Annotated in this window: 46 protein-coding genes (1 of these 46 running past the window's edge); 30 read left to right on the forward strand and 16 right to left on the reverse strand. The window is 70.7% G+C overall.

Annotation, left to right across the window (positions count from 1 at the left end; genetic code table 11):
- Positions 1–148 precede the first annotated feature (148 nt).
- The 4 genes from ACIQU3_RS30995 to ACIQU3_RS31010 form a co-directional block, all read right to left on the reverse strand.
- Complete coding sequence (locus ACIQU3_RS30995) at positions 149–1,042, reverse strand: amino acid ABC transporter permease (protein WP_403928887.1); 894 nt, start codon at positions 1,040–1,042, stop codon at positions 149–151.
- Positions 1,039–1,704, reverse strand: coding sequence for an amino acid ABC transporter permease (locus tag ACIQU3_RS31000; protein ID WP_403928890.1), 666 nt, complete (start codon positions 1,702–1,704; stop codon positions 1,039–1,041). Before ACIQU3_RS31000 ends, ACIQU3_RS30995 begins: the two co-directional genes overlap by 4 nt.
- Positions 1,705–1,791: 87 nt before the next feature.
- Complete coding sequence (locus tag ACIQU3_RS31005) at positions 1,792–2,634, reverse strand: glutamate ABC transporter substrate-binding protein (RefSeq protein WP_403928893.1); 843 nt, start codon at positions 2,632–2,634, stop codon at positions 1,792–1,794.
- A gap of 87 nt (positions 2,635–2,721) precedes the next feature.
- A complete protein-coding gene (locus ACIQU3_RS31010) occupies positions 2,722–3,498 on the reverse strand; it encodes an amino acid ABC transporter ATP-binding protein (RefSeq protein ID WP_403738778.1) in 777 nt (258 codons plus the stop codon).
- 289 nt (positions 3,499–3,787) lie between these two features.
- Between ACIQU3_RS31010 and ACIQU3_RS31015 the strand changes: the two genes are divergently transcribed.
- Positions 3,788–4,474, forward strand: coding sequence for a response regulator transcription factor (locus tag ACIQU3_RS31015; protein WP_403738781.1), 687 nt, complete (start codon positions 3,788–3,790; stop codon positions 4,472–4,474).
- 9 nt (positions 4,475–4,483) lie between these two features.
- Complete coding sequence (locus tag ACIQU3_RS31020; RefSeq protein ID WP_403738786.1) at positions 4,484–5,890, forward strand: ATP-binding protein; 1,407 nt, start codon at positions 4,484–4,486, stop codon at positions 5,888–5,890.
- 39 nt (positions 5,891–5,929) lie between these two features.
- Here ACIQU3_RS31020 and ACIQU3_RS31025 read toward each other — a convergent pair whose 3' ends face one another.
- The gene (locus tag ACIQU3_RS31025) at positions 5,930–6,931 is read right to left on the reverse strand and encodes a TAXI family TRAP transporter solute-binding subunit (RefSeq protein WP_403928895.1); all 1,002 of its coding nucleotides are present in this window, start codon (positions 6,929–6,931) and stop codon (positions 5,930–5,932) included.
- 96 nt (positions 6,932–7,027) lie between these two features.
- Here ACIQU3_RS31025 and ACIQU3_RS31030 point away from each other — a divergent pair, with 96 nt between their 5' ends.
- Entirely contained in the window at positions 7,028–7,435 is a 408-nt protein-coding gene (locus tag ACIQU3_RS31030; protein WP_403738793.1) for a MazG nucleotide pyrophosphohydrolase domain-containing protein, read from the forward strand.
- A 56-nt stretch (positions 7,436–7,491) separates the two neighbouring features.
- Here the strand turns inward: ACIQU3_RS31030 and ACIQU3_RS31035 are convergent, their stop codons facing one another.
- Both ACIQU3_RS31035 and ACIQU3_RS31040 read right to left on the reverse strand, forming a co-directional pair.
- Positions 7,492–8,709: a cation:proton antiporter gene (locus ACIQU3_RS31035; RefSeq protein WP_403928898.1), complete on the reverse strand. Its 1,218-nt coding sequence runs from the start codon at positions 8,707–8,709 to the stop codon at positions 7,492–7,494.
- Between the two features lie 4 nt (positions 8,710–8,713).
- Positions 8,714–9,199: a cation:proton antiporter regulatory subunit gene (locus ACIQU3_RS31040; protein ID WP_403928900.1), complete on the reverse strand. Its 486-nt coding sequence runs from the start codon at positions 9,197–9,199 to the stop codon at positions 8,714–8,716.
- A gap of 228 nt (positions 9,200–9,427) precedes the next feature.
- Between ACIQU3_RS31040 and ACIQU3_RS31045 the strand changes: the two genes are divergently transcribed.
- From ACIQU3_RS31045 to ACIQU3_RS31060, 4 genes are all read left to right on the forward strand, one after another.
- Positions 9,428–10,375: a sensor histidine kinase gene (locus ACIQU3_RS31045; RefSeq protein WP_403928903.1), complete on the forward strand. Its 948-nt coding sequence runs from the start codon at positions 9,428–9,430 to the stop codon at positions 10,373–10,375.
- Entirely contained in the window at positions 10,375–11,028 is a 654-nt protein-coding gene (locus ACIQU3_RS31050) for a response regulator (RefSeq protein ID WP_403738810.1), read from the forward strand. The genes ACIQU3_RS31045 and ACIQU3_RS31050 overlap by 1 nt, the downstream gene beginning before the upstream one ends.
- 167 nt (positions 11,029–11,195) lie before the next feature.
- The gene (gene miaB, locus ACIQU3_RS31055) at positions 11,196–12,719 is read left to right on the forward strand and encodes a tRNA (N6-isopentenyl adenosine(37)-C2)-methylthiotransferase MiaB (protein WP_403928906.1); all 1,524 of its coding nucleotides are present in this window, start codon (positions 11,196–11,198) and stop codon (positions 12,717–12,719) included.
- 139 nt (positions 12,720–12,858) lie between these two features.
- Positions 12,859–13,572, forward strand: coding sequence for a class III extradiol dioxygenase subunit B-like domain-containing protein (locus ACIQU3_RS31060; protein WP_403928908.1), 714 nt, complete (start codon positions 12,859–12,861; stop codon positions 13,570–13,572).
- A gap of 271 nt (positions 13,573–13,843) precedes the next feature.
- On the opposite strand, the gene ACIQU3_RS31065 is transcribed toward ACIQU3_RS31060, so the two are convergent.
- Positions 13,844–14,251 carry an antitoxin gene (locus ACIQU3_RS31065; protein WP_403928910.1) on the reverse strand — a complete coding sequence of 136 codons (408 nt, stop codon included), beginning with the start codon at positions 14,249–14,251 and terminating at the stop codon, positions 13,844–13,846.
- A 26-nt stretch (positions 14,252–14,277) separates the two neighbouring features.
- Positions 14,278–14,568: a hypothetical protein gene (locus ACIQU3_RS31070; protein WP_403928912.1), complete on the reverse strand. Its 291-nt coding sequence runs from the start codon at positions 14,566–14,568 to the stop codon at positions 14,278–14,280.
- Positions 14,569–14,750: 182 nt separating this feature from the next.
- On the opposite strand from ACIQU3_RS31070, the gene miaA reads away from it, so the two are divergent.
- The 6 genes from miaA (at position 14,751) to hflX (ending at position 23,195) form a co-directional block, all read left to right on the forward strand.
- Positions 14,751–15,689 (forward strand): tRNA (adenosine(37)-N6)-dimethylallyltransferase MiaA, encoded by a 939-nt coding sequence (gene miaA / locus ACIQU3_RS31075; protein ID WP_403928915.1) that lies wholly within the window; start codon positions 14,751–14,753, stop codon positions 15,687–15,689.
- A gap of 108 nt (positions 15,690–15,797) precedes the next feature.
- Positions 15,798–16,310, forward strand: a complete 513-nt coding sequence (locus tag ACIQU3_RS31080) for a hypothetical protein (protein ID WP_403739225.1) — start codon at positions 15,798–15,800, stop codon at positions 16,308–16,310.
- Positions 16,311–16,360: 50 nt separating this feature from the next.
- Positions 16,361–17,233 carry a diaminopimelate epimerase gene (gene dapF / locus ACIQU3_RS31085; protein ID WP_403738832.1) on the forward strand — a complete coding sequence of 291 codons (873 nt, stop codon included), beginning with the start codon at positions 16,361–16,363 and terminating at the stop codon, positions 17,231–17,233.
- A 296-nt stretch (positions 17,234–17,529) separates the two neighbouring features.
- Positions 17,530–19,758, forward strand: coding sequence for a RelA/SpoT family protein (locus ACIQU3_RS31090; protein ID WP_403738835.1), 2,229 nt, complete (start codon positions 17,530–17,532; stop codon positions 19,756–19,758).
- Between the two features lie 257 nt (positions 19,759–20,015).
- Positions 20,016–21,575 (forward strand): M1 family aminopeptidase, encoded by a 1,560-nt coding sequence (locus ACIQU3_RS31095; protein WP_403928918.1) that lies wholly within the window; start codon positions 20,016–20,018, stop codon positions 21,573–21,575.
- A gap of 126 nt (positions 21,576–21,701) precedes the next feature.
- Complete coding sequence (gene hflX / locus ACIQU3_RS31100) at positions 21,702–23,195, forward strand: GTPase HflX (RefSeq protein WP_366714343.1); 1,494 nt, start codon at positions 21,702–21,704, stop codon at positions 23,193–23,195.
- 129 nt (positions 23,196–23,324) lie between these two features.
- On the opposite strand, the gene ACIQU3_RS31105 is transcribed toward hflX, so the two are convergent.
- Positions 23,325–24,527, reverse strand: coding sequence for a trypsin-like serine peptidase (locus tag ACIQU3_RS31105; RefSeq protein ID WP_403928921.1), 1,203 nt, complete (start codon positions 24,525–24,527; stop codon positions 23,325–23,327).
- A 291-nt stretch (positions 24,528–24,818) separates the two neighbouring features.
- Positions 24,819–26,057 carry a trypsin-like serine peptidase gene (locus ACIQU3_RS31110; protein WP_403928924.1) on the reverse strand — a complete coding sequence of 413 codons (1,239 nt, stop codon included), beginning with the start codon at positions 26,055–26,057 and terminating at the stop codon, positions 24,819–24,821.
- A gap of 334 nt (positions 26,058–26,391) precedes the next feature.
- Between ACIQU3_RS31110 and ACIQU3_RS31115 the strand changes: the two genes are divergently transcribed.
- The 4 genes from ACIQU3_RS31115 to ACIQU3_RS31130 all read left to right on the forward strand — a co-directional run bounded on the left by ACIQU3_RS31115 (position 26,392) and on the right by ACIQU3_RS31130 (position 33,375).
- Positions 26,392–27,888 carry an aminotransferase class III-fold pyridoxal phosphate-dependent enzyme gene (locus ACIQU3_RS31115; RefSeq protein WP_403928927.1) on the forward strand — a complete coding sequence of 499 codons (1,497 nt, stop codon included), beginning with the start codon at positions 26,392–26,394 and terminating at the stop codon, positions 27,886–27,888.
- Positions 27,889–28,187: 299 nt separating this feature from the next.
- A complete protein-coding gene (locus ACIQU3_RS31120) occupies positions 28,188–30,245 on the forward strand; it encodes an IucA/IucC family protein (protein ID WP_403928930.1) in 2,058 nt (685 codons plus the stop codon).
- A 136-nt stretch (positions 30,246–30,381) separates the two neighbouring features.
- The gene (locus tag ACIQU3_RS31125) at positions 30,382–31,155 is read left to right on the forward strand and encodes a GNAT family N-acetyltransferase (protein ID WP_403929048.1); all 774 of its coding nucleotides are present in this window, start codon (positions 30,382–30,384) and stop codon (positions 31,153–31,155) included.
- A gap of 243 nt (positions 31,156–31,398) precedes the next feature.
- Complete coding sequence (locus tag ACIQU3_RS31130) at positions 31,399–33,375, forward strand: ATP-dependent DNA helicase (RefSeq protein WP_403928932.1); 1,977 nt, start codon at positions 31,399–31,401, stop codon at positions 33,373–33,375.
- 178 nt (positions 33,376–33,553) lie between these two features.
- On the opposite strand, the gene lexA is transcribed toward ACIQU3_RS31130, so the two are convergent.
- Positions 33,554–34,333 (reverse strand): transcriptional repressor LexA, encoded by a 780-nt coding sequence (gene lexA / locus ACIQU3_RS31135; protein WP_053671024.1) that lies wholly within the window; start codon positions 34,331–34,333, stop codon positions 33,554–33,556.
- A 620-nt stretch (positions 34,334–34,953) separates the two neighbouring features.
- Between lexA and nrdR the strand changes: the two genes are divergently transcribed.
- A complete protein-coding gene (nrdR, locus tag ACIQU3_RS31140; RefSeq protein WP_403928935.1) occupies positions 34,954–35,514 on the forward strand; it encodes a transcriptional regulator NrdR in 561 nt (186 codons plus the stop codon).
- A 163-nt stretch (positions 35,515–35,677) separates the two neighbouring features.
- Positions 35,678–38,569, forward strand: coding sequence for a vitamin B12-dependent ribonucleotide reductase (locus ACIQU3_RS31145; protein ID WP_403738866.1), 2,892 nt, complete (start codon positions 35,678–35,680; stop codon positions 38,567–38,569).
- An 82-nt stretch (positions 38,570–38,651) separates the two neighbouring features.
- Here ACIQU3_RS31145 and ACIQU3_RS31150 read toward each other — a convergent pair whose 3' ends face one another.
- Positions 38,652–39,185, reverse strand: coding sequence for a TerD family protein (locus tag ACIQU3_RS31150; protein WP_403738872.1), 534 nt, complete (start codon positions 39,183–39,185; stop codon positions 38,652–38,654).
- A 155-nt stretch (positions 39,186–39,340) separates the two neighbouring features.
- On the opposite strand from ACIQU3_RS31150, the gene ACIQU3_RS31155 reads away from it, so the two are divergent.
- From ACIQU3_RS31155 to ACIQU3_RS31165, 3 genes are all read left to right on the forward strand, one after another.
- Complete coding sequence (locus ACIQU3_RS31155; protein ID WP_403738875.1) at positions 39,341–39,946, forward strand: YdbC family protein; 606 nt, start codon at positions 39,341–39,343, stop codon at positions 39,944–39,946.
- A gap of 250 nt (positions 39,947–40,196) precedes the next feature.
- Positions 40,197–40,856, forward strand: coding sequence for a histidine phosphatase family protein (locus tag ACIQU3_RS31160; protein WP_403738878.1), 660 nt, complete (start codon positions 40,197–40,199; stop codon positions 40,854–40,856).
- Between the two features lie 12 nt (positions 40,857–40,868).
- A complete protein-coding gene (locus tag ACIQU3_RS31165) occupies positions 40,869–41,774 on the forward strand; it encodes an ADP-ribosylglycohydrolase family protein (protein ID WP_403738881.1) in 906 nt (301 codons plus the stop codon).
- Positions 41,775–42,173: 399 nt separating this feature from the next.
- On the opposite strand, the gene ACIQU3_RS31170 is transcribed toward ACIQU3_RS31165, so the two are convergent.
- Positions 42,174–43,721 (reverse strand): MFS transporter, encoded by a 1,548-nt coding sequence (locus ACIQU3_RS31170; protein WP_403928938.1) that lies wholly within the window; start codon positions 43,719–43,721, stop codon positions 42,174–42,176.
- Positions 43,722–43,909: 188 nt separating this feature from the next.
- Between ACIQU3_RS31170 and ACIQU3_RS31175 the strand changes: the two genes are divergently transcribed.
- From ACIQU3_RS31175 to ACIQU3_RS31185, 3 genes are all read left to right on the forward strand, one after another.
- Positions 43,910–44,530, forward strand: a complete 621-nt coding sequence (locus ACIQU3_RS31175; protein ID WP_403928941.1) for a TetR/AcrR family transcriptional regulator — start codon at positions 43,910–43,912, stop codon at positions 44,528–44,530.
- 240 nt (positions 44,531–44,770) lie between these two features.
- Positions 44,771–45,472: a ribonuclease HII gene (locus ACIQU3_RS31180; protein WP_403738891.1), complete on the forward strand. Its 702-nt coding sequence runs from the start codon at positions 44,771–44,773 to the stop codon at positions 45,470–45,472.
- Between the two features lie 68 nt (positions 45,473–45,540).
- Complete coding sequence (locus tag ACIQU3_RS31185; RefSeq protein WP_403738894.1) at positions 45,541–46,170, forward strand: hypothetical protein; 630 nt, start codon at positions 45,541–45,543, stop codon at positions 46,168–46,170.
- Positions 46,171–46,457: 287 nt separating this feature from the next.
- On the opposite strand, the gene ACIQU3_RS31190 is transcribed toward ACIQU3_RS31185, so the two are convergent.
- The gene (locus tag ACIQU3_RS31190; protein WP_403928944.1) at positions 46,458–47,069 is read right to left on the reverse strand and encodes a hypothetical protein; all 612 of its coding nucleotides are present in this window, start codon (positions 47,067–47,069) and stop codon (positions 46,458–46,460) included.
- A 308-nt stretch (positions 47,070–47,377) separates the two neighbouring features.
- A complete protein-coding gene (locus ACIQU3_RS31195) occupies positions 47,378–49,543 on the reverse strand; it encodes a RecQ family ATP-dependent DNA helicase (protein WP_403928947.1) in 2,166 nt (721 codons plus the stop codon).
- A gap of 141 nt (positions 49,544–49,684) precedes the next feature.
- Here ACIQU3_RS31195 and ACIQU3_RS31200 point away from each other — a divergent pair, with 141 nt between their 5' ends.
- The 5 genes from ACIQU3_RS31200 to ACIQU3_RS31220 form a co-directional block, all read left to right on the forward strand.
- Complete coding sequence (locus ACIQU3_RS31200) at positions 49,685–51,349, forward strand: DUF4192 family protein (RefSeq protein WP_403928950.1); 1,665 nt, start codon at positions 49,685–49,687, stop codon at positions 51,347–51,349.
- Positions 51,350–51,978: 629 nt separating this feature from the next.
- Positions 51,979–53,898, forward strand: a complete 1,920-nt coding sequence (locus tag ACIQU3_RS31205; RefSeq protein WP_403928953.1) for a glycogen debranching N-terminal domain-containing protein — start codon at positions 51,979–51,981, stop codon at positions 53,896–53,898.
- A 130-nt stretch (positions 53,899–54,028) separates the two neighbouring features.
- A complete protein-coding gene (locus ACIQU3_RS31210) occupies positions 54,029–54,787 on the forward strand; it encodes an NUDIX domain-containing protein (RefSeq protein ID WP_403738913.1) in 759 nt (252 codons plus the stop codon).
- A 146-nt stretch (positions 54,788–54,933) separates the two neighbouring features.
- The gene (locus tag ACIQU3_RS31215) at positions 54,934–57,000 is read left to right on the forward strand and encodes an ATP-binding cassette domain-containing protein (RefSeq protein WP_403928956.1); all 2,067 of its coding nucleotides are present in this window, start codon (positions 54,934–54,936) and stop codon (positions 56,998–57,000) included.
- 161 nt (positions 57,001–57,161) lie between these two features.
- Positions 57,162–57,671, forward strand: partial view of a FadR/GntR family transcriptional regulator gene (locus ACIQU3_RS31220; RefSeq protein WP_403738919.1) — the 5' portion only. Its footprint extends 378 nt past the window's final position; the window shows 510 of its 888 coding nt (coding positions 1–510); the start codon lies at positions 57,162–57,164; the stop codon falls past the right edge of the window.

A 57,671-nucleotide genomic window follows, 5' to 3' on the forward strand; every position in this document is an offset into this window, starting at 1 on the left:
GTAGATGTCGCAATCCACACCGAACCCAGAAGGCCCTCACCTGTTCAAGCACCCAGCACGCGTGTCACCAACGTCCCGGGACAGCACACCTAGGGGCAGTGGCGATCATGCCACTGCCCCTGAGTGTGTCACGTGAGGTAATTGAGCGTCAGGCGGCAGCGCCTCCGCCGCCCTGAGTGTTGCCCGTCGCCAGATCGTCCACGCCCACAACCGCACCCGTTGACTTCTTCGCCTGCCTCAACCGGCGCTCCAGCCAGCTGGCGAACGAGGTGAGGGCGAAGTTGAGCGCGATGAAGATGACGGCGACAACGGTGAAGCTGGCGAGGACGTTCGCGCCGTAGTAGCCGCTCATCGTATTCGCCGAGGCGAGCAGTTCGGAGTAGGTCAGAACGGCGCCGCCCAGGGCCGTGTCCTTCACGATGACGACGAGCTGGCTGACGATGGCAGGCAGCATCGCAGTGACGGCCTGCGGCAGCAGGATGAGCCGCATCACCTGACTCTTGCGCAGGCCGATTGCCATGGCCGCTTCGGACTGTCCCTTGGGCAGGGACAGGATGCCCGCTCGGACGATCTCGGCGAGGACCGAGGCGTTGTACAGCACCAGACCCGTGACGACCGCGTACAGCGGGCGGTCGTCGGACGAGACGTTGGTGTACTCGGCGAACAGGGCGAGCCCGAAGATCATCAGGATCAGAACGGGGATGGCCCGGAAGAACTCGACCACCACACCGGCCGGCACGCGGATCCAGGCATGGTCCGACAGCCGTGCGATGCCGAAGACCGCACCCAGGGGCATGGCGATGATCACGGCGAGGGCTGCGGCTTTGAGCGTGTTCTGCAGCCCCGGCCAGATGTATGTCGTCCAAGGCTCGGAGCTGGTGAAGAAGGACTCCCACAGCACCCACTCCAGCTGCCCCTTTTCCTTTAGCGTGCTGTAGACCCACCACAGGACAGCCGCGAAGGCCGCAAGGAATACCACGGTGAGCACGACGTTGCGCCGCTTGGCGCGTGGGCCCTGCGCGTCGTAGAGAACGGAACTCATCGCTTCACCGCCACCTTCTTGCCCACCCAGCCGAGGATCAGACCGGTCGGCAGCGTCAGGCATACGAACCCGAAGGCGAAGATCGCCGAGATGAGCAGCAGTTGCGCCTCGTTCTCGATCATCTCCTTCATCAGCAACGCCGCTTCCGCCACACCGATCGCCGCAGCCACCGTGGTGTTCTTCGTCAGCGCGATCAGGACGTTCGTCAGCGGGCCCACCGCCGAGCGGAACGCCTGAGGGAGGACAACCAGCCGCAACACCTGCGAGAAGCTCAAGCCGATGGCACGGGCGGCTTCGGCCTGTCCGACGGGGACCGTGTTGATGCCGGACCGCAGCGCCTCACACACAAAGGCGGACGTGTAGACGATCAGACCGAGCACGGCGAGCCGGAAGTTGGCCGTCTCCGACCGATCGGCCCCGAGACTGACACCGAGGGTCTGGTAGAGCCCCAGCGAGGCGAACAAGATGATCACGGTCAGCGGGATGTTCCGCACGATGTTCACATAGGCGGTCCCGAAACCGCGCATCAGCGGCACGGGGCCGACGCGCATGGCAGCCAGCAGGGTGCCCCAGATCAGGGAGCCGACGGCCGAGAGCAGGGCGAGCTGCACCGTCGTCCAGAAGGCTCCCAGGATGTCGTAGTCACTAAGAAAGTCGAACACGATCTCCCGCGCTTCCGCGTATAGGGATGCCCCGGTGCGCCGCCCCGGAAGGCGGCGCACCCGTCAGGCTTTGCCTCAGCCGATGCGTCAGCTCTTGATGTCGCCGATCTTCGGCGCGGGCTCGTTCTTGTAGTTCGCCGGGCCGAGGTTCTCGTCCACGGCCTTCTGCCAGGCACCGTCGGCGACCATGGCCTCGAGAGCCTTGTTGATGTCGGCCTTGAGGTCGCTGCCCTTCTTGACGCCGATGCCGTAGTTCTCGTTCGTCATCTTGAAGCCGCCGAGCTTGAACTTGCCCTTGAACTGGGACTGGGCGGCGTAACCGGCGAGGATCGAGTCGTCGGTGGTCAGCGCGTCGATCGCCTCGTTCTGCAGACCGCTCAGGCAGGCCGAGTAGGTCGGGTACTGCTGGAGGTCGGCCTTGGGAGCCAGCTTCTCCTTGACGTTCTGTGCCGACGTCGAGCCGGTCACCGAACACAGCTTCTTGTTGTTGAGGTCCGCCGGCGACTTGATCGAGTTGTCGTCCGCCCGAACCAGAACATCCTGGTGCGCCAGCAGGTAAGGACCGGCGAAGTCGACCTTCTCCTGGCGCTCGGGGGTGATCGAGTAGGTCGCCGCGATGAAGTCGACGTCACCACGCTGGAGCATGGTCTCGCGGTCGGCGCTCTTCGCTTCCTTCCACTCGATCTGGTCCTCGTTGTAACCGAGCTTCTTCGCGACGTACGTGGCGACGTCGACGTCGAAGCCGGCGTAACCCTGGGGCGTCTTCTGGCCGAGGCCGGGCTGGTCGAACTTGATGCCGACCGTGATCGTCTTGCCGCCGCCGTCGGAGCCGGAGTCGCCGCCCGAGCTGTTGTCGCCGCCGCACGCGGTGGCGGTGAGGGCGAGAGCGAAGACGGTGGCCGAGGCGGCGGTGACCTTGCGGAGCTTCATGATGAACATCCTTTGGCTGGTGAAGAGATGCGGGCCCTCAAGGGGTGGGCGAAACAGGGGGCGCGTGGAGGCGCGCGACCCGCGCCGTCAGTGGTGCAGGATCTTCGACAGGAAGTCCTTGGCACGGTCGCTGCGCGGATTGCTGAAGAACTGGTCGGGCGCAGCCTCCTCGACGATTCGGCCGTCTGCCATGAACACCACGCGGTTTGCGGCCGATCGTGCGAAACCCATCTCGTGGGTGACGACGATCATGGTCATGCCGTCGCGGGCGAGCTGCTGCATGACCTCCAGCACCTCGTTGATCATCTCGGGGTCGAGCGCGGAGGTGGGCTCGTCGAAGAGCATCACCTTCGGCTCCATGGCCAGGGCACGCGCGATGGCGACGCGCTGCTGCTGACCGCCGGAGAGCTGAGCCGGGTACTTCTCGGCCTGCGCGCCCACGCCGACTCGGTCGAGCAGCGCCCGGGCCCGGTCCTCGGCCGCCTTCTTGTCCTTCTTGCGGACCTTGATCTGGCCGAGCATCACGTTCTCGAGCACGGTCTTGTGCGCGAAGAGGTTGAAGGACTGGAAGACCATGCCGACGTCGGCCCGCAGCCGGGCGAGTTCCTTGCCCTCGGCGGGCAGCGGCTTGCCGTCGATCGTGATCGAGCCGGAGTCGATCGTCTCCAGGCGGTTGATGGTGCGGCACAGGGTGGACTTGCCGGACCCGGAGGGTCCGATGACCACGACGACTTCCCCGCGGGCGATCGTCAGGTCGATGTCCTGGAGTACGTGCAACGCGCCGAAGTGCTTGTTGACGCTCTTCAGGACGACCAGATCGCCGGTCGCGGCCACATCTTCCTTGGCCACCGATACTTCGGTCATCGCTCTCAGGCTCCGTCCTCCTCGGTTTCGGAGGACAGTAGTTACCCTCTACGACCTGCGTCATTACATCTGAGGGGAATCTGAGCATCACGATCCGATAGCAATCGGACACGTGTCGTAGCACTTGTGAGCAGCGCTGATATCGGCCGGATAACGGAAGGGCTCCGCAACCGGAACTCTCTTGACGCCGTCCTCATCCATCAGCGTGACTGCCCAAGGTGCACGCGCGCGTGTGCACGCGTCTTGTACACATCTAGATCGTACGGCCACTGAACTGAAGGGGGACCGGATGAGACTGCTGCTCGTCGAGGACGACAACCACGTCGCCGCCGCCCTGTCGGCGGTTCTGGCACGGCACGGGTTCGACGTCACGCACGCGCGCAGCGGTGAGGAGGCCCTTCAGGCACTCGTCCCCGAGGGCGACTGCTTCGGCGTCGTCCTCCTCGACCTCGGTCTGCCCGACCAGGACGGATACGAGGTCTGCGGCAAGATCCGCAAACGCACCAGCACCCCGGTGATCATGGTCACCGCCCGCTCCGACGTGCGCTCCCGCATCCACGGCCTCAACCTCGGTGCCGACGACTACGTGGTGAAGCCCTACGACACCGGGGAGCTGCTCGCCCGGATCCACGCGGTCAGCCGGCGCACCTCCCACGAGGACACCTCCAGCGGCATCGAGACCGCGCTGCGGCTCGGACCGGTGCACATCGAGCTGCCCACCCGCAGGGTGAGTGTGGACGGGGCGGTGATCAGCCTGACCCGCAAGGAGTTCGACCTGCTGGCCCTGCTCGCGCAGCGGCCCGGCGTGGTCTTCCGTAGGGAGCAGATCATCAGCGAGGTGTGGCAGACCAGCTGGGAGGGCACCGGGCGCACCCTGGAGGTGCACGTCGCGTCGCTGCGCGCCAAGCTGCGGATGCCGGCCCTCATCGAGACCGTCCGCGGGGTCGGATACCGGCTCGTCGCGCCTGCCGGGTAGCGGGGCCGGGTGCGCACTCGTCTGCTCCCTCTGCTCATCGTCCTGATGGCGGCCGTGCTGCTCGCGCTCGGCGTGCCGCTGGCCGTGAGTCTCGCCGGCGCACAGCAGCAGAAGGTCGTCGTCGACCGGATCGACGACACGGCCCGCTTCGCCGCCCTCGCCCAGTTCGTCACCGACTCGCCCGACGGCACCACCGGCGCCTTCGAGAACGAACGCCTTGCCACGCTCAGCAGCGAGCTCCGCAGCTACTACGAGGTCTACGGCATCCGGTCCGGTGTCTTCTACCGCACCGGCCGGGCCATGGCCCACGCACCCGCCGAGTGGTCGCTGCCCGAGGAGGGCGAGGTGCGTGACGCCTTCGACGAGGCGAAGCTCAGCCGTCGCAGCCACGACCCGAAGCAGGTGTGGCCGTGGCAGCGCCGCAACCTCGTGGTCGCCTCTCCGGTCATCCGGGACGGTGACGTCGTCGCGGTCGTCGTCACCGACTCGCCCACCGGGCAGCTGCGCTCCCGCACGCTGCACGGCTGGCTGGTCATCGGCGCGGGCGAGTTCGCCGCGATGCTGCTGGCCGTCGGCGCCGCCCTGCGACTGACCGGCTGGGTGCTGAAGCCCGTGCGCGTCCTCGACGCCACCACCCACGACATCGCCACCGGGCGGCTCAAGTCCCGGGTCGCGGCCGCCGGCGGACCGCCGGAGCTCCAGCGCCTCGCCCGGTCGTTCAACGAGATGGCGGACAACGTCGAGGACGTGCTGGAGCAGCAGCGCGCCTTCGTCGCCGACGCCTCGCACCAGCTGCGCAACCCCCTCGCCGCGCTGCTGCTGCGCATCGAGCTGCTCTCCTTCGAACTGCCCGAGGGCAACAAGGAGATCGCCTCGGTCCAGGCCGAGGGCAAGCGCCTCGCACAGGTCCTGGACGACCTGCTCGACCTGGCGCTGGCCGAGCACACCGAGGCGGATCTGAAGGTCACCGACATCGGGGAGCTCGCCGCCGAACGCCTCGCCGCCTGGGCGCCGACCGCCGAGGCCAAGGGAGTGCGGCTGGTGGGGGACTGCCCGCCCACGACCGCGTGGGCCGACCCGGTCGCGCTGTCCAGCGCGCTGGACGCCGTCATCGACAACGCGGTGAAGTTCACGCCCGGGGGGCAGGCCGTGGGGGTGACCGTCGCCTCCAACGGCGACACCTCCACGGTCGTCGTGACCGATCAGGGCCCGGGCCTGACCGAGGAGGAGCTGGCCCGCGTCGGCGACCGCTTCTGGCGCAGCGGCCGGCACCAGAACGTCAAGGGCTCGGGTCTCGGGCTGTCCATCTCGCGGGCGCTGCTCGCGGCGGGCGGCGGTTCGATCGCGTACGACCGTCATGAGCCGCACGGACTGAAGGTGACGGTGTCCGTGCCGCGATCGGCGCCCACGGCCTGACGGACGGCGACCCCGGCGGGCCCGGTAGCGGCTCGGGCGCTACGGCTTGACCGACTGGTAGTACCGCTGAGCGCCGACGTGCAGTTTCAGCGGGTCGGTGTAGATCGCCGTGCGGACGTCCACCAGCTGCGCGGAGTGGACGGTCGCGCCGATGAGGTCCCGGCTGTCGAGCACCGTACGGGTCAGCCACTCGGTGAGCCGCGGATCCATGTCGCTGCGCGTGATCAGCAGGTTGGACACCGCGAGCGTCGGTACCGCCTTGCCGCGCTGAATGGTGGGGTAGGCCGACTCCGGCATCTTCGTCGCCCGGTAGTAGCGGGTGGCGCCGCCCTGATCGTGCAGTCTGGCCACGAGCGTGGCGTCGATCGGCACGAAACGGAAGGCCGACGCCGACTTCTTGGCGGGCCGGCTGAGCCCGTCGGTGGGCAGGCCGCCCGACCAGAAGAACGCGTCCAGGCCGTGACCCAGCCGCTTGGGTCCGGTGTCGATGCCGTCCGACGACGGCTTGATGTCCTTCTCCGGGTCGATGCCGGCCGCCTTGAGCACGCCGTTCGCTATCAGCCGCACCCCGGAGTCGGGCAGCCCTATGGCCACGCGCTTGCCCCGCAGGTCCGCGACGGAGCGGATGTCCGAGTCCGGCGGCACGACGAGCTGGACGTAGTCGTCGTACAGGCGCGCCACACCGCGCAGCCGGTCGGCTCCCGGGGCCTTGCCCAGTTTGTACGTGGCGACCGCGTCGGCCGCGGCGATCGCGAAGTCCGCGTCGCCCGTCGCCACGTCCGCGACGTTCTCCTGCGAACCGGCGCTCGGCTGCAACCGCACCTTCAGGCCGGGCATGTCCTTGTCGATCTCGTCGCTCAGGAGCCGGCCGTACTCGTGGTAGACGCCCGCGCGGGTGCCCGTGCTGAACGTGATCGTCCCGCTCGGCGGTTCCTCGGCCCAGGGGCGCAGCCACCACATCAGCAGCCCGAGGACCACGAGGGAGGCGGCGCCGCCCTGCAGGGCCCGGCGCCTGCCGACGGGGGTGAGCGTTCTGGACATGCGGGCGATCCTGCCAGCCGGGGGGCACCCTGACCAGGGCAGGGGTCACAAGTCGGCGGTGGGGGAGTGTCAGCGGGCGGTACTACAGTCGCCCCCATGAGTTCTTCGCCCGCTGACCTGGTCCTTGAATTCCACCGCGCCTTCGGCCTGGACGTCCGCAGCACCCCGACGGAGGTCTCCGCGGAACTGGCGGCCCATCGCGGCGAACTTCTCGCGGAGGAGGCGGCCGAGGTCGCCGAGGTGTCGGTGCGAGGTCCGCTCGACCGGCTCGCCCACGAGTTGGCGGACGTGGTGTACGTCGCTTACGGGACGGCTCTCGTGCACGGGATCGATCTCGACGCGGTGCTCGCCGAGATCCACCGCTCCAACATGACCAAGCTCGGCCCCGACGGCTCGGTCTCCCGCCGGGAGGACGGCAAGGTCCTCAAGGGCGAGCACTACGAGGCGCCGGACGTGCCGGGGGTGCTGCGCAAACAGGGCTGGGTGCCGGGCGGAAACGCCTGACCGGGGCCGCGACGGGCCCCGGCCACCGGCGGCGGAGCCGGCCCCGGCACACCCCCTCAGTCGGCGACCGGCGCCTCCGTCTCCGCTGCCCGGGGTGCGGGCTGCGCGGGACGGGGTGCGCGGCGGCGGGACCACCACGTCGCCACCGGCTCGGTGTAGCGCGCGGTGAGCGGGCCCAGGACGACCAGGATCAGCACGTACGCGGTGGCCAGCGGGCCGAGGGACGGTTCCACGCCCGCCGCGACCGCGAGACCCGCGATGACGATCGAGAACTCGCCGCGGGCCACCAGCGCGCCGCCCGCCCGCCAGCGGCCCTTGACGGAGATCCCGGCCCGCCGGGCCGCCCAGTACCCGGTGGCGATCTTCGTCAGCGCGGTGACGACGGCCAGGCCGAGCGCGGGCAGCAGGACGGGCGGGATGCTCGACGGGTCGGTGTGCAGCCCGAAGAAGACGAAGAACACCGCCGCGAACAGGTCACGCAGGGGGCTCAGCAGGGTGTGCGCGCCCTCCGCGACCTCCCCCGACAGCGCGATGCCCACCAGGAAGGCCCCGACCGCCGCCGACACCTGGAGCTGCTGGGCGACACCCGCGACCAGGATCGTCAGGCCCAGCACGACCAGCAGCAGCTTCTCGGGGTCGTCGCTGGAGACGAAGCGCGAGATGAGCCTGCCGTAGCGCAGGGCGAGGAACAGCACCAGCCCGGCGGCGCCCAGCGCGACCGTCAGGGTCACACTGCCGGCCAGCAGCCCGACGCCGGCCACCAGCGCCGTGACGATGGGCAGGTACACCGCCATCGCCAGATCCTCCAGCACCAGCACACTGAGGATCACCGGCGTCTCCCGGTTGCCGACCCGGCCCAGATCGCCCAGCACCTTCGCGATCACACCGGACGACGAGATCCAGGTGACACCGGCCAGTACGACGGCGGCCACCGGGCCCCAGCCGAGCAGCAGCGCCACGGCGGCGCCGGGGAGCGCGTTGAGGGCGCAGTCGACCAGACCGGACGGGTAGTGGGTCTTGAGGTTGGAGACCAGGTCGCTCGCCGTGTACTCCAGGCCCAGCATCAGCAGCAGCAGGATGACGCCGATCTCGGCGCCCGTGGCGATGAACTCCTCGCTCGCGCCGAGCGGCAGCAGACCGCCCTCACCGAAGGCGAGACCGGCCAGGAGGTACAGGGGTATCGGCGAGAGCCGGAACCGGGCGGCGAACCGGCCCAGCAGGCCGAGGCCGAGAATGATGGAACCGAACTCGATGAGCAGAACAGCGGAGTGCAAAAGCTCACTCCCGCCCGAGTATGGTCGCGGCCGCGTCCACGCCCTCGCGGGTGCCGACGACGATCAGCGTGTCACCGCCCGACAGACGGAAGTCCGGCGCGGGCGACGGGATGGCGTCGGCCCGCCGCAGCACGGCCACCACGGACGCACCCGTCTCCGTCCGCATCCGCATGTCGCCGAGCACCCGCCCGTTCCAGCGGGAGGCCGCGGGCACCTCGATCCGCTCGGCGACCAGCCCGAGATCCGTGGTGTACAGCAGGCTCGGGCTGTGGTGGGACGGCTTCAGCGCGTCGATCAGCGAGCCCGCCTCCGTGCTGGTCAGCTTCAACGAGTGGGCGCAGGAGTCGGGATCGTCGGACCGGTACAGGTTCACCGTCCGCGTGCCGTCGCGGTGCGCCACCACCGACAGATGGCGGTGTTCACGGGTCTCCAGGTCGTACTGGACCCCGATGCCCGGCAGCGGCGTCGCCCTCAGGCGCGGAGCTGGCACGTTGCTTCCCCTTGTTCGTCTCGTCCGTCGTGCTCGTGCGGTTCGCACTGTTTGGTCTGTTTGTCCCGCTTTGCCCGTTCGGTGGCGGACGGGTCAACTCCGCATGCTCCCATCCGGCCGTACGGTGACGACATGGGTGTCGTGACGGATATACGCAGCGGCCGGTCGCGGGAGAGAGTGGCCGGGGCAGTGGACTGCGCGAAGGCGGGAAGGAGCGGATCGGCGAGCGTGTCGTTGTTCTGGCGGATCTTCTCGCTCAACGCCGCCGGCCTGGTCGTGGCCACGGCGCTGCTGCTCGGCCCGGTCACCGTGTCCACCCCCGTACTCGTGGGCGAGGCCCTCGTCCTGCTCGGCGGCCTGGTGCTGCTGCTCGCCGGCAACGCCCTGGTGCTGCGGTTCGGCCTGGTTCCCCTGCAGCGTCTGGACCGGGCCATGGCCACTGCGGACCTGCTGCGTCCGGGCTCCCGGCCCGTGGTCTCGGGCCCGGCGGAGACGGCCGGACTGATCACGACGTACAACACGATGCTCGACCGGCTGGAGGCCGAGCGGGCCGCGGGCACGGCCCGGGCACTGTCCGCGCAGGAGAGCGAACGGCACCGGATCGCGAGGGAGCTCCACGACGAGGTCGGACAGACCCTGACCGCCGTCCTGCTCCAGCTCAAGCGCGTCGCCGACCGGGCGCCCGAGGAACTTCGCGAGGAGGTGGGGCAGGCGCAGGAGGCGACCCGGGCCGGACTGGACGAGATCCGGCGCATCGCACGCCGCCTGCGGCCCGGCGTGCTGGAGGAGCTCGGGCTGGCCAGCGCCCTGCGTTCGCTCGCCGGGGAGTTCACGACCCACGGGCTGACCGTGCGCCATCACGTCACCGGCGAGCTTCCCGCCCTGACACCGGAGGCCGAGCTCGTCGTCTACCGGGTCGCCCAGGAGGGCCTGACCAACACCGCCCGGCACGCCGCCGCCGACCGTGCCGAACTCCGCCTCCAGCCTGCCCCCGACGGTGTAGAGCTCCTCGTACGCGACAACGGCGCGGGCCTCGGCGACGCCCCCGAGGGCGCCGGCATCACGGGTATGCGCGAACGCGCCCTGCTGATCGGTGCCACCCTGACTCTGGAGCCGGCGCCGGGCGGGGGCACCGACGTACGACTGCGCGTCCCGGTGACCGAAGGGCCCCGCTGATGTCCACACCGATCCGTGTGCTGCTCGCCGACGACCACACGCTCGTGCGCCGGGGCGTGCGCCTCATCCTGGACGGGGAGCCCGACCTCACCGTGGTGGCGGAGGCCGGAGACGGTGCCGAGGCCGTGGCCAAGGCCCGGGAAACCTCCGTGGACCTGGCCGTCCTGGACGTGGCCATGCCCCGCATGACCGGCCTCCAGGCGGCCCGGGAACTCTCCCGCCGGCTGCCCGGCCTGCACATCCTGATCCTCACGATGTACGACAACGAGGAGTACTTCTTCGAGGCGCTCAGGGCGGGGGCCAGCGGCTACGTCCTCAAGTCGGTCGCCGACCGCGATCTGGTCGAGGCCTGCCGGGCCGCCGTACGCGACGAGCCGTTCATCTACCCGGGAGCCGAACGCGCCCTCGTCCGCTCCTACCTGGAGCGGCTGCACCGGGGCGACGGCCTCCCGGAACGGGCCATCACCGAGCGCGAGGAGGAGATCCTCAAGCTGGTCGCAGAGGGCCACACCTCGAAGGAGATCGGGGAGCTCCTGTTCATCAGTGCCAAGACCGTCGAGCGTCACCGCGCCAACCTGTTGCAGAAGCTCGGCATGCGCGACCGCCTGGAGCTGACCCGGTACGCGATCAGGGCCGGACTCATCGAGCCCTGAGGCCGAGGCGGGGACCGGCCCAGCCCCCGGAGCCCGTGTACTCACCGGCGCCTGGCACAGCGGCGCCGACCGAACCGTCCGCTGCGTCGCCGTCGTACGGCTGCGGGGCCAGGGCGGCCGCGGCACCTCGTGGACTCCGCCGTCCGGGAAGCACCTACCCTTGAACCATGACCAGCAGCAGCGACCGGAGCCCGGCAGTGGACGTTCGATCATCTAAGACCTATGAGATCCGGACTTACGGATGCCAGATGAACGTCCACGACTCCGAGCGATTGTCCGGACTGCTGGAGGACGCGGGCTACGTCCGCGCACCCCAGGGGTCCGACGAGGCGGACGTCGTCGTCTTCAACACCTGCGCGGTGCGTGAGAACGCCGACAACAAGCTGTACGGCAACCTCGGCCACCTCGCCCCGAAGAAGGCGAGCCGCCCCGGCATGCAGATCGCGGTCGGCGGCTGCCTCGCGCAGAAGGACCGGGACACCATCGTGAAGCGGGCGCCCTGGGTGGACGTCGTCTTCGGCACGCACAACATCGGCAAGCTGCCCGTCCTGCTGGAACGCGCGCGCGTGCAGGAGGAGGCGCAGGTCGAGATCGCCGAGTCGCTGGAGGCGTTCCCCTCGACGCTGCCCACCCGCCGCGAGAGCGCCTACGCGGCCTGGGTCTCCATCTCCGTCGGCTGCAACAACACCTGCACCTTCTGCATCGTCCCGGCGCTGCGCGGCAAGGAGAAGGACCGCCGCCCCGGAGACATCCTCGCCGAGATCGAGGCCCTGGTCGCCGAGGGCGTCTCCGAGATCACGCTGCTCGGGCAGAACGTGAACGCCTACGGCTCCGACATCGGTGACCGCGAGGCATTCAGCAAGCTGCTGCGCGCCTGCGGGAAGATCGACGGCCTGGAGCGGGTCCGCTTCACCTCTCCGCACCCGCGCGACTTCACCGACGACGTCATCGCCGCCATGGCCGAGACGCCGAACGTGATGCCGCAGCTGCACATGCCGCTCCAGTCCGGCTCCGACCCGGTCCTGAAGGCGATGCGCCGCTCCTACCGCCAGGAGCGCTTCCTCGGGATCATCGAGAAGGTCCGCGCGGCCATCCCGCACGCCGCGATCAGCACGGACATCATCGTGGGCTTCCCCGGCGAGACCGAGGAGGACTTCGAGCAGACCCTGCACGTGGTGCGCGAGGCCCGTTTCGCCCAGGCCTTCACGTTCCAGTACTCCAAGCGCCCCGGCACCCCGGCCGCCGAGATGGACGGCCAGATCCCCAAGAAGGTCGTCCAGGAGCGCTACGAGCGGCTCGTCGCCCTCCAGGAGGAGATCTCCTGGGAGGAGAACAAGAAGCAGGTCGGCCGCACGCTGGAGCTGATGGTCGCCGAGGGCGAGGGCCGCAAGGACGACACCACCCACCGCCTGTCCGGCCGCGCCCCCGACAGCCGTCTCGTGCACTTCACCAAGCCGGACCAGGAGGTCCGCCCCGGCGACGTCGTCACGGTCGAGGTCACCTACGCCGCCCCGCACCACCTCCTCGCCGAGGGGCCCGTGCTGGACGTGCGCCGCACGCGTGCGGGCGACGCCTGGGAGAAGCGGAACGCGGCCGAGAAGGCCAAGCCCGTGGGCGTGATGCTCGGCCTGCCGAAGGTCGGTGCCCCGGAGCCCCTGCCGGCCGTGGCGAGCGGGTGCGGCTGCGACTGAGTGTGGCGCTGTGACTGTACGGCCCCCCGCCGCTTTTCGGCCGTGACCGTGCCGGTTCGCCGCTCCGTGCGGCTGTGACCGTACGGACCCCTGCCGCCCCGTGCGGTGGCGTCGGCCGCTGAGCGTTACCCTGCCGATCATGCTTGTCGCCGCCGCTGTCTGCCCCTGTCCGCCCCTGCTGGTCCCCGACGTCGCCGTGGGTGCCGCGCCGGAACTGGACGCCGCGCGGGCCGCCTGCACGGACGCGCTGGGCGTGCTCGCCGCCGCCCGGCCGGGACGGCTCGTGGTCGTCGGCCCCGAGGGCGGTGCCGGGTCCCAGACGTACCCGGAGGGCACGGCGGGGTCCTTCCGGGGCTTCGGCGTCGACCTCGACGTGCGGCTGGGAGCGGCCGGGGACGCGGACACGGAACAGCGGCTCCCGTACTCGCTCGCCGTGGCCGCCTGGCTGCTGGAGCGGACCGGCTGGTCCGACGCCCCGGTCGAGGGACTCGGGGTGGGGGAGTCCTCCCCGCCAGAGCGGTGCGCGCGGTCCGGCAGGGACATCGCCGCCCGGGACGAGCGGGTGGCCCTGCTGGTGATGGGGGACGCCAGCGCGTGCCGGACGCTCAAGGCGCCGGGCTACCTGGACGAACGTGCCGCGCCTTTCGACGCGGAGGTCGCGCGGGCGCTCGGTGCTGCCGACCTGGCCGCACTGACCGCCCTGGACACCGGTCTGGCCCACGAACTGAAGGTGTCCGGCCGGGCGCCCTGGCAGGTCCTGGCGGGTGCGGCCGGGGGCGCGAACCTCGGCGGCTCGCTGCTGTACGAGGACGCGCCGTACGGAGTGGGCTACGTCGTCGCCGCCTGGTCGTAGCGCGGGGCGCGGGGTGTGCGCAGGGTTGAGCCCGGGTCGCAGTGCGCGGGGACGGCGGACGGCCGGGAGCCCTCGTGCTCGCGCGGGGAATGGCGGACGGCCGGAAGCCCTCGTGCTCGCGCGGGGAATGGCGGACGGCCGGGGGCCCTCGTGCTCGCGCGGAAAGCGGCGGACGGCCGGGAGCCCTCGTGCTCCGCGGCCGTCCACCGATGCGCCCTTCCATGCCCTTCAACGTGCGGGTGTGCACGGGATCCTCGGCACCGACGCGACCTCAGGAGGTGGGTGGTGGCGCCTCGGGAGGCGGCGTGCCGCCCGCGTCCGTCGGAGGAGCCGTCTCCGGTGGGGGAGTCCCGTCCCGTGGTGGTGCCGTCCGGCCGGTGCCGGGAGGCGTCGTCGTGCCGCCCTGGCCGGGTGTGGTCGTGCCGTCCGGACCGGTCGGGGTCGTGCCGTCCGGGACCGGTGCGTGGTCGCCATGGTGCGTGAGCCGGCCCATGGCACCCTTGGCCCGGCCTGTGCCCGACTGGATCCTGTCGCTGTACTTGCCCTTGGTCGTCTTGTCGACGGCGTGCGCGGCCCTGTCGAGACCGTGGTGGATCTTGCCCTCATGCCGCTGTGCGAGGTCGGAGACCTTGTCCTTGGCCGGGCCCAGCTTGGCTTTCACGTTGTCCATGAGACCCATGGCTCACCTTCCCTCACGCGGGGCGGTCACGTACGGGCGCCCTCGCCGACCTCGTTGTCGGCCGCCATCTCGGTGGACTGCTGCTTGGGGATGTCGACGCCCTCGGACTCGGTGACCTCGTCGGCGGCCCCTGCGGCCGGCTCCGCCGCTTCCGCGGCTCCTTCGGTGCCCTTCGCCTCCGCCGCCTCGGCCGTCCGGGCCTCGGCGGTCTCCGTCGCCGTCTCGGTCCCGGCCTTCGCGGTGTCGGCCTGAGTCTCGGCCGCAGGCGTCTCCGCCGTGGCCTTCGACCGCCGGAGAAGTCGTGCAAAAACGCCCATATCCACTCCATACGTTACTCGTGCGGGCGAAATCCCGCGTTGCCCGGTGCGTCAATTTGCGCGGCCCGGGTCGCCGCCTCTGCGGTCCGGCGGCAGGAACCTCGCAACGGGCAACGACCCCGCGTCCGTCGCGTCACGTAACTCGTTCGAGACCAGGTGGCGAGGTTTGCGAGACTGGGGCGGTGAGCAGCGCACCCCCCGCCCCCCGCGTCATCGCCGTCGTCGGACCGACCGCGGCCGGAAAGTCCGATCTGGGCGTATTCCTGGCCCAGCGACTCGGCGGCGAGGTCGTCAATGCCGACTCCATGCAGCTCTACCGAGGGATGGACATCGGCACCGCCAAGCTGACGCCCGAAGAACGCGACGGAGTCCCCCACCACCTGCTGGACATCTGGGACGTGACCGTCACGGCGTCCGTCGCCGAGTACCAGCGTCTGGCCCGCGAGCGGATCGACGCGCTGCTCGCCGAGGGCCGCTGGCCGATCCTGGTCGGCGGCTCCGGTCTGTACGTGCGCGGGGCCGTCGACAACCTGGAGTTCCCCGGGACCGACCCCGGGGTCCGCGCCCGCCTGGAGGAGGAGCTCGCGCTGCACGGCTCCGGCGCCCTGCACACCCGCCTGGCCGCCGCCGACCCCGAGGCGGCACGCGCGATCCTGCCCAGCAACGGCCGCCGGATCGTCCGCGCGCTGGAGGTGATCGAGATCACCGGCCGGCCGTTCACGGCCAACCTCCCCGGCCACGACTCGGTGTACGACACCCTCCAGATCGGCGTCGACGTGGCCCGCCCCGAACTCGACGAGCGCATCGCGCGCCGGGTCGACCGGATGTGGGACGACGGTCTCGTGGACGAGGTGCGCGCACTTGAGGCGCACGGGTTGCGCGAAGGGCGTACGGCCTCGCGCGCGCTCGGCTACCAGCAGGTGCTCGCGGCGCTCTCCGGGGAGTGCACGCTCGATGAGGCGCGGGCCGAGACCGTGCGGGCCACCAAGCGCTTCGCGCGCCGCCAGGACTCGTGGTTCAGGCGCGATCCGCGGGTGCACTGGTTGAGTGGGGCCGCGGCCGACCTCACGGAACTTCCGCAGCTCGCACTGTCCTTGGTCGAACGACCGGTTACAGCCTGATCACGTCATGGCATCGGGACGCCCAGGCCGTCATCCGGCCCTTCGGCGGCGTGCCATCATCGAGCTTCGATCGACCGAGTTGAGTCCTAGTTGGGAGGGCGCGTGGCGATGGAGGCCGGCCCTCGCGACACCGCACGAAGCACCGATCACATCACCGCCGAGCGGGATGAGCCGGGGCTCGCGGACGCGCCGGAGCAGGAGACGGACCACCTCAGCTCCGACGGGCCCGACGAGACGCAGGGCGTGACGGACGACGGTCCCGAGCCCGGCGAGATGTTCGCCGACGAGGTCGAGGTCGAGCTGCGCCCGCAGCGCCGGCTCCGCATCTGGCAGCTGGCTCCCATCGTGGCCCTCGCGGCACTCGGCTCCCTGATGTTCGCGTTCCCGCTCGCCTTCGACTTCGGCGACAGCGGGGCCGTCATCGCCATGCTGGGCCTGCTGATCTGCTCCTGCGCGGCAGGCTGGGGCATGATGGCCGCCCGCCGCGTCGGCTACACCTGGCCGGGCCTGCCGGCCCGCGGCTCCGGCCGCAGACCCGACTGGCGGGTCGTGCTCGCGTACGCCCTGGTCGTGGCCGTCGTGGTGGTCCTCGCCGTGTGGCGTGTGGCGCGACTGCGCTGATCTCCGTACGGCCGCGGGGCGATGTCGGGGGCACCCCTTACGATCGAGGCATGAGCACGCGGATCGCCTTCCTCAAGGGTCACGGCACCGAGAACGACTTCGTGATCGTCCCGGACCCGGAGAACACCGTCGACCTGCCTCCTTCCGCCGTCGCCGCCCTGTGCGACCGGCGCGCGGGCATCGGTGGTGACGGGCTTCTGCACGTGGTGCGGTCCGCCGCGCACCCCGAGGCGAGGGACATGGCCGCCGAGGCGGAGTGGTTCATGGACTACCGCAACAGCGACGGCTCGATCGCGGAGATGTGCGGCAACGGGGTGCGGGTGTTCGCGCGCTACCTCCAGCGCGCCGGTCACGTGACCGAGGGGGACCTCGCGGTCGCCACGCGCGGGGGCGTGAAGACGGTGCACATCGCCAAGGACGGTGACGTGACCGTCGGCATGGGCCGGGCGGTGCTCCCCGAGGGCGACGTCACGGTGCGCGTCGGCGAGCGCAGCTGGCCCGCCCGCAACGTGAACATGGGCAACCCGCACGCGGTCGCCTTCGTGGACGATCTGGCGCACGCCGGGGACCTGCTCTCCCCGCCGCCCTTCAGTCCGGCGGCCGCCTACCCGGACGGTGTGAACGTCGAGTTCGTGGTCGACCGTGGCCCCGGGCACGTCGCGCTGCGCGTGCACGAGCGCGGCTCCGGCGAGACCCGTTCGTGCGGCACGGGCGCGTGCGCGGTCGCCGTGGCCGCCGCCCGCCGCGACGGCGCCGACCCGACGGCCACCGGCACCCCCGCCACCTACACCGTGGACGTCCCCGGCGGCACTCTGGTGATCACCGAGCGGCCCGACGGCGAGATCGAGATGACCGGCCCGGCCGTGATCGTGGCCGAAGGCGAGATCGACGCGGACTGGCTGGAAACGGCGACCTCCGCGTGAGCCGGCGCCGGGTGTCCTGAAACACCCGCGCACCCTCGGCCGCAGACCCGAAACGGCCGTTGTAATTCGGCCACTTGGCGGAATCCGCATCACCGGCCTCGCTCTGCACAGGGGTGCAAACCTCACATTCATCCCTCGAATGGGTGATCAGTTTCACGCTGGGCGAGAGGCGGCCGATCCGGCGTGGTGGGCTCGGTAGCATCAAGCACCGGCCCGGACGGGGGACCGAAGCCGCCCCCTGAGTCGTGTCCGCTCTGGGGCACCCCGTCCGCCGGTTGACGCAGCCGGAGGTGCCCATGAGTGCGGAGGCCACGAATTCCGTGACCCCAGGCCAGATGCCGGGCGCGGTGTCAGCAGCGGTGACGCCGACAGCCCCCCGCAGAAAGGCCCGCCCCCGGATCGACCTGCGCCGCCTCGGCCGCGCGGCCCTGCTCGGCCCCGCCGCCCGGGGCCGGCTGCCCGACGCCATCAGTCACGTCGTCGACGCCCACCGCGCCCACCACCCCGACGCGGACCTCGAACCCCTGCGTCACGCCTATGTCCTGGCCGAGTCCTCGCACCGCGGCCAGATGCGCAAGAGCGGCGAGCCGTACATCACGCACCCGCTGGCCGTGACCCTGATCCTCGCCGAACTCGGCGCCGAGACCACGACGTTGACCGCGTCCCTGCTGCACGACACCGTCGAGGACACGGATGTGACGCTGGATCAGGTCCGTGATCAGTTCGGCGAGGAGGTCCGCTACCTCGTCGACGGCGTCACCAAGCTGGAGAAGGTCGACTACGGCGCCGCCGCCGAGCCCGAGACCTTCCGCAAGATGCTCGTCGCCACCGGCAACGACGTGCGGGTCATGTCGATCAAGCTCGCCGACCGGCTGCACAACATGCGCACCCTCGGCGTCATGCGCCCCGAGAAGCAGGAGCGCATCGCCAAAGTGACACGTGACGTGCTCATCCCGCTCGCCGAACGGCTCGGCGTCCAAGCGCTCAAGACCGAACTGGAAGACCTCGTCTTCGCGATCCTGCACCCCGAGGAGTACGCGCACACCAGGGAGCTCATCGTCCGCAACGCCGCCCGCGCGGACGACCCGCTCGCCGAGGTCGCCGACGAGGTGCGCGGTGTGCTGCGCGAGGCGGACATCCCGGCGGAAGTCCTCATCCGCCCCCGCCACTTCGTCTCGGTGCACCGCGTCTCCCGCAAACGCGGCCGGCTCCGCGGCTCCGACTTCGGCCGTGTCCTGGTCCTGGTGAACGAGGACGCCGACTGCTATGCCGTCCTGGGCGAACTGCACACCTGTATGAAACCGGTGGTCTCGGAGTTCAAGGACTTCATCGCCGTACCGAAGTTCAACCTGTACCAGTCACTGCACACGGCCGTGGCGCGTCAGGACGGCCAGGTCGTCGAGGTCCTCATCCGCACCCACCAGATGCACAAGGTCGCGGAGGCCGGCGTCGTCGCCCTCGGCAACCCGTACGCACCGGCGCCCGACGACCCGGCCGACGGCGAGCGCGCCGACCCCACCCGCCCCGGCTGGCTCTCCCGGCTCCTCGACTGGCAGGAGGCGGCACCCGATCCCGACCATTTCTGGTCGACCCTGCGCGAGGACCTCGCCCAGGACCGTGAGATCACCGTCTTCCGCCCCGACGGCGGCACCCTCGGCCTGCCCGAGGGGGCGACCTGCGTGGACGCGGCCTACGCGCAGTACGGCGAGGACGCGCACGCCTGCATCGGCGCCCGGGTGAACGGCCGCCTGGCGACGCTGAGCACCGTCCTGAAGGACGGCGACACCGTCCAGCTCCTCATGGGCCAGGACGCGGCGTCGGAGCCGTCCCGGGAGTGGCTGGAGCACGCGCACACGCCCGCCGCCCGGATCGCCATCCAGCGGTGGCTGGCAGCCCATCCGGCACAGGCGGAGTCCCAGCGGAGCGAGGCGCGGATCACGGAGAACCGGACAGGCGTCCGGCCCACGGACGGTGCGACGGGGGTTCGGCCCACCGTGGGCCGGACAGGGGCCCGGCCCACGGGCGCACCCGAGCCGGACGCCGCGCCCGAACAGCCCGCCGACCGCTCCGCCACCGGCACCGTCCTCACCGACCTGCCCGGCGCGTCCGTCCGACTCGCCCGCTGCTGCACTCCCGTACCGCCCGACAAGATCACCGGCTTCGCCGTACGCGGGGGAGCGGTCACCGTGCACCGCGTGGAGTGCGCCGCGGTGGCGCGCATGAAGGCCGGGGGGCGTGCGGAGGTCGGCGTGCACTGGGGGGAGGCCGCCGAGTGCCGGGTCACGCTGGTCGCGGAATCGTTCGTCCGCCCCCATCTGCTGGCCGACCTCACCGAGGTCATGGCGTCGGAGGGTGCCGAGATCGTCTCGGCGACCGTCGAGCCGCCGACCCAGCAGCAGGTCCGGCACACCTACACCGTGCAGCTCCCCGACGCCGCCCAGCTGCCCGGCCTGATGCGCGCGATGCGCGACGTGGCCGGGGTGTACGACGTCAGCAGGTCACAGGCGCAGCCGCAGGGCAGCTGACACGGCACGGCCGTCGCAGGATCCGCCACCTGAGCGCTGAGCCGGCCCGGACCTGCCGGGCGGCGGGACCGCACACGGCGCGGGCGCCGTCTGCCGACCGCACCTTCCGGGCGGTCCGCAGCCGGTCGACACCGCACCGTCCGGGCGGTGTCGACCGGGGGCGGGAGCGGCACCCGGCGCAGGTCCCGGTCCCCGGTTCGGGTGGGGCAAAAGCGCGCCGTCCGCAGTGCTCAGCCGTGCACTGATAGCCGTGGGGCATGCTCCTGACCCCCCACAGCCGGGCCGCCGCCCCCACCCGGCGGCGCCGGACCGCAGCCGCTCTGCTCACATCGGCCGTCTCCGTCTGCCTCATCGCGGCGAGCAACCCCGCCGTGCCGCTCGGTGTCGGCGACCGGCTCTTCCCGCACCTCGGCAACCCCGGCTACGACGTGGCGTCGTACGACCTCTCCTTCACCTACCCGGGCGGCAAGAGCAAAACGCTGCGGGCCGTCACGACCATCGACGCCTGGACCACCGCCGACCTGGACCGCGTCAACCTGGACTTCGCCCGCGGCACGGTCGAATCGGTCGAGGTCGACGGCGAACCCGCTCAGTTCCACACCGCCGGCGAGGACCTCGTGATCACGCCCGAGAACCCGGTGCCGGACGGCACCTGGATGCGGATCACCGTGCGGCACACCAGCGACCCCGTGCGCGCCGCCGGCGGCTGGGTGCGCACCGCGGACGGCCTCGCCATGGCCAACCAGGCCGACGCCGCCCACCTGGTGTTCCCCTGCAACGACCACCCCTCCGACAAGGCGATGTTCACCATCCGGGTGACCGCGCCCGACGGGAACACGGTCGTCGCCAACGGCCTGCCCGCCGGGGTGGTGAAGTCGGACGGTGCGGCCACGTGGACCTACCGCAACCAGCATCCCATGGCCACCGAGCTCGCCCAGGTCTCCATCGGCCGCTCCACGGTGCTGCAGCGCAGCGGCCCGCACGGGCTCCCCGTACGCGACGTGGTCCCGACCGGGCACCGCAAGGCGCTCGAACCCTGGCTGGAGAAGACCCCCGGACAGATCACCTGGATGGAGGGCAAGGTCGGCCGCTACCCCTTCGAGACGTACGGCCTGCTCGTGGCCGACGCCTCCATCGGCTTCCAACTGGAGACCCAGACCCTGTCGCTCTTCGAGCGCGAGCTCTTCACCGACCCGGTCTACCCGCGGTGGTACGCCGAGTCGATCATGGTCCATGAGCTGGCCCACCAGTGGTTCGGCAACAGCGTAAGCCCCCGCACCTGGTCCGACCTGTGGCTGAACGAGGGGCACGCCACCTGGTACGAGGCGCTTTACGCCGAGGAACAGGCGGACAAGCCGATGCGGGACCGGATGAAGGCCGCCTACGGGGCCTCCGACCGCTGGCGCGCCGCCGGAGGACCACCGGCAGCCCCCAAGGCGCCCGGCGCCGGCAGCAAGACCGGCATCTTCCGGCCCAACGTCTACGACGGTGCGGCGCTCGTCCTGTACGCCCTGCGCCAGGAGATCGGCCGCCCGGCCTTCGAACGCCTGGAACGCGCCTGGGTCGAGCGGTACCGGGACGACACGGCCACGACGGCGGACTTCGTGCGGCTGGCCACCGAGATCTCCGGACGCGACCTGGACGGTTTCTTCCAGGGGTGGCTGTACGGCGAGAAGACCCCGCCGATGCCCGGGCACCCGGACTGGAAGCCGCAGGCAGCGGCGAAGGCGTCGCAGGCCCCCGTGCACCCGAGGGCTCTGGTCAGGCCGCAGGCGCCCGCGCAGCAGGCCCGGTCGGCGAAGGCGGCGGCCCGATAACACGGTGACGAGACGCCCCGTGCCGTGCGACCATCTTCAGGTCGGCGCGGCACGAAGCGCCGGGAATCTCCCGGCCCGCCCGTGCGTTGCAGACGATGAACGGTTTCCCACCAACGTAAGGATCCAATGACCTCCTCTTCTTCCTTTTCCCAGGACTCCAAGCGCTTCGCGCACAGCCACCCCGAGGGTCTTCGGGCCGATGCCCTGATGGAAGAGGACGTCGCCTGGAGCCACGAGATCGACGGAGAGCGGGACGGCGACCAGTTCGACCGCTCCGACCGCGCGGCGCTGCGTCGTGTGGCGGGCCTCTCCACCGAGCTCGAGGACGTCACCGAGGTCGAGTACCGCCAGCTCCGCCTGGAGCGGGTCGTCCTCGTCGGCGTCTGGACCTCGGGAACCGTGCAGGACGCGGAGAACTCCCTCGCGGAGCTCGCCGCCCTCGCCGAGACGGCCGGCGCGCTGGTGCTCGACGGAGTCACCCAGCGCCGCGACAAGCCCGACGCGGCCACGTACATCGGCTCCGGCAAGGCCGAGGAGCTGCGCGACATCGTCATCGAGACGGGCGCTGACACCGTCATCTGCGACGGTGAGCTCAGCCCGGGTCAGCTGATCCACCTCGAGGACGTCGTCAAGGTCAAGGTCATCGACCGGACGGCCCTGATCCTGGACATCTTCGCCCAGCACGCCAAGTCCCGAGAGGGCAAGGCGCAGGTCGCTCTCGCGCAGATGCAGTACATGCTGCCGCGACTGCGCGGCTGGGGTCAGTCGCTGTCCCGTCAGATGGGCGGCGGCAAGGGCGGCGGCCTCGCCACCCGTGGTCCCGGTGAGACCAAGATCGAGACGGACCGTCGCCGGATCCGCGAGAAGATGGCGAAGATGCGCCGGGAGATCGCGGAGATGAAGACCGGCCGCGAGATCAAGCGCCAGGAGCGCAAGCGTCACAAGGTGCCGTCCGTGGCCATCGCGGGTTACACCAACGCCGGCAAGTCCTCGCTGCTCAACCGCCTCACGGGCGCGGGCGTGCTGGTGGAGAACGCCCTGTTCGCGACCCTCGACCCGACCGTGCGCCGGGCCGAGACGCCGAGCGGGCGGCTGTACACACTGGCCGACACGGTCGGCTTTGTTCGCCATCTGCCCCACCACCTGGTCGAGGCGTTCCGCTCCACGATGGAGGAGGTCGGCGAGTCCGACCTGATCCTGCACGTGGTCGACGGTTCGCACCCGTTCCCGGAGGAGCAGCTGGCCGCCGTGCGCGAGGTGGTCCGGGACGTCGGCGCCACCGACGTGCCCGAGATCGTCGTGATCAACAAGGCGGACGCGGCCGACCCGCTGACGCTCCAGCGGCTGCTGCGCGTCGAGAAGCGCTCCATCGCGGTCTCGGCCCGCACCGGCCTGGGCATCGAGGAGCTGCTCGCGCTCATCGACAACGAGCTGCCGCGCCCGTCGGTCGAGATCGAGGCGCTCGTGCCGTACACGCACGGCAAGCTGGTCGCCCGTGCGCATGACGAGGGCGAGGTGATCTCCGAGGAGCACACCCCGGAGGGCACCCTGCTCAAGGTGCGGGTGCACGAGGAGCTGGCGGCGGAGCTCACGCCGTACGCTCCGGCGCCGGCGCTCTGAGTCCGGCTGAGCGCGCGTCCCGCCCGTGCGGGACGGCGCGTCTCGCCTGAGCCTGCGTCTCGCTCGGAAGCGAGAAGGCCCGCCCCCATCGATGGGGGGCGGGCCTTCGGCATCTGCGGGTTGTGCGGGTCAGCGACCGCCGTAGGTCTTGCTCATGTTCTGGTACAGCGCTTCGGCGTCACGCCCGAGCTGCGGCCCCGCCAGCCAGGTGTTGTCGGCCGGGCCGATCGAGGTGTTGGAGACCAGCACGGACTTGCCGTTCACGACCCGGAACCAGCCGCCGCCGGAGGAACCGCCGGTCATGTCGCAGCCGATGCGGTACATCGTCGGCAGGGACGGGCTGAGCGAGAAACGGCCGGGGGCGTCGATGCACTTGAACATCTTCTCGCCGTTGTAGGGCGGTGCGGCCGGGTAGCCCCAGGCGCCCATCTTGGCGGCCTCGGCCGCGGACGGAGCGGAGAAGTCCACGTCCAGCGCGGCGCCGACCGTCTCCTCCAGGGACTTGGCGCCCTGCTCGGGCTTCACGTGCAGCACGGCGTAGTCGTACGCGGCACCGTCACCGCCGCTCTCCGAACCGCCCTGGATCCACTGGTCGGAGGTGGAGGCCCAGTTCGCCCACCAGTTGCCGTACGGGGCGATCTCCGCCGGGTTCGCGTTGTTCAGCGCCGCCTCGGACCTGCCGAGGTCGTTGTACGCCGGGACGAACACGATGTTGCGGTACCAGCCGCCGTCGCCCCCGGCGTGCACGCAGTGGCCCGCCGTCCACACCAGGTTGGACTTGCCCGGATGGTTGACGTCCTTGACGACCGTGCCGGAGCAGACGGCCGGGCCGTCGGGGGAGTCGAAGAAGACCTTGCCGACCGGCGCCGCGTTGCGGTGGTACGGCGTCTTCTCGGCCTGTGCCCGGACGGGCGCGGGATCCGGGTCGCTGACGCCCTGGCCGGCCGACGCGTCCTTCGTCGTGACCCTCTTGTCGGCCTCCTCGGCGGACTGCATCCGCTCCGGCTTCCAGAGGCCCTCGATCACCGGATTGACGAAGTCCTTGGCGTCACCGAGCCACTTGTCCCGGTCCCAGTCCTTCCAGCCGCCGTTCTTCCACTTGTCGACGTCGATCCCGTGCTCCTTGAGCCTGCCCGCGAGATCGGCCGGGATCCGGACCTTGCCGCCGCCACCCGCGGCGGCCTGGGAGCCGGTGGCGTCGGGCTTGTCGCTCGCCGAATCCCCGGAACCACCACAGGCGGTCGCGGTGAGAGCCAGGGCGGCGACGAGCCCGGCGGCGGCGAGGACGGTGCCCCGTCCGCGCCCTGGTGCGGGCGTACGTGTGGAACGCATGGTGCGATGACCCCCGTTGGTGCGCACGAATGTAGTGCTGGTGAAAGTGATGACGAGCGCCGGTGCCGCGTGTACAGGGCACCGGTGGGGAGCTGTTGGCTCCGCGCGACACCCCACTATGCCCGTGGAGTTGAGGGCGTACCGGGGTGGCGCGGTGAAGGTTTGCCAGAGTCCCCGGGGGCGGGTGTCATGAGCCCGGAGGCTCCGGCGCGCCACCCCGCCCGGGGCGCCCCTGAGGGGCGGGTGCGCCGCCGGAGTCTTCTTCCTCCGGCGGCGGCGTTCAGCGGGCCGTCACCGACCCGCGAACTTCTTGCTGACCGAGTCGTACACGCCCTTGGCCACCCCACCCAGGCGCGGTCCGGCCAGCCACCCCGATGTCACCGGCCCGATCGAGGTGTTGGAGACCAGAGCCGGCTTGCCGTCCGAGCCGGTCGCGACCCAGCCGCCGCCGGACGAACCGCCGGTCATGGTGCAACCGATGCGGTACATCGTCGGATCGGACGTGGTGACCGACAGCCGCCCGGGCCGATCCTCGCACCGGTACAGCTTCTGCCCGTCATAGGGCTTCGCGGCCGGGTAGCCGATCGCCGTGACGTCCTTCACCTGCGGCACCGCGGGCGCCTTGAAGTCGACCGGCAGCGCCGAACCGACCACTTCCTCCAGCGACTTGCCGCCGCTGCCCTTCTCCGGCGTGACATGGATGACCGCGAAGTCGTACGGCGCGCCGTCACCGCCCGTCGAACCGCCCTGCTCGATCCACTGGTCCGAGGTCTGCGCCCAGTCGCCCCACCAGACCCCGTAGGGAGCGACGTCCTCGCGGGTGGCGTTCTCCAGCTCCGCCACCGGCTTGCCGTCGTCGTTGTACGACGGCACGAACGCGATGTTGCGGTACCAGCCGCCCTTCTTGCCCGCGTGCACGCAGTGGCCCGCCGTCCACACCAGGTTGGACTTGCCCGGGTGCGCCGGGTCCTTCACCACCGTCGCCGAGCAGACGGCCGACCCCTCGGGGGAGTCGAAGAACACCTTCCCGGCCGTGGGCACGTTGGCGTGGTACGACGGCTGCACGGCCTGCGCCTCGACCGGCTGGGGCGTCGGATCGGTCACGCCCTGGTCACCGGAGAGGTCGCTGTCGTCGACGCCCTGGTCGGGCTCCTCGGCCTCCCGCATCCGGTCCGGGTTCCAGAGCCCCTCGATGATCGGGTTGATGTACTCGTTCGCCTCGCGCAGCCAGTCGTCCCGGTCCCAGTTCTTCCAGGCGCCGTTCTTCCACTTGTCGATGTCGATCCCGTGCTCGCGGAGCCGGTCCCTGATGTCGTCCGGGATCCTGAACTTGCCGTCATCGGTGCCCGAGCCGGAGGCCGTGGCGGATGCGGAGGCCTCTGCGCCCGCCGTCGCATCGCCCGACTCACAGGCGGTGGCGGTCAGGGCGAGTGCCGAGACGAGGGCCAAGGCAGCCAGGGCGGGGGAGTTCCTGCGGCGCGCCCTCCCTCCTCGGGCGGCATCGGACGACGGTCGTCGTGTGGGTCGCATGATCTGACTCTCCCCCTGGAACGGAACGAACATGGACGATCCGGCGGTTACCACCCCGACTCCCGCTACTCAGGGGGAAGTTCGGGGTGACGTCGCGGTGTCCGGGAACGGCATCACACACTATGCGGTGGCTGTGGGGGCGATCCGACGGATCCGCAACAGTTCCGTCACGGAAAGGATCTTGAGGCAACCCGTAACCCGGTGAGTGATCCGGGGTTGGTAGCGGTGGGGGGCCTGCTGTCCGTGCTCGGTCCTCTGTGCCCGTGCCCGGTGGGAGGTCAGGGAAGTCGTGGCGGAAACCACCCATGGGGGTTGTGCGTCGGAGGAGGCCGCTGTGGGGCGTACGCAGGCGACACCCCTCCCCGGCGGTGCCCTTGCCGATGCCACTCGCGCCCAGCGCCATGCGCACGAGGGCATCCTGCGCCGCCAGGCCGCACGCGAACCCGCAGCCCGGACCTACGCCCGTGCCCTGCCGATCGTTCCGGTGCGGGCCCGGGGACTCACCATCGAGGGCGCGGACGGCCGCCGCTACCTGGACTGCCTCTCCGGAGCCGGCACTCTGGCCCTCGGCCACAACCATCCGGTCGTCCTGGAGGCCATTCGCACGGTCCTCGACTCCGGGGCACCGTTGAGCGCCCTCGACCTGGCGACACCCGTCAAGGACGCCTTCCTCACCGAACTGCTCCACACGCTGCCGCCGGACCTCGCCGAACGGGCGCACGTGCGGTTCTGCGGGCCCGCCGGCAGCAACGCCGTCGAGACGGCCTACGCCCTGGTCCGCGCGGCGACCGGCCGGGACGGTCTCCTGGCGTTCACCGGAGCCGGCTGGGTGAGAAGCACCGGGGCACTCGACGATCCGCTCGAGGACGCCCACGGCGTGGCAATCCCCTGCTTGCCCTCCCCGCAGGACCACCGCTGCCACCTCGGTGCCGTGGGCGACGAGGGGTCCGATCTCGTCCCCCACCGGACCGAGTCCCTCCCCGACCAACCGAGGCAGGGGGCGCCATTGCCCGCCGGGGTGATCGTCGAGCCCGTCCGGAGCGAGGGCGGGGTCGTGCCCGCGCCGGACAGCTGGCTGGCTCGCGTCCGACAGTTCACCGCCGACCGGTCCATCCCGCTGATCGCCGACGAGAGCCGGACCGGCGTGGGCCGGACCGGAGCCTTCTGGGCGGTCGAGCACAGTGGCGTGACCCCCGACGTGATGGTCCTCTCCAACGCCATCGGCGGCAGCCTGCCCCTGGCCGTCGTGGTCTACCGCGACGACCTCGACACCGGGCACCCCGGAACCCCCGCCGAAACCTTCCCCGGCAACCAGCTCGCCATGGCCGCCGGCACCGCGACCCTCGCCCACGTCCGGGAGAACGCCCTCGCCGAGCGTGCGGCGACTCTCGGAGCGCGGATGCTGGATCAACTCCGCCCACTCGTCTCCGAGTTCACCTGCGTCGGGGATGTGCGGGGGAGAGGGCTGATGATCGGGGTCGAGCTGGTGGACCCGGGAGGGGACAGCCCTCAAGGCGAAAGGGGCCCCGCCCCTTCCGATGCCCGAGGACCTGTGGCGGGCGGTGGTGCGGGGGCGCCGGTGACGCCGGGCAGCGGACCGCACAGACACAGGCCGCACTCCGCCGCCCCCGAACTCGCGGCCGCAGTCCAGCAGGAGTGCCTGCGCCGCGGCCTCATCGTCGGACTCGCCGGCAGGGCCGCGAGCGTCGTACAGCTGCTGCCGCCCCTGACCATCACCGACGAACAAGCGGCCGCCGTACTGGACCGCTTGGCCGGCGCGGTCCGGGCAGCGGCCCGGTGCCGTGGGGGTGGCACGGCAGCCGCACGGTGAACGCGGTGCACGGAGACGGCGGGCGTAGCGGTCCGCGACCTACCCGCGCTTCATGGTGTCCCTTAGCCGACGGCCCCCGTCCGCCATGAGCCCCGCAACGTGCCACACGCCATCGCCATGAGCCTGAGCGTCAGGACCACTGCACGCCCTGTGGCTCGCACGCCCTCAGGCCCGCTCGCCCTCAGGCCCGTAGGCCCGAGGGCCGTGTGACCTCACGTCCCGCATGTCGCGCCGAGTGAAGCCGCTCGGCACGCCGCCCCACCCGCACCATCCCGGACCCACTCCACGAGGTACCTGCCGTGAACGCCACTCCGCACCACGACGACCACGCCCTGGCCCCGGCCCCGGCCGCCTCGGCCCCGGTCCACGGACAACACTCCGCCGAAGCCAGACCGACGGTGACATCGCCGGACCGGAGGGTCCCTCACCCACGGCAGGCAGCCGACCCGGCCCCGGGGTTGAGCGAGGGGCATGCCACTGACCCACTGGAGCACCCCGACCCGCACACCGTCGCCCAGACCTCCGCCGTGGAGACCTTGCTCCGCTGCTGGGCACGCGAGACCAATCAGCACGCCCCGGCCGACGGCATCCTGCGCATCCCGCTCCCCGCGAGCGGCACGGTCCTCCTCGCCCCGGTGCGCCACTGGTCCCCGACGGGCTGGCATCGCTTCGACCCTCCTCGTCTCGCCGATGCCCCTGCAACCAGCCCACCGGCCGACGCCGTCACGGTCGCCGCCCTGCTGACCAGGGAGAAGGCCACAGAGGTCGCTGCATGCAACCGCGCCAACGACGCCGTTCCCACGCCCGCCAGCCACTCCGCCGGATCCGGCCCGATCAAGTGCGACCCCGATAGCCCCCTTTCCGTCGACTCCGTTTCCATGGAGGGCGTCGCGCTCGTCACCGGGGTAGCCGACTCCCTCCGACGCGCCGCCACCTTCATCACCCATCGCCGGGAACACCCCGCCGACGGCCCCGACCTCTTCCTGTCCGCGGAACAGGCCCTCGTCCTCGGACATCCCCTGCACCCCACCCCGAAGAGCCGCGAGGGTCTCACGGAGTCCGAAGCTCCCCTCTACTCACCTGAGTTGCGCGGTGCCTTCCCCTTGCACTGGATGGCCGTCGCTCCCTCCGTCCTCGCCACGGACTCCTCCTGGACCGAACGCGGCCGCCCCGTCCCCGCACCCCGTCTCACCTCACGTCTTGCCGGGACCGTGGTGCTGCCGGAGGGGTACGCGCTTCTGCCCCTGCACCCCTGGCAGGCACACGAGATCCGACACCGTCCCCAGATCGCCGCCCTGCTGGACACCGGGCTGCTCCGAGACCTCGGCACCCACGGCCCTGACTGGCACCCCACCTCCTCCCTCCGAACCGTCTACCGAACCCATGCCCCCGCGATGCTCAAGCTCTCCCTTGGCCTGCGCATCACCAACTCCCGGCGGGAGAACCTGCGTAAGGAACTCCACCGCGGCGTCGAGGTCCACCGCCTGCTCCGCAGGGGCCTGGGGCAGGAATGGTGCTCCGCGCACCCGGGCTTCGACATCGTCCGGGACCCCGCCTGGCTCGCCGTCGACACCCCCGACGGCACTCCCGTGTCCGGACTGGACGTGGTGATCCGCCACAACCCGTTCGGCCCCACCGACGATGTTTCCTGCGTCGCCGGGCTCCTCTCGCCGCGCCCGTGCCCCGCGGCCTCGCTGGAGAGGACTCCGGGTCATCCCGACAAGCACGGGCCTGCTCTGCGGTCCCGGCTGGCCGAACTGGTCACAAGTCTCGCCCGCCGCACCGGCCGGCCCCGCGGCGCCGTCGCCGCCGAGTGGTTCCTGCGCTACCTCACGCATGTGGTGCGTCCCGTCCTCTGGCTGGACGGTGAGGCAGGCGTCGCGCTGGAAGCGCATCAGCAGAACACCCTGCTCCTGCTGGACCCCGACGGCTGGCCCAGCGGCGGCCGTTACCGGGACAACCAGGGCTACTACTTCCGCGCATCCCGGCGCCAAGACCTCGACGCCCGGTTGCCCGGCATCGGAGAGCGGAGCGACACCTTCGTCTGCGACCAGGTGACCGATGAGCGGCTCGTGTACTACCTGGTGATCAACAACGTGCTCGGTCTGATCGGCGCGTTCGGATCCCAAGGACTCGCCGACGAGCGGCTGCTGCTCGCGGCCTTCCGGCGCTTCCTGCAAACTCTCGCCTCCGGCCCGGCCCGGCTGCGCACCTCGCTGCCCTCCCTGTTGCTCGACTCACCCGTCCTGCGGTGCAAGGCCAACCTGCTGACCCGGCTGTACGGACTCGATGAACTCGTCGGCCCGGTCGACTCCCAGTCCGTCTACGTCACCATCGCCAACCCCCTGCATTGCTGACAGCTCCGAGCAACTCCGACCACCGCTGACCCACTCCTTGATCTCTGAGGACTCGCCACCCCCTTCCCGAGAGGAGCGTCTGGTGTCTTCCGCCGACCTGATCACCGAGACGGGTATCACCGTCCCCGTCCCCACCATGACGGCCACGGCCTCCAGCACCGGACGGCGGGACGACTCCGGTCCCCATGCCGGAGGCTTTGCCCCTGGCGCTGCCGACGCCGGTCGCTTCGCCCGCACCGACAGCTTCGGCCGCGTCGGCTCACCCCTCGGAACGGACGCGGAGCGCGCTCCGGAGGCCGACGAGCACCCCCGGGCGGGCGGCAGGGACCCACACCATGACGACCTCCTCGACCGTCTCGCCGCATGGGGCTCGGCAGACACGCCCGCGGGCCGGTTCCATCTCGTCCCGGCGCGCATCGAACAGGACCTTCCGCTGATCAGCGGCTGGATGAACGACCCCGCCGCAGCGGCCTTCTGGGAGCTCTCAGGCCCGCAGAGCGTGACGGAAGACCACCTGAGGTCTCAGCTCGCCGGCGACGGGCGCAGCGTGCCGTGCCTGGGCGTACTGGACGGAGCGCTGATGAGCTACTGGGAGATCTACCGCGCCGATCTCGACCCGTTGGCCTGGCACTATCCCGCACGCCGTCATGACACGGGTATCCACCTGTTGGTCGGCGGAGCCGCCGACCGAGGGCGCGGCCTGGGAGGTCTGCTGCTCCGGGCCGTGGCCGACCTGGTTTTCGCTCGGCGGCCCTCCTGCGCACGTGTCATCGCGGAACCCGACATCCGCAACACCCCCTCCATCGCCGCTTTCCTGACCGCCGGCTTCCGGTTCTTCGCCGAGGTCGACCTGCCCGCCAAGCGAGCCGCTCTCATGGTCCGAGAGCGGTCACTCCGGCACCTGTTGTAGCGCTGTGTCATCGCGCCATCACTCATTGAACGCGGCTCGCGTCGCGACAGTTCCCGCCCGCCGGGCCGGTATTCACGAGGACCCCCGCCGCGACGGCACTCTCGCAGGCGTCCGACTCCGCCCATCCAGCGGGCGGTGCCCGCCGCTCACCTCCCACCCTGAGGAGCCCACACCCTTGATCCCTTCCCCGGCATCAGCCTTGATCGCCCGTTTGTCAGTGCAGGGTCGTAGGGTGGTCGCGCTATGACGAAGCCCTCACTCCCCGAACTCCTGCACGCTGCCGTCGCTGCCGTCGGTGGTACGGAGCGCCCCGGTCAGGTGGCCATGGCCGAAGCCGTCGAGGAAGCCATCGACGACGGCTCCCACCTGCTGGTCCAGGCCGGCACCGGTACCGGTAAGTCGCTGGGCTACCTGGTGCCCGCGCTCGCCCACGGGGAGCGTGTGGTCGTCGCGACGGCCACCCTCGCCCTGCAGCGCCAGCTGGTGGAGCGCGACCTGCCGAGAACGGTCGAGTCGCTGCACCCGCTGCTGCGCCGTCGCCCGGAGTTCGCGATGCTCAAGGGCCGGTCAAACTACCTGTGTCTGCACCGATTGCACGAGGGCGTCCCGCAGGACGAGGAGGAGGGCCTCTTCGACCAGTTCGAGGCCGCCGCGCCCACCAGCAAGCTGGGCCAGGACCTGCTGAGGGTGCGCGACTGGGCCGACGAGACCGAGACGGGCGACCGTGACGACCTCACGCCCGGCATCTCGGACCGGGCCTGGGCTCAGGTTTCGGTGTCGTCGAGGGAATGTCTGGGTGCCTCGAAGTGCGCGTACGGCGCCGAGTGCTTCGCCGAGATGGCCCGTGAGCGGGCGAAGCTCGCCGAGGTCGTCGTGACCAATCACGCGCTGCTCGCGATCGACGCCATCGAGGGCGCTCCGGTCCTTCCGCAGCACGAGGTACTGATCGTCGACGAGGCGCACGAACTGGTCTCCAGGGTCACCGGGGTCGCCACCGGCGAGCTCACTCCCGGCCAGGTCAACCGGGCGGTCCGGCGTGCCGCGAAACTCGTGAACGAGAAGGCCGCCGACCAGCTCCAAACCGCAGCCGAGGGCTTCGAACGGCTGATGGAGCTGGCGCTTCCGGGCCGTCTGGAGGAGATCCCCGAGGATCTCGGGTACGCCCTGATGGCGCTGCGCGACGCGTGCCGCACGGTCATCTCCGCGATCGGCACGACCCGCGACAAGTCCGTCCAGGACGAGGACGCCGTCCGCAAGCAGGCCCTGGCCTCCGTGGAGAACGTGCACGACGTGGCGGAGCGCATCACGAACGGCTCCGAGTGGGACGTGGTGTGGTACGAGCGCCACGATCGTTTCGGCGCCTCCCTGCGTGTCGCCCCCATGTCCGTCTCCGGGCTGTTGCGCGAGAAGCTCTTCGCTGACCGCTCCGTGGTTCTGACGTCCGCGACACTGAAGCTGGGCGGCGACTTCAACGGTGTGGGTGCCTCCCTGGGCCTCGCCCCCGAGGGCACCGAGGGCGACGACCTGCCGCAGTGGAAGGGCATCGACGTCGGCTCGCCTTTCGACTACCGCCGGCAGGGCATCCTGTACGTCGCCAAGCACCTGGCGCGCCCCGCGCGCGACGGTGACCGAGCGGACATGCTCGACGAGCTCACGGAGCTGATCCAGGCGGCAGGCGGCCGCACCCTCGGCCTGTTCTCCTCGATGCGAGGTGCCCAGCTGGCCGCAGAGGAACTGCGCTCCCGGATCCCCGAGTACCCGATCCTGCTCCAGGGGGAGGAGACGCTCGGAGAGCTCATCAAGAACTTCGCGGCCGACCCGAAGACCTGCCTGTTCGGCACGCTCTCGCTCTGGCAGGGCGTGGATGTCCCGGGCCCCAGCTGCCAACTGGTCGTCATGGACAAGATTCCGTTCCCGCGCCCGGACGATCCTCTGATGAGCGCCCGCCAGAAGGCCGTGGAGGACGCCGGCGGGAATGGCTTCATGGCGGTCGCCGCCACGCACGCCGCTCTGCTCATGGCCCAGGGCGCCGGTCGGCTCGTACGGGCGTCGGGGGACCGCGGCGTGGTCGCCGTCCTCGACCAGCGTCTGGCGACGGCCCGCTACGGCAGCTACCTAAAGGCCTCGCTGCCCGATTTCTGGTTCACGACGGACCGGAACCAGGTGCGGAAGTCGCTCGCGGCGATCGACGCGGCGGCCCAGCAGAGCGAAGAGGAGTGAGCCGCGGGTCGACCGGCGGTTAGCTGCCGACCGACCCCCGCGGGCACGAGTCCTTGGCCCCGCGGTTCGGCAACCGCCGCCGCTCCCGGACAGCGCAGGGCCCCGGAACCGGCGCAGGGGTCCCGGGGCCCGGTCAGAGGGCGGGCCTGTCGGCCCGGCCCGATGCGGGTGCGCGCTGTCAGACGCGCCGCAGTACGGCCACCACCTTGCCGAGGATGGTCGCGTCGTCGCCGGGGATCGGCTCGTAGGACGCGTTGTGCGGCAGGAGCCAGACGTGGCCGTCCTCGCGCTTGAAGCGCTTGACGGTGGCCTCGCCGTCGAGCATCGCGGCCACGATGTCGCCGTTCTCGGCGACCGGCTGGCGGCGCACCGTGACCCAGTCGCCGTCGCAGATCGCGGCCTCGATCATGGAGTCACCCACGACCTTCAGGACGAACAGCTCACCGTCGCCGACGAGCTGGCGGGGGAGGGGGAAGACATCCTCGACGGACTCCTCGGCGAGGATCGGGCCACCGGCCGCGATCCGGCCCACCAGCGGCACATAGGAGGCGGCGGGCTTGCCCGCGGTGTCCGTGGGCTGCACCGAGGCGGCCTGGTCGGAGCCGCGCACCTCGTAGGCGCGCGGGCGGTGGGGGTCGCGACGCAGGAAGCCCTTGCGCTCCAGTGCCATCAGCTGGTGTGCCACGGAGGACGTGCTGGAAAGGCCCACGGCCTGACCGATCTCCCGCATCGACGGCGGGTAGCCCCGTCGCTGCACGGAGTCCCGGATGACTTCGATCACTCGGCGCTGGCGGTCGGTGAGTCCCGAACTGTCCGCCCGGATGCCGGGAGGTCGGCCCGGCAGGGAGCGCTTGTGCCCCTCAGGGTTCGTGGCTTCGTTCATCGCATGCACCGGCTCCAGTCGGCCCTGGGAGCGGTCCTGGGCAGCGATGGCGGCACTGTCTGCGGTGGTGGTCACGTCGGCCCCTCTCGATGGTCTCCCTGCTGGACAACGGTAGTTGCTTTCGAAAGGTTGCGCCAAACACACGTTCGAGTGAAAAAACGTGAATTGCCGGACGCGGTCATGTGTCCGGGTGTATTGGCGGCCGTGCCACCTGGCGGGCAAAAGGGCCCATTGCTGTACTCTTCACCGCCGGGGTGATCACCTAGTGGACTGTGCCTCAGTCTGCCATCCGGCATTCCCCCGCCCCGGGGTCGGCCCTCATCTGTGCGGGAGTCCCACGTCCCCTCCTTGCGGCGCCCACGGTATCTCCGCATGTGCCGCGGCGATACGCCCGTGCATCACTGGATGTGGACGGGTCGCGGACGAAGCCGTCGGCAGGTGGTGTCCGTGGGGCGAACGGGCCGGTGCGGCAGGGGTCGTTGCGCGTCACCTGCTCCTATGTGTGCGACACGCGGGATGGGCCTGGATGTATGAGCCAATCCCCACATCTAGTGGTTGGATTGCAACAGCAGCCCAGAAGTTGTGGTCCCCCCGGTCTCGAGGCCCATGGTCATCGCCTATGCTTGGGGCTGCTTCGTGGGGCGAAAGATGCCCGGCGAGGCTATTGAGTCTGCTGTGAGGAGGGTTGTTTTTTCATGCACTGCCCCTTCTGCAGGCACCCCGACAGCCGGGTCGTGGACAGTCGTACGACCGACGACGGCACGTCGATCCGCAGGCGCCGCCAGTGCCCTGACTGCTCCCGTCGTTTCACGACCGTGGAGACGTGCTCGCTCATGGTGGTGAAGCGGTCCGGAGTCACCGAGCCCTTCAGCCGTACGAAGATCATCAACGGTGTTCGCAAGGCGTGCCAGGGGCGGCCCGTCACCGAGGATGCGCTCGCCCAGCTCGGCCAGCGGGTCGAGGAGGCGGTGCGAGCCACCGGAAGCGCCGAGCTGACCACCCACGACGTGGGGCTGGCCATACTCGGCCCGCTGCAGGAACTCGATCTCGTGGCCTACCTGCGGTTCGCCTCGGTCTACCGGGCGTTCGACTCGCTCGACGACTTCGAGGCGGCCATCGCGGAACTGAGGACACAGACGGGACCCCCCGCGACGGACGACCCGGACCGCGGGGACGCGGCCGCGGGGAGCCGGGAAGACGACCGCGGGCCCGGAGGGACCAAGCAGGTCCCCGAGCCCGCAGGCGCCGCCGACTGACCGGCGGGCCGGACCCGGAAGGCAGCTCCGGGACCCGGCCGGGCGGCGGCGTGAGCAGACCTGTTGCGGGCGTGTGAGTGGGCGTCCGCAGCATCAGACAGAACAACGTGCACCGGGAACAACGGGGCACTTCAGGGCGTTTTCGCCCGTACAGGGAGGCGGCATGACAGAGACGGCGAGCGGTCCGGCACGGAGTTCCCGCGCCAAGAGCGCCAAGGCGAGCAAGGGCCTGCGTGTCGAGCGCGTCCACACCACTCCCGGGGTCCACCCCTATGACGAGGTGGCCTGGGAGAGCCGTGACGTCGTCATGACCAACTGGCGCGACGGCTCGGTCAACTTCGAGCAGCGCGGCGTGGAGTTCCCCGACTTCTGGTCGGTGAACGCGGTCAACATCGTCACCAGCAAGTACTTCCGCGGTGCCGTGGGCACCCCGCAGCGCGAGACCAGCCTCAAGCAGCTGATCGACCGGATCGTGAAGACGTACCGGAAGGCCGGTGAGGACCACAAGTACTTCGCCTCGCCCGCCGACGCCGAGATCTTCGAGCACGAGCTCGCGTACGCCCTCCTGCACCAGATCTTCAGCTTCAACAGCCCGGTCTGGTTCAACGTCGGCACCAAGCAGCCCCAGCAGGTCTCCGCCTGTTTCATCCTGTCCGTCGACGACTCCATGGAGTCGATCCTCGACTGGTACAAGGAAGAGGGCATGATCTTCAAGGGCGGCTCCGGCGCCGGCCTGAACCTCTCCCGGATCCGCTCCTCCAAGGAGCTGCTGTCCTCCGGCGGCAACGCCTCCGGCCCGGTCTCCTTCATGCGCGGCGCCGACGCCTCCGCAGGAACGATCAAGTCCGGTGGCGCCACCCGCCGGGCCGCGAAGATGGTCGTTCTCGATGTGGACCACCCGGACATCGAGGACTTCATCGAGACCAAGGTCAAGGAAGAAGAGAAGATCCGCGTCCTGCGCGACGCCGGCTACGACATGGACCTGGGCGGCGACGACATCACGTCCGTCCAGTACCAGAACGCCAACAACTCGGTCCGCGTGAACGACGAGTTCATGAAGGCGGTCGACCAGGGCGGCCGGTTCGGGCTGCGCGGCCGGATGACCGGCGAGGTCATCGAGGAGGTCGACGCCAAGGCGCTCTTCCGTAAGATCGCCGAAGCCGCCTGGGCCTGCGCCGACCCCGGCATCCAGTACGACGACACCATCAACAACTGGCACACCTGCCCCGAGTCCGGCCGGATCACCGCGTCGAACCCGTGCAGCGAGTACATGCACCTGGACAACACGTCCTGCAACCTGGCCTCGCTGAACCTGATGAAGTTCCTGAAGGACGACGGCAAGGGCCACCAGTCCTTCGAGGCCGAGCGCTTCCAGAAGGTCGTCGAGCTGGTCATCACCGCGATGGACATCTCTATCTGCTTCGCGGACTTCCCGACCCAGAAGATCGGCGAGAACACGCGCGCGTTCCGCCAGCTCGGCATCGGCTACGCCAACCTCGGCGCCCTGCTGATGGCCACCGGCCACGCCTACGACTCCGACGGCGGCCGTGCCCTGGCGGGTGCCATCACCTCCCTGATGACGGGCACGGCGTACCGGCGCTCCGCCGAACTCGCCTCGGTCGTCGGCCCGTACGACGGCTACGCCCGCAACGCCGACGCCCACAAGCGCGTCATGAAGCAGCACTCGGACGCCAACGACAAGGCCGTCCGCATGGACGACCTGGACACCCCGGTGTGGGCCGCCGCCAGCGAGGCCTGGGGCGACGTCCTGCGCATCGGTGAGAAGAACGGATTCCGTAACTCCCAGGCGTCCGTGCTCGCCCCGACCGGAACCATCGGCCTGGCGATGTCCTGCGACACCACCGGTGTCGAGCCCGACCTCGCGCTGGTCAAGTTCAAGAAGCTGGTCGGCGGCGGCTCGATGCAGATCGTCAACGGCACCGTCCCGCAGGCCCTGCGCCGTCTGGGCTACCTGGAAGAGCAGATCGAGGCGATCGTCGCCCACATCGCCGACCACGGCAACGTGATCGACGCCCCCGGTCTCAAGCCCGAGCACTACGAGGTGTTCGACTGCGCCATGGGCGAGCGGGCCATCTCCCCGATGGGCCACGTCCGCATGATGGCCGCGATCCAGCCGTGGATCTCCGGCGCCATCTCCAAGACGGTCAACATGCCGGAGTCGGCGACCGTCGAGGAGGTCGAGGAGATCTACTTCGAGGCCTGGAAGCTCGGCGTCAAGGCGCTCGCGATCTACCGCGACAACTGCAAGGTCGGCCAGCCGCTCTCCGCCAAGACCAAGGAGAAGGAGAAGGCGGAGATCACCGAGAAGGCCGAGGAGACGATCCGTACCGCGGTCGAGAAGGTCGTCGAGTACCGCCCGGTCCGCAAGCGCCTGCCGAAGGGACGTCCCGGCATCACCACGTCCTTCACCGTCGGCGGCGCCGAGGGCTACATGACCGCCAACTCCTACCCGGACGACGGTCTCGGTGAGGTCTTCCTCAAGATGTCCAAGCAGGGCTCGACCCTCGCGGGCATGATGGACGCCTTCTCCATCGCGGTCTCCGTCGGCCTGCAGTACGGCGTGCCGCTGGAGACGTACGTCTCGAAGTTCACCAACATGCGCTTCGAGCCGGCCGGTATGACGGACGACCCGGACGTGCGGATGGCGCAGTCGATCGTCGACTACATCTTCCGCCGCCTGGCGCTGGACTTCCTGCCCTTCGAGACGCGCTCCGCGCTCGGGATCCACTCCGCCGAGGAGCGTCAGCGCCACCTCGAGACCGGTTCTTACGAGCCGTCCGAGGACGAGGTCGACGTCGAGGGCCTGGCCCAGTCGGCGCCGCGCGCCCAGGAGCTGAAGGCCGTGTCCGTCCCGAAGGCCGAGGAGGCGGTCAAGCCCGCCCCGCAGCAGGCCCACACCAGCGCCGAGCTGGTGGAGATGCAGCTGGGCATCCAGGCCGACGCCCCGCTGTGCTTCTCGTGCGGTACGAAGATGCAGCGCGCCGGTTCCTGCTACATCTGCGAGGGCTGCGGCTCGACCAGCGGCTGCAGCTGACGCCGAGCACCTGAGCCGATGACGGAGGGGCACCGCCCGCGGGCGGTGCCCCTCTCGTCGTACGCGCCTGGTCCGGGGTGTGTCAGGAACGGCGTACGGCGCCCATCGTCCTGGTGAAGTCCACCGGGTCACCCTCGAAACCACGAACCCCGGCGTGGAAGGCCCACGGCCCCGAGCCCTCCCGGGCGAACTCCGCCACGGTCGCCGCCGTCGCCCCCAGGACACCGCCGAAGTCGTCCTCCGCCAGGACGGTGTACCCCTCGCGGATACGCAGTCCGGGGTTGCGCACGCTGACGAAGGTGCGCTCCGCCGGCTGCTGCTGGATGACGACACCGACGACCACGCGCGCGTAGCGCACGTCGAGGCGGTCGAGTTCCAGCGTCATGACTTCGTCGTAGCCGAAGCCCTGGCCGTCCTTGCTGTCCCTGTTCAGCGTGATGGTGCCGTCCGGGGAGCGGCTGTCGAAGTGCACCACGTACGCGGGGGCGCCGTGTGGATCCTCCGCCAGGTAGGTCGCGGCGATCAGGTCCAGGTCGGTGGACGGCTGCCCCGCCTGGCTGGGATCCCACCGCACCGCGACCTCGACCTTGCGAAGCCCCTTGTTGAGCCCGTCCACCAGAGTCCCCTTCCCCGTACCGACCGGTCCGCCGGCCCCAACTGCCGGGCGGGCATGACTGTTTGTCCATCCTGCCACGCGCGCGGGTGCCCGCGGGGAGGAGCGGTCCAGTGGGGAGTGACCGACGCCACGCCCGGTGGCCTTACCATGGCGCGGTGCTGGTCAAGTGGATTCGCTGCACCGTGGTGGACCGCCGCGGTTTCGAGCGGGGGCAGCGGAAGTGGGCGGGGCTTCTGGGGGAGCCGGGGTTTCGCGGGCAGGGGGGTGGCTGGAGCCGGGGGCGACCGGACGTGGCACACATTTTCGCGTTCTGGGAGAGTCGCGCCTTCTACGACTCCTTCATGGCGCGGTCCCATGACCGGCTCGCATCGGCCCAGGCGGGCACGTTCAAGGACGTCCAGGTCAGGCTGTTCGACTACCGCTTCGATGTGAAGACCGGTTTCGAACCGCGATTCACGGACGCCGACCTGCTCAGAGTCGCGCTCTGCCGTGTCCACGAGGAGCGGGCCGAGCACTTCGTGCTGATGCAGGAGAAGGTCTGGAACCCGGCGATGGCCGGCTCGCCCGGCATGGTCCGCGGGCTGTTCGGCGAGGCACCGGGGAACGAGTTCCTCGTGCTGTCGATGTGGCGCTCGGCCGCCGAGCACGGCAAGTACCGCACGGAGCGTGTGGAGCGGCTCGCCCTGAGGGCCCAGACGGAGGCGGACGTGGCGGCGCTCACCGGGGACGTCGTGGACATGGAGTCGAGCTGGACGGTGTGATCTGTTCGGGGCGGTCTGGGGAGTGGAACCTGCACTGGGCGATCCGGCGAGTGCGATCGGCATGGTGCGAACTGGATGGTGTGAGGACGAGCAATGACCTCCGGCGGGGAGGCCGAGAAGGCCGGACGGAGCCGTTCCGACCGGACAAACGTGCGATCAGAGTGATCTGTGGTGCAAGATTGGTGTGACCTACGCTCTATGGGGGCGGTGGGAGTGCTCCCCGGGCCCTCACCCGATCTAGGGTCTTGGCATGGCACGACCACGGCGCATCGTCCTTGTCCGGCACGGCGAGTCAACGGGCAATGTTGATGACTCCGTCTACGAGCGCGAACCCGACCACGCCCTGGCGCTGACCGTGCGCGGCCGACGGCAGGCGGAGGCGACGGGGGAGGAGCTGCGCGAGCTGTTCGGCGACGAGCGCGTCAGCGTCTACGTCTCCCCGTACCGCCGAACGCACGAGACCCTGCGCGCGTTCCACCTGGACGCCGGTCGGATACGGGTGCGCGAGGAGCCCAGGCTGCGTGAGCAGGACTGGGGCAACTGGCAGGACCGGGACGAGGTCCGCCTCCAGAAGGCCTATCGGGACGCCTACGGCCACTTCTTCTACCGTTTCGCCCAGGGTGAGTCCGGCGCCGACGTCTACGACCGGGTCGGAGGCTTCCTGGAGAGTCTCTTCCGCAGCTTCGAGGACCCGGACCACCCGCCGAACGTCCTGATCGTCACCCACGGACTGGCCATGCGGCTGTTCTGCATGCGGTGGTTCCACTGGACGGTGGCGGAGTTCGAGTCGCTGTCGAACCCGGGGAACGGCGAGGTGCGCATGCTCGTTCTGGGGGACGACGGCAAGTACACGCTCGACCGGCCCTTCGACCGCTGGCGAGAACCCGAGCCGTACGAGATCACCGGATAGAGTGGCAGGGCGATGACCGCTGATTCCTCCCCCGACGCGCGCCTGGACCGCGCCCTGGCCTGTCTGCGCGGACTGTCCGTGGGGGACGCTCTGGGCTCCCAGTACTTCGTGCCCGTCAACTATCCGTTGCTGAAGCGCCGCGAGGTGCCGTCCGGGATCTGGCAGTGGACGGACGACACGGAGATGGCCGGCTCGGTCGTCGCCGTCCTGGCCGCCCACCACCGCATCGACCAGGACGCCCTGGCCCTCTCCTTCGCCGAGCACCACGACTTCGACCGGGGCTACGGCCCCGCAGTCAATCGCCTCTTGCGTCTCGTCCGGGAGGGCGGCGACTGGCGGGAGCTCGCCGCCGCGCTCTTCAAGGGACAGGGATCCTGGGGCAACGGCGCGGCGATGCGGATCGCCCCGCTGGGCGCCTGGTACGCCGGCGATCCGGAGCAGGCGACGCATCAGGCGGAGATCTCGGCCTACACCACTCATCAGCACCGTGAGGCGGTTGTCGGGGCCATGGCCGTCGCCGCAGCGGCCGCGTTCGCCGGAGCTCCCGACGGACCGCCCAGTGCCGAAGCACTCCTCGACGGGGTCATCGACCTGGTGCCGAAGAGCGCCGTGGGTGCGGGACTGCGCCGAGCCCGGGACATGCTCGACTACGGCGACCCGGGCACGGTCGCGGCGGTGCTGGGGTGTGGGCGGCGTACGACCGCTCACGACACCGTGCCCTTCGCCCTCTGGTCGGCCGCCAGGAGCCTCGGCGACTACGAGCAGGCGTTCTGGACGACGGCCCAGGTGGGCGGGGACGTCGACACCACGTGCGCCATCGTCGGCGGCGTGATCGCCGCGGGGAAGGCGGGGGCCCCGCCGGCCGACTGGGTCGAGCGGACCGAGCCTCTTCCTGGCTGGGTGCCCACGTCCGTCTGAAGGCCGGGGATTCCGCCCGCCGAAACTCTCCGTACACGTAGGGAACTCTTCGTAGGCGTTGGGAACTCTCCGTAATCAGTCGCTCGTTGTGCTGGTAACCGCGGTGCGAACTATTGAGGTGCGCATGCGCCGGACATCCGTGTGAGCGTGCAGGAGGGGGGTGCCATGGAGGCTCTCTTCGCCGTTCTCATCCGCTGGTGGGGCGCTGTCGTGTCCCGTGCCGGACCCGCGCGGCCGGGGCCGCTGTTCACCACGTCCCTGGTTCCCCGCGTGAGGCCTCTCGTTCCCTGCATGGGGCGCGGCCGTCCGCCAGCGGTCGTGGACCGGCGCGACGGCCGCCGACGAGCCTGTGTCGTGCCCGTCGACGTGCCGTCGAAGCCGGTTCGTGGCGCCCGGGGGTCAGCCGAGCCCTGGTCCGGCCGAGCCGGACAGTGCCTCCAGATCGCTCTTGCGGACCCGGATCACCAGCCAGGCCGTCGCCAGCGCGAGGAGGGCCATCGCGGCGGCCGGGATGAAGGCCGTCGAGATTCCCTGGGCCAGCACTTCGTGTCCCCACGGGGCGGGCAGCTGCTGCGTTCTGGCGAACTCGGCCTTCTGCTCCGCGGATCCGTCGGCCATGAACTTCGGAAGCTGCTTCTCCGCCTCGTCCTTGGTCGCCGTGCCGAAGACCGTCGTCAGGATGGACAGACCGAGCGACCCGCCCACCTGCTGCGTCGTGTTGAGCAGCCCGGATGCCGCACCCGCCTCGTGCGGGGCGACCCCGGAGACGGCGGTGAGGGTGAGCGTCACGAAGTTCAGCCCCATGCCGAAGCCGAACACCAGCATCGGGCCGAGGATCCCGCCGACGTACGAGCTGTCGGAGCTGATGAGCGCCTGCCAGGCCAGTCCGGTCATGGCGAGCGCGGAGCCCACGAGCATGAAGGGCTTGGGGCCCAACACGGGCAGGAACCGCTGCGACAGACCGGCGCCGAGTGCGATCACGACCGTCACGGGCAGGAAGGCGAGCCCTGCCTCGATGGGGGTGTAACCGAGCACGTTCTGCACGAACAGCACGATGTAGAAGAACATGCCGAACATCGCCGCGGCCAGGCTCAGCATGATCACGTAAGTGCCCGAGCGGTTGCGGTCGGCGAACATCCGCAGCGGGGTGATCGGTTCCTTGGCCCGGGACTCGATGATCGCGAAGGCCAGCAGCAGCACCACGGCGGCGGCGAAGGACCCGATGGTGAGGCTGTCCCGCCACCCCTCGTCCGCAGCGCGGATGAAGCCGTACACGAGCGACGCCATGCCCGCGGTCGAGGTCACCGCACCCGCGATGTCGAAGCGGCCGGTGTGCCGCTCGGACTCACTGATGTACAGCGGGGTGAGCACGGCTATCAGCACGCCGATCGGCACGTTCACGAAGAGCACCCAGCGCCAGTCGAGCCACTCGGTGAGCATGCCGCCCGCGAGCAGGCCGATGGCGCCGCCGCCCGCGGAGACCGCGGCGAAGACGCCGAAGGCCCGGTTGCGCTCAGGCCCCTCGGGGAACGTGGTGGTGATGAGCGCCAGCGAGGTGGGCGAGGCGATCGCGCCTCCCACGCCCTGCAAGACCCGGGCGGCCAGCAACTGCCAGGGCTCCTGGGCCAGCCCACCGAGCAGCGAGGCGAAGGTGAACAACAGGATGCCGGTCATGAAGACCCGGCGCCGTCCGAGGATGTCTCCTGCGCGCCCGCCGAGGAGCAGCAGGCCACCGAAGGTGAGCGTGTAGGAGCTGACGACCCAGGTGAGGTCGGTGGTGCTGAACTCGAGCGCTTCTTGAATGTGCGGGAGTGCGATGTTCACAATCGTCGCGTCGAGTACCACCATGAGTTGGCAGGCCGCGATGACGGTGAGCGCGATGCCGGGGCGTCCCTCCCGGCGTGCCGCGCCTGGCTTGTGATCTTGGAGCAATGGAGAGGTTGTCACTATGGGTCCCCCACGAGTGCGTTAGTGAACGCTGGCGTTCACTGCCGCGTCCACGGTAGTGAGCCTCCGACAGTGAACGCAAGCGTTCACTTACGACGTCGTCGTTCGGTACGTCCCCCTCGTGTGGCCGTCCGGCGCGTCTCCCATCCCCGAAATGCCCGCTTACTCTGCTCGTTGGAGAGAGTCAGATGGTTACCCCCAGCTGGGCGGATGCTCCCGCTCGGACGGCCGCCCGTCGCCGCGGCGCGGTGCTCGAACGCGCGATCCTCGAAGCCGCCCTCGATCAGCTCAGCACCGTCGGCTGGAACGGTCTGACGATGGAGGGCGTCGCAGCCGGCGCCCAGACCGGCAAGGCCGCGGTCTACCGGCGTTGGCCGTCCAAGGAGGATCTCGTCGCCGACGCCTTGCGTGCCGGACTGCCGGAGTTCGACGCCACCCCGGATGAAGGGAGCGTGCGAGACGACCTCTTGGCGCTCTGCCTCCGAGCCCGCGACGCGATGTTCTCCCGCCCGGGTTCCGCGCTTCGCTCGGTGATTCACGAGTGCGACACGGCGCAGGCCGAACGCTTCCATGCCGTGATCTTCGCGGGGGTCGTGGAACCCACGATGAGGATGTTGCGGGAGGTTGTCGACCGAGGTGTCCAGCGAGGTGAGGTACGCCCGGAAGCTGCGAACGGCTATGTCTACGACGCCATACCGGCGATGATGATGTACCGCTCCAAGATGTGCGGCTGTGAATGGAAGGATCGTGAAGTCGAGGAGATGATCGACCAGTTGATGGTTCCGCTGCTGCGACCGCACGGTTCCTGACACCGCGGACGTGACGGCTGAGGCTCCCGCCGAACAGTCAGCACGATCCCCTTGAGAGGCGCGCCAAACGTCCCTCGGGCGACGCACGGGGCTCCCCTCGTAGGGCCCGCAGATCTGCTGATGGACGACGCGGTTCCTTCGTGTCGACAGGCGCCCGGCGGGGGCTCGTGAGGGAGGTGTGTCGGCTGTCGCGGACCGGGGTGTCGCGGACGCTTCAGGGCGGCGTAATCTAGGTGCGCCATGCCGTACGAACCACCTACTCACACCGTCGAGCGCTCCCTTCGAGCCACGACCGGAGCGAAGATCGTTGCAGGTGTCGACGAGGTGGGGCGCGGCGCGTGGGCCGGTCCCGTCACCGTCTGCGCGGCGATCACCGGACTGCGCCGTCCGCCCGAGGGGCTCACGGACTCCAAGCTGCTCACCATCAAGCGACGCACGGCCCTCGCCGAGGAACTGCGGAGCTGGGTGACGTCGTACGCCCTGGGGCACGCCTCACCGGAGGAGATAGACGCGCTGGGTATGACAGCCGCACTGCGGCTCGCGGCGGTGCGTGCGCTGGACGCTCTGCCGGTACGTCCCGAAGCGGTCATCCTCGACGGCAAGCACGACTACCTCGGCACCCCCTGGCGGGTCCGAACGGTGATCAAGGGTGACCAGTCCTGCGTGGCGGTCGCGGCGGCCTCGGTGATCGCCAAGGTCCAGCGCGACAAAATGATGGCCGAACTGGGTATCGACCATGCAGACTTCGGTTTTGCGGACAACGCCGGGTATCCATCACCTGTGCACAAGGCCGCACTGGCGGAGCGGGGCCCCACCCCCTACCACCGGTTGTCGTGGGCGTATCTTGATGCGTTGCCCCAGTGGCGGCACCTCAAGAAGGTCCGCAGTTGGGCGGACGGAAGTGTTCCGGAGATCGAGGGGCAGCTCGGCTTCGATTTCTGACGGTTTCGTTCGCGCACGCGCGCCACCCGCCGACGCGGGCCGTACTAGCGTTTGATAAATATCAACTCATGCCTCTCATTCCCGAGGAGCCTCAGATTCACGAGAGTGCCCAGGGTCCCCGCGCCACTCCGGCCAGTGGCCGTACCGCGCCGACCCCCCGTCCCGTACCCGGCCCCCGTCCCGCGGCTCCGTCGCGTCCCGGTCGCCCCGGCCCTCTCCGGCCGGCACCGCCGGTGCAACGCACGCCGCGCGAGGTGGCCGCCAAGCCCGCTCCGTCGGGCCCTGCCGCCGGTGCCGCCGCTCCGGCCACCCCGCAGATCCAGCTGATCCCGGCTTCCGCCGAGGGGGCGCTCGACGCCGCCGAGGAGGCCGTGGACCTGCTGCTGGACTCCGGTCGTGCTCCCGGCGACATCCTGGTACTCACCACCGGGGAGCAGCACCCGTGGGCCGCCCACGAGCTGTCCTTCGGTGAAACCTCCTACTGGGCCCAGCACGACGCGGCCGACGACGTCTTCTACACCGACGCCACCATCGCGGCCCGCGCCGCGTCCCGTCCGGTGGTCGTGGTCGCCGTCAACGGTGGTCCCGAGACCGCGGCTGTGAGCGCCCTGTCCCTGGCCCACACCCGGGCCGGCGCCCTGCTGATCGTCTGCGGCGACCCGCAGCGCATCAACTCGGTGCTGGGCGCGGGCGTCTGAGCCGAAGCCGTGGCGCCCGCCGGAGCGCCGGGGGTGACTCCCAGCGCCGCTGCGGCGGCGCTTCATGGCGGGCGGCTCCCCGTGCCCTCAGTGCGAGATGCCGTGCCCGGGTGACGGCCTCGCCCGGCGCAGGGGTGTCCTTTGCCCCGCGGCGGGCCGCCGTGCATGTGGCTCGGATGGAGCGGCGCTCGGAGAGCTCGTTCCTTCCGCCCCCGTGGGAATCATGGGTGCCGTGCGTCAACGAAAGATCGGTCCCGGGGGGCCGCACCGAGCGGCCTGTCCGGGACTCAGCGTGCCGCCGCCGCGCGGCGCAAAACCTCGGAGGCGCCCCCGGTGCGCGGCATGGGGGGTGGTGCCTCCGACGTGGCGAACGGCTCCGGCGCCGAGGCCGAGTGGGGGCGGCGTCCGCCGCGGCCCTCGCCGAGAACCTGCCAGCCGTCACGGGTCAGCGTGATGTACGCCCCGCAGCGCAGCCCGTGCAAGGTGCACGCGTCGCGCAGACCCCACATCCATGCACCGTCCTCCTCCGTCCAACGCGCGTCGCCCTCGCGGCAGTAGAGCAGTACAGCGGTGCGCACCGGCGTGCGGCGGCGCAGGTCGTGCGGGATCACCCGGCGCAGTTGCGCGAGCAGCGCGTTGCGGAGCATCCAGCCGTCCGCCGGGGCCGGACGGCGCACGAACGACGCGCTCGCCCGCAGCCGCTCGTCCGGGTCGAGCACGGCGACCACAGCGGTCGTCGGCTGCGGGTGGTGGCGAGAGTGCAGTCCGCTGACGATCTCGCGGGGATTGCGCAGGAGTGGGATCCCGGCGGCGGCCCATTCCGCGGGTTCGAGCAGGCGGTTGGCGGCAGCGACGGACGTCGACGCCGCTGCCGAGGCCGGAGCGAATCCGAAGGTCACGGTCCTCCCTTCGGCTACGCGCCCACACTGCGGGCGGGGTCGGATTCTGGGAGCGCGCACCGCGGCAAAGCCCTGCCGGAGCGGCGGACGAGCCGTGCGGGAGCGGACCTCAATTCTTCCTGTCGAACTTGAATGCGGCAACGAGCAATTGAGGCAGCCGACCGTTATCAGATGATGCGCGGCTAATATCCTCACGGCGTGTGTCACCGGACCACCCACGGGGCGTTCGAGCACGACACGTGCGTACGCCTCGGAAGGGTGCCGCGTCCAGGGTGTGCCGGGCAACCGCCCCGAGGCCGGGTCCGCCGTCAGCCTTGCACGGCCAGCACCAGTGGCAACACCCCCTGTGCGCCGGAGCGACGGAGCATGCGGGCCGCAACGGCCAAGGTCCAGCCGGTCTCCGTGTAGTCGTCCACCAAGAGGACCGGGCCCTGGGCCCCGGCGAGAGCGGACGCCAGGGCGGGCGGCACGGTCAGCGCCCCGTCGAGCGCCTTCAGCCGCTGTGCGCTGTTGCTCCGGGAACCCGGGTGGGCATCGCCGGTGTACTCGACGGCGCCCAGCAGCGGCAGCCGGCCGACCTCGGCGATGTGCGCCGCCAGGGAGTTGATCAGCTGAGGCCGCGCGCGTGAGGCGACGGTGACGACGCCGGCCGGGCGCAATCGGCCTTCCGGTGCGCCTGCCGCCCAGCCGTCGGGGCCCTTGGCCCAGTCGGCCAGTACGTCCACCACTGCCCTGGCCACGTCGTCGGGCACGGGGTGGTCGGGCGTCTGGGGCGCGAACATGGGCCGTAGCCGATTGCCCCACCCGATGTCCGACAGGCGTCCCAACGCGCGTCCTGACGCGGCCTGTTCGCCCACGGGGATGCGTCCCTTGAGATCCACTCCGATCGCCGGGAGCCCGGTGGGCCACATGCGCCTGGGCTCCACTTCGACGCCTGCCCGGCCCAGGTCCACGCGTGCGGCGTCGAGCGCCTCCTCGGACATGTCGGCCGTGAAGCGCGCGCCGGCGCAGTTGTCACAGCGCCCGCACGGCTTGGCCGCCTCGTCGTCCAGCTGGCGCTGCAGGAACTCCATACGGCAGTCCGTCGTCGACGCGTAGGCGCGCATGGCCTGCTGCTCGGCCTCGCGCTGCCGCGCCACCCACGCGTACCGCTCGGCGTCGTACGCCCACTGCTGACCGGTGGCGATCCAGCCGCCCTTGACCCGCTTGACCGCCCCGTCCACATCGAGGACCTTGAGCATGGTCTCGAGGCGCGAGCGACGCAGTTCCACCAAGGGCTCCAGGGCAGGAAGCGACAACGGCTTCTCCGCGTGCGCGAGCAGGTCGAGCGTGCGGCGCACCAGCTCTTCCGGGGGAAAGGCGAGCGACGCGAAGTACTTCCAGATCGCCTCGTCCTCCTTGCCCGGGAGCAGGAGCACCTCGGCATGCTCCACACCGCGTCCCGCGCGGCCGACCTGCTGGTAGTAGGCGATGGGGGAGGAGGGCGAGCCCAGGTGCACCACGAAGCCGAGGTCGGGCTTGTCGAAGCCCATGCCGAGCGCCGAGGTGGCGACCAGCGCTTTCACCTTGTTGCCGAGCAGATCCTCTTCGGCCTGCTGGCGGTCGGCGTTCTCCGTCTTGCCCGTGTACGACGAGACCGTGTGGCCGCGCTGCCGGAGGAAGGCGGTGACCTCTTCGGCGGCGGCCACGGTGAGGGTGTAGATGATTCCGGACCCCGGCAGTTCGTCGAGGTGCTCGGCGAGCCAGGCCATCCGGTGGGCGGCGTCGGGCAGGCGCAGCACGCTCAGGCTCAGGCTGTCACGGTCCAGCGGTCCCCGGAGCACGAGGGCGTCCGAGCTGCCGCCGGTGCCGAGCTGCTCCGCGACATCGGCGGTCACGCGCGCGTTGGCCGTGGCGGTGGTGGCGAGCACCGGCACACCGGGGGGGAGATCGGCGAGCATGGTGCGCAGCCTGCGGTAGTCCGGCCGGAAGTCGTGGCCCCAGTCGGAGATGCAATGGGCCTCGTCCACGACCAGGAGCCCGGTGGCGGCCGAGAGCCGGGGGAGCACTTGGTCCCGGAAGTCCGGGTTGTTGAGCCGTTCAGGGCTGACCAGCAGGACGTCGACGTCGCCCGCGGCGATCTCGTCCTGGACGGCGTCCCACTCCTCGGTGTTGGAGGAGTTGATCGTCCGGGCATGGATGCCGGCCCGAGCCGCGGCCTCGACCTGGTTCCGCATGAGCGCGAGCAGCGGGGACACGATCACGGTGGGGCCGCTGCCCCGTGCCCGCAGCAGCGAGGTTGCCACGAAGTACACGGCGGACTTGCCCCAGCCCGTGCGCTGGACGACAAGGGCGCGGCGTCTGTCGGCGACCAGCGCCTCGATCGCCAGCCACTGGTCCTCGCGCAGCCGTGCCTCTCCCGAGACGTCCCCGACGAGTCGGGTGAGGACCGCGTCGGCCGCCGCCCGGAGTTCCGCGTTGCTCGTGTGCTCCATGCGTTCCATACAACAGGACGGCACTGACATCCGGAGCCGCGCGGCGGGACCTGTGGACGCGGTGGCCGCGGGTGACGTGTTCCTGACCGAACTTATCCACAGGCTTAAGTGGAGGTTCGCATTCCGCGAGATCGTCTTCGCATGACGAACCACAGCGAAGCGACCGGATCCTCTGAGAACAGCGACATCACCGGCCCCGAGACGCAGAGCGGGCACCAGCCCGATGAACAGAAGAACAAAGGGAGCGACCCGGCCGGGCTGCACACCTCCGGCCCGCCGTACGACAGCCACGGCGGCGCGCACCAGGTCACCCTGCGCACGCCGGCCGAGCTGGCCGATGCCCTGCCCTACCTGCTCGGATACCGCCCCGAGGACAGCATCGTCCTGGTCGCTCTCCACGAAAGCGACGGACGCGGACGCTTCGGGGGCCGGGCCCGGCTCGGCATCCCGGCGAGCGCGGACGACTGGCCCTCAGCAGCCCGGCAACTGTCCCACGGCCTCGTGACGGGCAGCGAACGCCGAGGGGCGCGGCCGGAATCGATGGTCGCCTTCCTGTGCCAGGAGCCGGAAAAGGGACAGACCGGCCGACAGGTGATGGAGCGGCTGAGGCCCCTAGCCCAAAGGCTGCGCGTCGAGTGCGGTTCCCTTGACGTGGTGGTCGTCGAGGCACTGTGCATCTCGGATGGCCGCTACTGGTCGTACTGCTGCGACAACCAGGTCTGTTGCTCCCCCGAGGGAGCCCCCATGGGCCTGCCCGGAACCTCTGTGCTGGCGGCGGCGGCCACCTACGCCGGTATCCAGGTGCGCGGCACGCTTCGGGAGCTCAGGGCTCGCTTGCTCCCCTGGGAGAACGCGGCTGCCCTCGAACAGGAGGCCGCCCTGGACACTGCCAGCATGGCGCTGGTGCCGAAGATCCTGGACGACACAGGCCGCGCCGCCGTGGCCGACGAGACGATGGAGCTGGCCGGAAGGATCCTGGACCGCTTCGCCGAGGTCCAGCCGGTCTCCGGTGTGCTCCTGGCCGATCTCCGTGACGACGAACTGCTCGGGTGCGACGAGGCCGCCCGGCTGATCCTCGGTCTGCAGGACCGCGCGACCCGCGACCGCGCGGCCGCATGGATGGAGGGTGAGGAAGCCGGACGAGCCCTTCGCCTCTGGCGGACCCTGGCCCGCCGCTGCGTCGGGCCCTACGGCGAACATGCCGCGGCTCCGCTCACCCTCGCCGGCTGGGTCGCCTGGTCCACCGGCGACGAACTGGAAGCCCGAGAGGCCCTAGCCATGGCCCTGGGAGCCGACCCCGATTATCTCTTCGCCCGCCTTCTGCACCAGGCCTGCAACGAAGGCTTCGATCCGGAGACGATCCGCCGGTGCCTTCGCGCTGAGCAGTCAGGGGGCAGGGGCGTCACCTCGCCGGCAGCGGTGGGCGGGGGTGTCACCTCGTCGGCAGCGGTGGCGCCCGAGACCGAGTCGCAGGGCACACCCTCGCCGTCGGCGGCGGCCGCGTTGCCCCGCCGTCGCCGTCGCTCCCGCGGCCCTGCGGGCACCACCCGCCCTGCCGGCACCACCTGCTCTGCCGGGGCCACCCGCCCTGCGGGCACCACCCGCCCCACAGGCACCGCAAGCCCTACGGGCGCTCCCGAAACCGGTCTGCGCCCGGGCCGTGCGTCATCGGCCGGTACCGCGCGGCCGGGCAGCGGACGAACGGGCGGGACGCGTTCGCGAACGTCGAAGAAAGCAGCCACCCCCAGCACGGACCGCGGCGACGGCGGCTTGCAGCCCGGTCAACCCGCGAGCGGTGAGGAGTGAGCTCGGCCGGGCGGCCCCAGGTGCACAAGCCGGGGGCGCGGGCGTGACCCGGAAGCCGCTCGCGGCGTTCACTCGAGTGGCGGTACGGCTGGACGGGCCGTCCGGCCGCACTGCCTCTGCCCCGCGGAGCCCTCCGGCACCAGGGCAGCACCCGATCTTGGCGCACCGAGCGCAGAGGAAGCCTCTTCATGCAACAGCCGACTCCGCCTGCCGCCGACGACCGCCGCCCGCAGGGTGAGCCTCCGCTGCCCCTCGGGCCGGGGGTCGGCCCGCCCGGGGCCCGGGTATCACGTGTAGGAGGCCAGGGTGTGCCTGCCCAGCCGGTGGCACGTCTCGACGGCTTCGGGCCGAGATTCCCCGGCAGCACGCCGTACGCGCCCGCGTCCCTCACTGCCCCCACCGGCACCGGCTCGCGCCCGCCCTCGTCGTCGAGTTCAGGCCTGCCGTCTCCCCGAGGGCCGGCTCAGAACCGCCGCTCAGGTGCGGGCCCGGGGTGTGGCCCGCCCTCGCCGTCCTTCACTCAAGGGCGGGCACCGTCATCCACGGGCCGCTCGTCCGTACCCCCGCCCCGGGGCGCCACGATCCCCGGACTGCGCTGGTCCGCCGACCTCCCATCCGTCCACACCGCGATGCTCTGTGTCGCCCTCCCCGGCCTCGTCATCTCGACCGAGGAGGGGCAGATGACCGGACACGGACTGGAGGGTTTCTACCGGGCCGGCCGTCGCGTGCTCTCAAGGTGCGAGATCCGCGTCGCCGGACGAGAGCCCCTCGCGGTTCAAGCCCGCATGGTCTCGGCCGACCGTGCCCGGTTCGTGGGCACTCTCCGCACGTCACCACAGACGGGGCCGGACCCCGACGTGATGGTGGAGCGCAACCGCTTCGCCGATGGCACTGAGCGGATCACCCTGCTCAGTGCGGCTCCCCGCCCCCTGAAGCTGCCGGTCGAGATCGTCCTGGGCACTGACCTGGCCGACCTCGGAGCGATCGCCTCCGGCCACGCAGGACCCGACCTCCCCGCAAGCGTTCACGGCTCCGGCCTGCGCTGGTCCTGCTCCACCGGCAACGCCTCCGTCACGGCCGAACCGCCCCCCTCGGACTCCCTGGCCTCAGCCGGGCTGCTGCGATGGGAACTCGATCTGCCGCCCGGTGGCAGCAGAACCATCGAACTACGGGTGCGGCCGGCGGGGGCGGGCCCGCTCCGAGCCGTGGGACGCACGGCGACCAGCCCACTGGCCGTCGCGCGTGCGGAGGGGGACGACCCGAGAGTCCCTGCCCTGCTGCGGACGAGCATCGAGGACCTCCAGGCCCTCCTCCTGCGCGATTCCGCGAACCCCGCCGACACCCACCTCGCGGCCGGAGCGCCCTGGCGCTGCGGCATGGCTCCCGCCGACGCGCTCGTCGCCGCCCGGATGGCGCTGCCGCTGGGCACCGGCCTTGCCGCGGGAACGCTGCGGATCCTCGCCCGGACCCAACTCCCCGGTTCGGGAAGGCAGTCCGGAATGATCCCCGGCCCCAGACGAGACGCCGGGCCGCACCTGCCGCCACTGTGCACCGGCACGGAGGCCACGCTGCTCTTCCCCGTCCTGCTCGCCGAGGCGCGACGTTGGGGGCTCCCCGACGAGGAGACGGAAGAGCTCCTGCCCACCGCCGAGCGCTGCCTGGCCTGGTTGCGCACCACCGTGGGCGACGGAACCTATCTGCATGACCCGGACCCCGGCGGACCCGTCCGCTGCGAGACGCAGGCCCACGCCCACCGTGCCGCGCTGCTGGGAGCCGACCTGCTCGAAGCCTGTGGCAGAGAAGGGGGAGCGGCCCTTCGGGAGTGGGCGCAGACCTTACGGACCGCATTCCGCACGCACTTCTGGGTCGCGGACCGTGGGGGCGGCCGGCCCGCGGCGGCATGTGCGCCGGACGGCAGTCCGGTGCCGCATCTCGGAGCGGCCGCCGTGCACCTCCTCGACACGGGCCTGCTGGGTGGGGGCGAGTGGGCGCCCGGCCTGCTCGACAAGGTTCGGACCGAGCACCTCGCCCGGCTGCTGGGCAGCCCGGCCATGGACTCGGGGTGGGGGCTGCGGGGACTGGGCGCGAAGGAGGCGGGGTTCAACCCGTTCGGCCACCGCGCGGGAGCAGTACGGACCCAGGAGACAGCCCTGGCCGTCGCCGGTCTGGCCGCCGCGGGTCATGAGAGGGAAGCCGGCTCTCTGCTGCGCGGGGTCCTCGCGGCGGCCGAGACCTTCGCCCACCGGCTGCCCGAGATGTACGCGGGGGAACAGCGGACGGAAGGGAGTGCTCCGCTCCCGCATCCGGCGGCCTGTCGTCCCGCGGCCACAGCGGCGGCTGCGGGGGTCCTGTTGCTGACCACCCTCGCCGGCATCCGTCCCGATGTCCCGGCCGGGACGGTCACCCTGCGCCCCGTGCGCAGCGCGCCCCTCGGGGAGATCGGTCTCATGGGACTGCGGGTGGCGGGTGCCCCGTTCTCGGTACGGGTCGGCCGACTGGGCCTCGCCGTGGTCGAGGAGGCGGCCGACGGGCTGCAACTGGGCGTGTGACGTGCGGCGACGGGCCGTTTCGGGGCCGTTTGGCAGGCGGCGGAGTCCATAACCGGACCGAAGTGGATCACTAGACGGACGGACCGGTGAAGGGAGTGTTTATCGTCAAGCAGACGACTATGATCGCCGCATGCCCTACGACCCGTCAGCGTTTCCGCCCTTCGCCGTCACCGTGGACCTGGTCGTGCTGACCGTGCGCCGCCATGCCCTCTGTGCGCTGGCGGTACGCAGGGGCGAACCGCCGTTCCAGGGGCGCTGGGCACTGCCCGGGGGTTTCGTGAGGGCGGACGAAGACCTGGCGCAGGCCGCGGCGCGCGAGCTGGCCGAGGAGACAGGGCTGCGGGTCCACGATCCGTCCGCCCCGGCCCAGGACAACGGCGCACACCTGGAACAGCTCGCCACCTACGGGGATCCCAAGCGGGACCCCAGGATGCGGGTCGTGAGCGTCGCCCACCTCGCTCTCGCCCCGGACCTGCCCGCGCCCAGGGCAGGCGGAGACGCCAGCAACGCGCGCTGGGCCCCGGTCGAGGAGCTGCTGCTGCAGGGCGGTTACGGGCGTGATGCAGAGCCGGTCGCGCCACTCGCCTTCGACCACGCGCAGATCCTGGCGGACGGAGTGGAACGCGCCCGTTCCAAGATCGAGTACTCGTCTCTGGCCACCGCCTTCTGCCCGCCCGAGTTCACTGTCGGGGAGCTTCGCCGTGTCTATGAGGCGGTGTGGGGCGTAGCGCTCGACCCGCGCAACTTCCACCGCAAGGTCACGGGCACGCCGGGCTTCCTCGTGCCCACCGGTGGGACGACAACCCGCCAGGGAGGGCGTCCCGCCCAGCTCTTCCGTGCCGGTGGCGCGACCCTGCTCAACCCTCCGATGCTGCGCCCCGAAGTGTGAGTGACCGTCGGGGTGCGGCTGGGGCCGTGGGAAGGAACTCGACCCGCCCGCAGTCCGGTCACGAGCGCCGGTCCTGTCCCTGGGCGGACCCCGGCAACGACCTGGGATGCCTAACAAACCGGACATAGCGCGCTATCTTGCTGTGGGTGATCCAGGCCTTCGGATTGACCAGCAGCTCCCGCAAAGAGCTTCCACCCGCAGTCGACGACGTCTCCTTCGAGGCACGGGCTGGACGCATCACCGCGCTGCTCGGAGCGCCGGGAGCCGGCAAGACGACGGTCCTCAGACTGATGCTCGAACTGCAACAGGGCCGCGGCATCACTCACTTCCGGGGTCGTCCGCTGCACCGCATCACTCATCCCTCGCGTGAGGTCGGCGCGCTGCTGGGTGATGTGCCCGGGCATCCCGCCCGCACGGTGGGAGGTCATCTGCGCATGCTGTGCGCAGCCGCGGGAGTTCCGGTTCGTCGTGCCGACGAAGTCCTCGAGGCGGTCGGGCTCGTGAGCCTGCGCGAGGAGCGTCTCAATACCCTCTCCCGCGGCATGGACCGGCGCCTGGGTCTCGCCTGCGTCCTCTTGGCCGACCCGCACACCCTCATCCTCGACGACCCGCACAACGGGCTCTCCCCCCGCGAGAGCACCTGGCTGCACGGCATGTTGCGGGCCCACGCCGGCCAGGGCGGCACGGTCCTGTTCACCACGTCCGACCCCAAGGGGGCCGCCCGAACCGCCGACCACGTCGTCACCCTGGAACGGGGCAGGCTCGTGGCCGACCAGGATGCCGCGGAGTTCGCACGCACCCGCCTGCGCCCCCGGGTCGCGGTACGCAGTCCGCACGCGGCCCGTCTGGCGGTTCTCCTGGCCAAGCAGGCCCGCACCTCACAGCGCTCCGTCGAAGTCGTCCGAGAGGGTGGCAACCGCCTTTCGGTGTACGGCGGTACCTGCGCCGACATCGGCGAGATCGCCTTTCGCAACGGCATCGTCGTTCACCAACTCGCTGACGAGATCGGTGACATGGGGACCGGTGCGGAGGGTCGCGCTCATGGCGTGGATTCCACGGCCCCTGCGGCTGCGCCGCGTCCCGGGCTTGAAGCGGCGTCCTCTGCCGATGCGGATGCACCGGCGCACGCCCCTGAGCCTTCGTCCTGCTCCGAGGTCGGTGCGGTCATCTCGCCCGAGCCGCGCACGGCGTGCGGGCCGGGATCCGTGTCGGACGCAGAAGAGCCGGCCGCGATCGGGCCGTCGCTTTCCTTCGGGCAGCCGCAGCTGCCCGAAGCCGAGCCGCGCGAGTGCCCGGACGCCTCCTCAGCCAACGGAACGGGCGATGGTTCGGCGCCAGGAGCGGGGCCGTCTTTGCCGATGTTGCCGCACTGGACCAAGGCCCGTACCGCTCACACGCTCGACGAGCTGCCCACGCTGCCGCCCCCCATCTCGGTCCGCTCCGCCCCGAGCCCGCTCCGCCCCCTCCGTTACGAGATCCGCCGTGCCACCGGGATCAGCACCGGATTCCTCATCGGCGCAGGCGTGCTCGTCGTGTCCGCCGTGACCGCCGTCGTGCTCGCCCGGATCGGGCACACGCCACAACCGCGCCTGCTGGCCGCCTGGCCGCAGGAGCTGCCCCTTCCTCCCGCCGCGCTCGGCGCGGGCCTGCTCGGCGCGCTCGCCTTCGGTGACGAGTTCCGCCACCCCGCCCTGGCCGCGGACCGCGGCACCGTGCCCCGTCGGCTGGGGCTGCTGGCCGCCAAACTGCTTGTCTCCTCGACCGCCGCGCTGCTGCTGGCCGTCCTCGCCGTCGGCTGCGACGCCGAGGTGCTCTATCTCGTCTACGGACGGGAGCTCGCTCAGGTTCCCGTCGACTGGCTCTCCTTGAGTGCGAGTTGGATCGGGCTCGTGGTCGGCTGCGCCTGGGCCGGCGTGCTCGCCGCCGGTGTCTTCCGGTCCACCACGGCCGGGCTCGCCGCCGTGGCCGCCGTTCCCATCCTCGTCGTACCGGTCGTGCACAAGCTCGTGAACGGTCCGTCCGTGCGAACCGCGGCCGGACTCCCCGTGCGGTTGCGCGAGACTCTCCTGCCGCGGTGGCCCTTCGGGGGAGAGCGCTACCTGGAGGCCGCACTCAAGCTGATTTCCCAACCCGTGGGCGGCGCACTGACGTTGTCGCTGACCGCACTGCTCTGCGCGTATGTGCTCACCGCCCTGCGCAGCAGACTCCGGTGACGACTGTCCGTGACCCTTGGTCCGGCCATGCCCACAACTCCCCGCAGAACGCCCATTTCTTTCCGATAAGGCGTCAATTGCGACGGGGTGAGCGATCACCCTTTCGTGTGCTTTTCACCAAAGACCTCAAGGGAGTTGGAGACGGCGCCGACAAATGATGCGTGAGTACCCTTGCGCACACCATGATGACCGCCGCCCGCTCCGCTGACTCCGGCCTCGCGAGCCCGGGCGAACTCGACCGCTACCCGTACGCCGAGGCGCCCGCCGTCGACCGTGTCGGGATTCCCGCCTGGGACGGCGGGGAGCCCGAGCTGGGCCGCGTGGGCCGTCGCGCCGCGGGAAGCCGCGGGCGCGGGCTGCACGGCCAGCTCGTTCAACAGCTGGGGCAGATGATCGTCTCCGGGGACCTGGGGGCCGACCGCCCGCTGGTGCCCGAGGAGATCGGTCAGCGATTCGAGGTCTCCCGCACCGTCGTCCGCGAGTCGCTCCGCGTGCTGGAGGCCAAGGGCCTGGTGAGCGCCCGCCCGAACGTCGGCACGCGCGTGCGCCCCGTCAGTGACTGGAACCTCCTCGACCCGGACATCATCGAGTGGCGGGCCTTCGGGCCCCAGCGCGACGACCAGCGCCGTGAGCTGAGCGAGCTGCGATGGACGATCGAGCCGCTGGCGGCC

The sequence above is a fragment of the Streptomyces sp. NPDC101110 genome, from assembly GCF_044759525.1.
In the GTDB taxonomy this organism is placed as follows: domain Bacteria; phylum Actinomycetota; class Actinomycetes; order Streptomycetales; family Streptomycetaceae; genus Streptomyces.

What these genes read in the sequence shown, in the direction of transcription:
- ACIQU3_RS31070 (WP_403928912.1), bottom strand. Translation starts at nt 14,568, where the DNA reads ATGGGCGTTTTTGCACGACTTCTCCGGCGGTCGAAGGCCACGGCGGAG.
- ACIQU3_RS31005 (WP_403928893.1), bottom strand. Translation starts at nt 2,634, where the DNA reads ATGAAGCTCCGCAAGGTCACCGCCGCCTCGGCCACCGTCTTCGCTCTC.
- ACIQU3_RS31110 (WP_403928924.1), bottom strand. Translation starts at nt 26,057, where the DNA reads ATGCGACCCACACGACGACCGTCGTCCGATGCCGCCCGAGGAGGGAGG.
- ACIQU3_RS31010 (WP_403738778.1), bottom strand. Translation starts at nt 3,498, where the DNA reads ATGACCGAAGTATCGGTGGCCAAGGAAGATGTGGCCGCGACCGGCGAT.
- ACIQU3_RS31165 (WP_403738881.1), top strand. Translation starts at nt 40,869, where the DNA reads ATGACCGCTGATTCCTCCCCCGACGCGCGCCTGGACCGCGCCCTGGCC.
- ACIQU3_RS31060 (WP_403928908.1), top strand. Translation starts at nt 12,859, where the DNA reads ATGCTTGTCGCCGCCGCTGTCTGCCCCTGTCCGCCCCTGCTGGTCCCC.
- ACIQU3_RS31145 (WP_403738866.1), top strand. Translation starts at nt 35,678, where the DNA reads ATGACAGAGACGGCGAGCGGTCCGGCACGGAGTTCCCGCGCCAAGAGC.
- ACIQU3_RS30995 (WP_403928887.1), bottom strand. Translation starts at nt 1,042, where the DNA reads ATGAGTTCCGTTCTCTACGACGCGCAGGGCCCACGCGCCAAGCGGCGC.
- ACIQU3_RS31130 (WP_403928932.1), top strand. Translation starts at nt 31,399, where the DNA reads ATGACGAAGCCCTCACTCCCCGAACTCCTGCACGCTGCCGTCGCTGCC.
- ACIQU3_RS31015 (WP_403738781.1), top strand. Translation starts at nt 3,788, where the DNA reads ATGAGACTGCTGCTCGTCGAGGACGACAACCACGTCGCCGCCGCCCTG.
- ACIQU3_RS31105 (WP_403928921.1), bottom strand. Translation starts at nt 24,527, where the DNA reads ATGCGTTCCACACGTACGCCCGCACCAGGGCGCGGACGGGGCACCGTC.
- ACIQU3_RS31195 (WP_403928947.1), bottom strand. Translation starts at nt 49,543, where the DNA reads ATGGAGCACACGAGCAACGCGGAACTCCGGGCGGCGGCCGACGCGGTC.
- ACIQU3_RS31050 (WP_403738810.1), top strand. Translation starts at nt 10,375, where the DNA reads ATGTCCACACCGATCCGTGTGCTGCTCGCCGACGACCACACGCTCGTG.
- ACIQU3_RS31185 (WP_403738894.1), top strand. Translation starts at nt 45,541, where the DNA reads ATGCCTCTCATTCCCGAGGAGCCTCAGATTCACGAGAGTGCCCAGGGT.
- miaB (WP_403928906.1), top strand. Translation starts at nt 11,196, where the DNA reads ATGACCAGCAGCAGCGACCGGAGCCCGGCAGTGGACGTTCGATCATCT.
- ACIQU3_RS31095 (WP_403928918.1), top strand. Translation starts at nt 20,016, where the DNA reads ATGCTCCTGACCCCCCACAGCCGGGCCGCCGCCCCCACCCGGCGGCGC.
- ACIQU3_RS31080 (WP_403739225.1), top strand. Translation starts at nt 15,798, where the DNA reads ATGGAGGCCGGCCCTCGCGACACCGCACGAAGCACCGATCACATCACC.
- dapF (WP_403738832.1), top strand. Translation starts at nt 16,361, where the DNA reads ATGAGCACGCGGATCGCCTTCCTCAAGGGTCACGGCACCGAGAACGAC.
- ACIQU3_RS31030 (WP_403738793.1), top strand. Translation starts at nt 7,028, where the DNA reads ATGAGTTCTTCGCCCGCTGACCTGGTCCTTGAATTCCACCGCGCCTTC.
- nrdR (WP_403928935.1), top strand. Translation starts at nt 34,954, where the DNA reads ATGCACTGCCCCTTCTGCAGGCACCCCGACAGCCGGGTCGTGGACAGT.
- ACIQU3_RS31125 (WP_403929048.1), top strand. Translation starts at nt 30,382, where the DNA reads ATGACGGCCACGGCCTCCAGCACCGGACGGCGGGACGACTCCGGTCCC.
- ACIQU3_RS31175 (WP_403928941.1), top strand. Translation starts at nt 43,910, where the DNA reads ATGGTTACCCCCAGCTGGGCGGATGCTCCCGCTCGGACGGCCGCCCGT.
- ACIQU3_RS31065 (WP_403928910.1), bottom strand. Translation starts at nt 14,251, where the DNA reads ATGGGTCTCATGGACAACGTGAAAGCCAAGCTGGGCCCGGCCAAGGAC.
- ACIQU3_RS31205 (WP_403928953.1), top strand. Translation starts at nt 51,979, where the DNA reads ATGCTCTGTGTCGCCCTCCCCGGCCTCGTCATCTCGACCGAGGAGGGG.
- ACIQU3_RS31210 (WP_403738913.1), top strand. Translation starts at nt 54,029, where the DNA reads ATGCCCTACGACCCGTCAGCGTTTCCGCCCTTCGCCGTCACCGTGGAC.
- hflX (WP_366714343.1), top strand. Translation starts at nt 21,702, where the DNA reads ATGACCTCCTCTTCTTCCTTTTCCCAGGACTCCAAGCGCTTCGCGCAC.
- ACIQU3_RS31090 (WP_403738835.1), top strand. Translation starts at nt 17,530, where the DNA reads ATGAGTGCGGAGGCCACGAATTCCGTGACCCCAGGCCAGATGCCGGGC.
- ACIQU3_RS31180 (WP_403738891.1), top strand. Translation starts at nt 44,771, where the DNA reads ATGCCGTACGAACCACCTACTCACACCGTCGAGCGCTCCCTTCGAGCC.
- ACIQU3_RS31025 (WP_403928895.1), bottom strand. Translation starts at nt 6,931, where the DNA reads ATGTCCAGAACGCTCACCCCCGTCGGCAGGCGCCGGGCCCTGCAGGGC.
- ACIQU3_RS31160 (WP_403738878.1), top strand. Translation starts at nt 40,197, where the DNA reads ATGGCACGACCACGGCGCATCGTCCTTGTCCGGCACGGCGAGTCAACG.
- ACIQU3_RS31200 (WP_403928950.1), top strand. Translation starts at nt 49,685, where the DNA reads ATGACGAACCACAGCGAAGCGACCGGATCCTCTGAGAACAGCGACATC.